We start from the raw sequence: 57,671 nt of genomic DNA on the forward strand, positions 1-57,671 counted from the left end.
CATGGGCGTGGAGCGCATCGCGATGCTGCGCTACCGCATCGACGACCTGCGGATGATGTTCGAGAACGACGCGCGCTTCCTCGAGCAGTTCTGATTCCAGCCTGGTGAGCAAGAAGGTGGACCTGTGAAGATTTCGGTGAAGTGGCTCGGCGATTACGTGGCGCTGCCGCCGTCGGTGGACGAGCTGGCGCGCAAGCTGACCGCGGCGGGGCTGGAGATCGAGGGCGTGGAGCGCCCGGGCGAGGGACTGCGCGGTGTGGTGGTGGCGCAGATTCGCGAGTCCGTGCAGCACCCCAACGCGGACAAGCTGTCCGTCACCCAGGTGGACATCGGCGGCTCGGCGATGCTCCAGGTGGTGTGCGGCGCGAAGAACTACAAGGTGGGCGACCGCGTGCCGCTGGCGACGGCGGGCGCGAAGCTGCCCAACGGAATGGAGATCAAGCAGGCCGCGCTCCGCGGTGTGGAGAGCTTCGGCATGCTGTGCTCGGCGAAGGAGCTGGGGCTCACCGAGGACTCCTCGGGGCTGCTCATCCTCCCGCCGGACGCGAAGCTGGGGGCGCCTGTGGCCGAGGCGCTGGGGCTGGATGACTCGGTGCTGGAGGTGAACGTCACGCCGAACCGGCCGGACGCGCTGAGTCACCTGGGCGTGGCGCGCGAGGTGGGCGTGGTGACGGGCGCAGCGCTGAAGCTGCCGCAGCCGAAGCTGGCCGAGTCCGGCACTCCGGCCTCCGAGCGCGTGAAGGTGCGCATCGAGGACGCGACCCGCTGCACGCGCTATGCGGCGCGCGTGGTGGAGAACGTCACCATCCGCCCGTCTCCCACGTGGATGCAGGAGCGGCTGAAGTCGTGCGGCGTGCGCGCCATCAACAACGTGGTGGACGTCACCAACTACGTGCTCCTCGAGTACGGGCAGCCGCTGCATGCGTTCGACCTGGACAAGCTGGCGGGCCAGGAGATCGTCGTGCGCACGGCGGGGCGCGGCGAGAAGATGCACACGCTGGATGGTAAGGAGCGCGCGTTGGATCCGGATGACCTGCTCATCTGTGATCGCGACCGGCCCCAGGCCATCGCGGGCGTCATGGGCGGCGGGGACAGCGAGGTGTCGCAGGGCACGACGCGCATCGTGTTGGAGTCGGCGCACTTCGTGGGCTCCAGCGTGCGGCGCACGGCGAAGCGGCACGCGCTGCACACCGAGGCGTCGCACCGGTTCGAGCGAGGCACGGACCTGGACGCGGTCATCCCCGCGGTGGACCGGGCCGCGCAGCTCATCGCGGAGCTGTCGGGCGGCACCGTCGCGCCGGGGCGCGTGGACGTCTATCCCGAGCCCAAGGCCGCGCGTCGCGTGACGCTGCGCTATGGCCGCGTGGAGCGCGTGCTCGGCGTGGCGGTGGCGGAGGCCGAGTGCCGGCGCATCCTCGGCGCGCTGGGGTTCAAGGCGGTGGAGGAGGGGACGGGGCAGACGACGTATGACGTGCCTCGGGCGCGCGTGGACGTGGAGCGTGAGGAGGACCTCATGGAGGAGGTCGCTCGCGTCTACGGCTACGACAACATCCCGGCCCGGCTGCCTCGCGGCCTGGACACGCTGGTGCCCGAGCCCGCTTCCTCGGAGGCCGAGCGGCGGCTGCGCCACGCGCTGAGCGGCGCGGGGCTGAACGAGGTGGTGAACTACTCGTTCGTCGCGCCGAAGAGCCTGGAGGTTCTCGGGGCGAAGGATGCGCCCATTGCGCTGGTGAACCCGCTCAGCGTCGAGCAGTCGGTGATGCGGACGAGCCTGCTGCCGGGCCTGTTGGAGAACCTCTCGCGCAGTGTGCGCCACCAGGTGGAGTCGGTGGGGCTGTACGAGACGGGGCGTGCCTACTACCGGGACGCGCAGGGCGGGCAGGGGATGCGCCCGGCCGCGCGCGAGGTGCCTCGCGTGGCGGGCCTGCTCTGGGGCCTGCGTGGCGGCGGCCGGAGCTGGACGCAGAAGGACGCGCGGATGGACTTCTACGACGCCAAGGGCGCCGTGGAGGCGCTGCTCCACGAACTGCACGTGACGGGCGCGACCTTCTCATCCGCCGAGCGGCCGGCCTACCACCCGCGCTCGTGCGCCCAGGTGGCGCTGGCGGATGGGACGGTGCTGGGGCACGTGGGGGAGATCCATCCCCGCGTGACGAAGGCGCTGGGGTTGCCCGAGGGCGTGTTCGTGTTCGAGCTGGACACCGAGCCGCTGTACTCGGCGTCGCGCCTGGTGGCCGAGAGCCAGCCCTTGCCGAAGTACCCGGCGGTGCTGCGCGATCTCGCGGTGGTGGTTCCCGTGGAGCTGGCGAACGAGGAGGTTCGCCGGGTCATCCTGGAGGTGGGGGCGCCGCTGGTGGAGGACGCGCTCGTGTTCGACGTGTACACGGGCAAGCCCATCCCCGAGGGGAAGAAGAACCTCGCGTACGCGCTGCGCTACCGCTCAGCCGAGCGCACGCTCACGGACGTGGAGGTCACCACGGCGCACCAGCGGATCATCACCGAGGTGAACCAGCGGCTGGGGGCCGCGCTGCGCGCCTGAATTCCTGAATGAAGTCAGGAGGTTGACACGCCTCCTGGAAGGCTGCCAGCATCGCCCCCCGCGTTTCACCGCGCGGAAGGGTGCCAGAGGGGCTCGCATGACGAAGGCGGACATCATCGAGGGGGTCTACGAGAAGGTCGGCTTCTCCAAGAAGGAGTCGGCGGAGATCGTGGAGCTCGTGTTCGACACCTTGAAGGAGACGTTGGAGCGCGGGGACAAGATCAAGATCTCCGGGTTCGGAAACTTCCAGGTGCGCCAGAAGAAGGCGCGGGTGGGCCGCAATCCGCAGACGGGCAAGGAGATCGAGATCTCCGCCCGTCGCGTGCTGACCTTTCGGCCGAGCCAGGTGTTGAAGAGCGCGCTGAACGGCGAGGCTCCGCCCGAGGATCACGCGGAGATCGACGCACGCGAGGAGGCCGCGTTGGATGCGGCCGAGGCGCGTGGCGAGGACTTCGACGAGGGGATGGACGAGGGGGAGGATTGAGTTTTCACACGGTGCCCGCTGCTCTTGCTTGACCTCGTCGTCGTGTAGGGGCATAAGGGCGCACCCTTTCACGACGGCAACGCCGGGGCGTAGCGCAGCCTGGTAGCGCACTTGCTTGGGGTGCAAGTGGTCGCAGGTTCAAATCCTGTCGCCCCGACCATCGAAGGCCCTGGAGTTCCGGTGTCAAAGCCGGTGACTCCAGGGCCTTCACCTTTTGTGGCGCTATCGCATCGCGAACGCGGCCCTGCGGAGCGCTGCGGGTGGTCGTCTGGCGGTCAGTGATGCGCTGCTGCCTGAGCGCGGCGGTAGGGTTGGCGCAGGCTTCCCTGCCTGATGCGGCTGGGCCTCTCGAGTGGCGCTCGGTCGGGGGCAGCCCGAGTGGGTGTCTACCTTCGCCCCGTTCGCGGCGCCGCTGGTCCGCTTCGGTTGCCCACCTTCTGGCGAGCGCGTCGACGGCTTCCGCGAGTACGTCGCGATAGGCGTGTCGGACGGAGGCCTCGGCTCGGGCAGCATCAGAGGTGAGCGCGGGCAGGGCTCAGCCCGCAGCGGGGCCCCGGGCGTGGGCAATGCTCAGGCACCGCGCGCTCCAAGGGGCGCCGCTTGAATGAGAGAAGGCCCTGGAGGCTCGGCATGATGCGCCGGTGACTCCAGGGCCTTCGTGTCTCGGCGGGGGCTCAGGTGGAAGAGGGGCCCTTCTCGTGGCTGCTGCGCTCCACCTTCACGCTGCTGCTCGACTGGCTCTCGACCGGGTGGCCCTGTGCGTCCACCACGCCGGAGGGGGGACCTCTTCGCACGCGGCGCTCGACCGAGTAGCGGCGACCCCGACCGGAGCGCGAGCGGGGTTCGGTGCCTTGCTCGGGCCGATCATCGTCGTAGGAGTCGTAGAAGCGATCCAGCGAGCGGCCAAGGATGTGCGAGGACTCTCGGAGGGCTCGCGAGAAGCTGTTCGCCACGTCGGTGCCGCGAACTCGGGCCTCCCGCTGGAAGTCTGCTGCCCGGCTTCGGGGGCCTCGACGGCGATAGCCTTCGGGCGGTGGCTGCGCTTCGTAGTCCGCGTCGGACTCGTACTCGGACCGTGACTCCGGCTCCTCGTCGTAGTCGTAGTCCTCGTCCGCCTCGTCGTAGTCGTGCTCGTAGTTGGAGTCCTCCTCGTAGTCGCCCACGCCGAGGAAGGACTCCGCCACGTCGATGGCGAGATCGCCGAGGACTTGCGTGCTGCCCGCCACCATCTCCGTGGTGGCGTCGCTCCAGGCCCTCGCCAGGCGGCCCACCTCTCGCGTGAACTCGGTCGAGTTGTCGACGAAGGTCTGCATGTTGCTGCGCGCGCTGGAGCGCCCTCGTGGGGCGCTCCGACGACCTCCGTTGCGATTGCGCTGCGGAGGCTCTCGCGTGTAGTCACTCCTTCTGACCTCGGACCTTTTGTACTCGGACATGCGGGTTTCCTTTCGTGAACTCCGGAGGGTTCTCGCGGGCCCGACCTGGCACGACTTCGCGTGCTGCGCTGATTCCCAGACATCTCATCCGCACGGAATCCCAGACTGCCTCACGCTTTCCGCACGCGCCCGCCTGCAGAGGAATGGAATGGAGCCACATCCCGTTCCTCAGGCGAACAGGACACCGAGTTTCTGTGTCCGCCGCAAGATATTTCCCTCCCAAGGATAGGGAGGTGCGCGCGCTCTGGCATCTGCTGCCCTGGAGCGCCGAAGTATGTCTGGAATCCGCCTGCGCCTCCGACTCCAGGGCAAGGGACGTGGTGACTGAACTGCAGTTAGCATATCCCGCCTCTCCACCTCGCACGCTCTGAGTTCGGTTGTCATTGGCCGTCCTGTCCCCCCGGCAACAGGAGCCCGTTCCATGACACGCGCCAAGCAAATCCAAAACATTCTCGCTGTTCTCCTGGGCTTTCTCTTCCTGGACGTCGCCATCGTCGTCTGTTGGAAGAGATGGGTGACCCCCACGGACCTCGCCATTTTCTCGGTGACATATGTCCTGTCAGGACTGGGGATCGCCATCGGCTATCACCGACTCTTGACTCATCGTGCGTTCAAGACCCACAAGTCCATTCAGTACCTCTTCGCGGTGCTGGGCTCGACGGCGGCGCAGGGCCCCGTCATCGAGTGGGTGACGGATCACCGCAAGCACCACTCCTGCGCGGATCAGGAGGGCGACCCGCACAGCCCTCACTTCAACTTTGGAGCGGGGCTCGGCGACCGCTTGAGAGGCTTCTGGTATGCCCACGTCGGGTGGTTGGTGAAGACGCAGGGCGAGGCCCAACGGACCTTGTTCTCGCGTGATCTCCTCGAGGATCGGGGGATGCGGTTCATCGACTCGGCGTTCCCAGCGCTGGTGTTCCTGTCCATCGTCATCCCGGGGGCCGTGGGTTACCTCGTCACGGGGACGTGGCAGGGGGGGCTCGGCGGGCTGTTCTGGGGCGGGTTGATCCGCATCGTCCTATTGCACCACGTGACCTTCTGCATCAACTCGGTCTGTCACGTGGTGGGGACCAAGCGCTTCGAGACCCAGGATGAGGCGCGCAACGTCTTCTGGTTGGTGCTCCCCACGCTTGGGGATGCGTGGCACCACAACCACCATGCCTTCCCGCGCTCCGCCTCGCATGGCCTGCAGTGGTGGGAGGTGGATCCCTCCGCGATGGTCATCCATGCCATGCGCCGCGTGGGCCTCGCCTGGGACGTGGTGGAGATCTCCGCGGAGCAACAGCAGGCCCGCCTCCTTCCGCGCGCGGAAGTCGCCGGGCGGACCACCTGATGGTGGAAAGGAATGCAGGGGGCTGGCGACGCGGTTCGGCGCTGACGGACAAGCGAGCCCTGGTGACGGGCGCCGCCAGCGGAATCGGGCGGGCCACGGCGCTGGCGCTCGCGGACGAGGGCGCGCATCTCGTCCTCTGTGACCGCGACGCGGAGCGGCTCGCGGAGGTGTCGCGAGAGATCTCCTCGCGCGGCCGAGAGGTCTTCGCCCGACAGGTGGACGTCGCGGACCGTGAGGCGATGCGTGCCTTCGCGGCCGAGGTGGAGCGCGAGGTGGGGGTGCTCGACATCCTCGTGAACAACGCGGGCGTGGCCCTGGGTGCCCGCTTCGTGGAGACGCCGCTGGAGGACTGGGATTGGATTGTGTCCATCAATCTCTTCGGCGTCATCCATGGTTGCCATTTCTTCCTGCCGGGGATGATTGCCCGGGGGCAGGGCGGGCACGTGGTGAACGTCTCCTCATTGACGGGCTTCTTCGCCACGGAGCCCTTCGCTGCCTACGGCACCACCAAGTACGCCGTGTTTGGACTGAGTGAGGCGCTTCGCGCCGACCTCGGTCGATATGGCATTGGTGTGACGACGCTCTGTCCGGGGATGACGGACACGGCCATCACGGAGAACGCGCGGGCTCGGGGCGAGTATGGCGATTCGGCCGCGCGGGCTCGGACCGCGGACCTCTTCCATCGCCGGCGCTATGGCCCCGAGCGCGTGGCGGCGGCGGTGCTCTCCGCCATCCGCCGCAATCGGGCCGTGGTGCCCGTCACGTGGGAGGCCTGGCTCCTGTACTACCTGAAGCGCCTGGCCCCGGGCTTCCTGCTCTGGCTGGGCAAGGTGTTCGCCGCGTACGTCGCCGGGCGAGGGCGGTTCGGCCACGCGGGTCGTGCCCGCGTGACCGAGTCAGGGAGCGCGCCTAGCGGAAGTGGGGAATGACCTTCTCCGCGAAGGTGCGCAGGGACTCCATCACCAGCTCGTGCGGCACCGTGCCCAACTGCATGACCATCAGCAGTTCATCGATGCCCGCGTCGGCGAAGCGCCTGACGGACTCGCGGGCATGCTCGGGGTCGCCGATGATGTAGCCGGCCGGAGAGCCGGGCTGGTTGCGATAGGCCATGGCCTCGCGCAGGTCGTCCTCGGGCAGGAAGTCTCGGGGAATGGCCAGACGTCCAATCGGCCGTGTCCCGGAGAGGTAGTACTGGAACATGGACTCGCCGAAGAAGCGCGCGCCGCGCAGGCCGTACTCGCAGGCCTTGCGATCGTCATCGAGGACCAGCGTGGGGGGCGAGCATGCGAAGTGGTTGTTCTTCTGCCATCCGGTGGGCTTCGCGCGGCCCACGGCCTCTCGGTAGGCACGGACCTTCTCCGCGAGGTATTGGTCGCTCCCCACCGCGAAGTTCAGCGCGCCCAGGCCCAGCGCGCCCACGGCGGCGGCGGACTCGGGCTTCGAGCACGCGGCGAACATGGGCGGGTGCGGCTGTTGCACCGGCTTGGGAATCACCTGCGTGGGGGGAATCTTGTAGTACTTCCCCTTGAACTCGAAGACGTCCGACTGCCACATGCGAGGAATCATCTCGAGCGCTTCGAGCCACTGCTCGTGGAGCTGGGGGATGCTGACTTCGAAGGCCATCTGCTCGACGAGCGAGGACGACTTGCCCGAGCCCCAGTTGACCCGGCCGCCCGAGAGGATGTCGAGCGTGGCGATGCGCTCGGCGATGCGCAGGGGGTGGTTGTAGCGCTGGGGCGTCAGCGTCACGCCGTGGCCCAGGCGGATGCGCTGCGTGCGCGCCGCCACGTAGGCGAGGAAGACCTCCGGCGCCGATGAGTGCGAGTACTCGCGCAAGCCATGGTGCTCGACGACCCAGATGCCGTCATAGCCGAGCGTGTCCGCGAGGACGGCTTGCTCCACCGAGTCTCGAAAGAGCTGGGCCTCCGTCTGCCGGGTGGGGTCGGCGATCTGCATTTCGAAGAACAGGGAGAACTTCATGCGCGGGGCTCCTGGGGCCGCGGAGCGCGGGCCCTGAATGCGAGGGAACGGGCGTGCCGTGACGCGTGGAGGGGCTTCAGGAGGAGGAGACGCGGGCTTCCGGGGACGGGGGCGTTCGGCCTGCTCGGCGGAGGATGACGCGCGCGAGGGCCCTGCCCAGGCGGGACTCTCCGGTGGCGAGCACGCGGAACTGACTGCACAGCGCGATGAAGATGAGGCCGAAGTGGGCGTCCCCTTGGACCTGGACCCGTCCGGTCATGATGGCGGTGGCCGAGCTCAAGGTTCCGTCGAGGAGCTGGAGGAAGGTCTCCTCCTTCAGTCGAATGGTCGCCGCGGGCGCGGGATGCAATCCCTTGCGGACCCAGAAATGCTCGTCTCGGACGTCGAGGTGCCAGCCCGTGGGTGGCGTGCCCGGAAGCTCGATGTTGCCAATGCCCCGGGTGCCGCGCAGGTCCACCTTCTGGGTGTTGATGGCGCCCCCCATCAACCCCGTTCCGAGCGACAGGCCATTCATGAACCAGTGGATGCCAGGATTCATCCGTCGTCCTTCTCGCCTTCACACCTGCGGGTGGGACTACAGGCCGACCCTCTTGCGCACGATGCGGTCAATCACTCCCGGGACGAAGAGCCGGGCGTACTGACCCACCTTGCCCGCCACGGTCATGATCTCCTCGCGCTTGCCCTTGCGCGTCGCCTCCAGGATGCGCCGCGCGCACTCCGCGGCGCTCATGGAGCCCGACTCGTCGATGGACGTGTGGCCCAGCGCGGTGCCGTCGGAGCTGAGGGCGCGCTGGCGCACCTCGGTCAGCACGGGCCCGGGGCAGACGAGGGTGATGCGGACGCCAGACGCATGCAGCTCGCCCCGGAGCGACTCGAAGAAGCCGTGGAGGGCGTGCTTGCTGGCGGCGTAGGCGCTGCGGGTGGGCAGGCCGGTCTTGCCGCCCAGGCTGGAGACGACCACGAGGCGCCCCTTGGACTCCTTCAGCGCGGGCAGGGCGTAGCGCGTGCAGTACACGGCGCCCATGAAGTTGGTCTGCATCAAGGTGTTGAAGATGGAGAGGTCTCGGATGTCCTCGAAGCGGGAGTACATGGAGATGCCGGCGTTGAGGATGGCGAGGTCGAGCCCGCCACCGAACTTCACCGCTTGCTCCATCAGGGCGCGGCAGTCCTCCTCGCGAGAGACATCCGCGCGAACGGCCAGCGCCGCGGCTCCGGCTTTCTGACAGGCGTTGGCGACCTCTTGCAGCCGCTCCAGGTTCCGGGCGGCGAGTGTGAGTCTGGCTTTCTTCGCGGCGAGCTGCGTGGCCAGCTCGGCGCCAATTCCGCTGGAGGCTCCGGTGATGACCACGCGTTTGCCTTCAAAGAAATCCATGGCGCGAGCGTAGCCTCGGCGGCGACGGGGGAAAGGAATGCCTCGGGTTCGAGCCAGTGTCAGGCATTGCCATCGTCCGGGAGGGCAGGTCGTTCAAAAGGGCGCAGTTCCCGGGAGAAGTGCTGCCATTCGCGGTGCAACTGCTCCACGAACTTCTCCACGCTGGGCTCCGCGAGGGCGGCGATCTCCCGGGCGCGCTTGAGGGACCAGGGGGGGACCGAGATGTCATCCGAGGTGTAGACGAAGTCCGCCATGGCGGTCTCCGCGCGCGCGCTTTGGTTGAGCAGGGTGAAGAGGCCGCGAATGAGGTCTCGCGTGCGGGCGATGGGGTTGAGTCCGGCGAGGAACCTCCCGAGTGCTCCTGGGATCCAGGGGTGCTCGGGCGGGAGGACCATGGGCATGGGGATGACGTTCGCGCCGATGTTGAGCCCCACGCCTTCGCCCACGAGGAGGCTGCACGGGATGTTGTTCACGAAGGCGCCATCGACGTGGCGCAAGCCGTTGATCATCGTGGGGGGATAGCGGAGGGGAAAGCTCGCGCTCAGCCGCACCGCCATGCCCAGCGGTCCCTTGCGGCAGACGAGCATCGTGCCGTTGGACACGTTGGTGGAGACGGTGAGGAGGGGAATCTCCAGGGACTGAAGCTCGTGGGGCCCCAGCTCCGAGTCCATGTAGCGGCTGATGGCCGCGCCCGTGAAGTATCCCAGCAGCGTGGCGCGGTCGAGTCGGCCCGCGCTCTCCAGGGCGTGTTCGAGTCCGTCCACGCCCTCCACGCAGTAGAAGGCCGCCATCATCGAACCCATGCTCGTGCCCGCCAGGATGTCGATGGGAATGCCCAGGGCCAGGACCCGCCGCAGCAGCGTGACGTGGGCGTAGCACCAGCCCGCGCCACCTCCGAGCGCGAAGCCGACCCTGCGGCCCGTGAGGGCTCGGCCCCAGCGGCAGAACGTCGCCTGCTGCGCGGCATCCAGGTCCGCGTAACGCAGGCCCCCTGGCGGATGGGTCGCGAGCCGGGCGAGGTCGAGCTTCACGCGGAGCGCCCCTGGAGGGAGCCCGAGGATGGGGGTGCCATCCAGGAGCGCGGCCAGAAGCACGGTGGCTCCCGAGAGTTCCGGTGGCGTGCGCACGGCTCCGGGGCGACGTGAGAGATACAGCAGCCGCGTGACGGCGGGCCCCAGCTCCGCGGGCGCCTGTGCGCCCAGCGCCGAGGCGTCCACGAAGATGAGGTCGAACACCGCGGGGTGTTCATCGCGGACCTGTCGGAGCACCCGTGCGGCCTCTTGTCCATCCGCGACCTGCGCGTGCAGATGCGCGACCTGTCCAGGGACGGCGGTCGCGCGTGAGCGTGGGGGGAGCGGCGCTGTTCCTGGTGGCACGAGTGTCAGGTGCAGCACGCGGTCGTGATGTTGCGTGGCCACGGTGTCCGCCAGCAGGGCGCTCAGGGTGGACAGGGGGGCGTCCGAGACGTCGCTCTGGAGCAGGACCACGTCCCCGCGCGCACGCGAGGGCGGATGCACACCCGGCAGCCTCCCGAGTGTCACGGGGATGGGGTGGAGCGAGCCTGGGAAGGGCTCGGCGGTGCTCCCCACGCTGGGGAGGAAGGCGAGGCGCGTGGGGTGCGTCACGGAGAGGCGGACCGGAGCGCCTGGGGGCACCTCCCCAGGCTCGGCCCAGAACACCGCGCCGCGGGTCAGCTCCGTGGTCTGCTCCGCGGGTGCGCGGGGCGGGGCGGGGGGCACGAGGTGGGGCTGCTCGGGAGGATGGACTCCGGGTTCCCACCAGGCGCGCAGCGTGCCGGCGAGGACGATGTACCAGCCTCGGCCCGTGAGGCTCCCGCCGCGACCGACGAGCTCCTCACCCTCGGCGCAGACCCGCACCACCGCGCTGTCCATTCGCTCGGCCCAGTACTCTGCTGCGCCGTGGGCCGGGCCGCTTCGCCGCGTGGAGGCGAGTGCGAAGACGCGCTGGCGACGCAACGCACGGAGGTCCAACACCGCTGCTTCGAGCGCGGGCACGCGCGCCACCATGCGCGCATACGCTTCGCGGCGGATGCGCAGCACCGTGGTGGGGACGAGGACCTTGGGGGCGCATCCTGGCGACCAGGGCTCTCCGGTGAGGTTCTCCTCGCCCCACGCCATCCCAGGGAGGAGGCGCTGCTGCACGCGATATCCGTCCGCCGCCGCGACCTCCAGATAGACCGCTTCGCCGGAGAGCAGTACGTGGAGCCCCGCGCTGGCCGCGTCCTCTCCCAGGTGGGTGCCTGGGGCGAAGCAGAGCCGCTCCAGGTCTTCGCTCAGGGCCTCGGTCTGCGCGACGGTGAGGAGCGCTTCGCGCAGCGAAGGGAAGCGCGTGAGGCGCAGGTCATCGCGCAAGGCTTCGTCGCGCGAGGCGTTGAGTGTTGGATTGTTCATGGATGCGCTCCCGCGCGAGTCCTTGGGTTGAATGACTCGCAGCGCGCCTCTAGCGTGCTCGCGAGGCCAGCGGCGGGTGGCAATGCCTGCCATTGGCGACGAAAGGGTTTGTCACCATGGCGCAACTGCCCCCGGGGCCACGGTCCGCCACCCTGGCCACGCTCCACTACACGCTGGATGCCTACGGCTACTATTCCAAGTGTTTGGAGAAGTACGGTGACCCGTTCCTGTATCCGTCGCTGTACGGGCCCCTGGTGGTGACGGGCAGCCCCGAAGGCATCCGCTCGATCTTCAGCGCGGACCCGGACACGTTCGAGGTCTTTGGGCGCAAGGCGGTGGAGCCGCTCTTTGGTCCCGCGTCCATCTTCCTGGTCACCGGACAGCGCCACAAGCGCAGCCGCCGGTTGCTCATGCCTCCGCTGCACGGCGCGCGGATGCACAAGTACGGGATGCTGATGATGGAGGCCGCGCTCACGTGCGCGGAGCGCTGGCGCACGGGCGATCCGTTCGTGGCGCGGGAGACGATGCAGGAAGTCTCGATCCAGATCATCCTCCGGGCCGTCTTCGGCGCGAGCCTGGAGCGCTCCGAGCGGCTGCGCGAGGCCATCTTGGAGACGGACCGCACAATCAATCCGCTCATCGTCGTGTTCGAGGCGGTCCGACGGAACTTCGGGGGAATCGGCCCGTGGGCGCGGTTCCAGCGGGCGCTCCAGAAGCTGGACGCCGTCGTCTATGAGGAGATCGCCGAGCGACGGAAGGTGTCCGGGGGCGAGGACATCCTCAGCTTGCTGCTCGCCGCGCGGCACGAGGACGGCACGGGCCTCACCGACGCCGAGGTCCGCGACGAGCTGCTCTCGCTGGTGACGGCGGGCCACGAGACCACCGCCATCGCGTTGTCGTGGGCGCTCTACTGGGTGCACCGCCAGCCCGAGGTGCGCGAGCGCTTGCTCGCGGAGCTGGACGCGCTGCCCGGCGACGCTGCGCCCGATGCCATCGCCGCGCTGCCGTACCTGGATGCGGTGTGCAGCGAAACGCTCCGGCTCTATCCCATCATCCCGGAGGTGACCCGGCTGCTGCGCAAGCCGCTGGTGCTGGGCGGCTACACGGTGCCCGAGGGCATGGGCGTGGGCGCCATCACCGCGCTCGCCCACATGCGAGAGGACACCTATCCCTCGCCCGAGGCGTTCAACCCCGAGCGCTTCCTCGCGCGGACCTACTCGCCGTTCGAGTTCATGCCGTTTGGGGGCGGCGCTCGGCGGTGCATCGGCGTGGCGTTCGCGATGTACGAGATGAAGCTCGTCCTGGCGGCGATCCTGCGTCGCTACGCGCTGCGGCTGGAGACCGATGCTCCGGTCCGCCCCGTGCGGCGCAGTGTGCCCGTGGGGCCTCGCGGTGGCGTCGTCATGCGATTGGAGGGGATGCGAGTCCCCTCGCGCCAGCCCGCCGTCGCGGCGCAGGCGGCGAGCTGAGCGAAGGGCCCGTGAGGGGCGTGAGGGAGGATCCCGGCGCATGGCGCTCGCTCAGACCTGGGCTTGGGTGTCCCGGACGATGAAGGGCGCGGCGTAGCGCGCGAGCGCCATCACGGTCAGCGCGATGTTGACGGTGATGGGGGAGGGGATGACGCTCGCGTCGCAGATCCACAGGTTGTCTGTCCCGTAGACCTTGAGGTGCTCGTCCACGACGCCCAGCGTGTCCTTGGGCGCGATGACGTTGCCTCCTTGCATGTGCGCCGACTCGACGGGGATGAAGTCCGCCGCGCCCATGCCGGCCAGGTACATGTCGATGTCCTCGGGGCGCCGGATGGAGAGCGCGTCGAAGCGGCGATTGAAGACCTCCTCGGCGCCCACGGCGAACATCGCTTGGGCGGAGAGCTTCATGCCGGTGGCGAGCCGGCGCCAGTCCTCGTCGATGAGCGTGAAGTCGATGGCGAAGCCGCTGTCACCCAGGAGGCTCTTCTTGATCTGCCCGTAGGTGAGGCTCGACAGCACGGGGATGGCCGCGACCATGTTGTTGCTGCGGGAGATGAGGCGGTTGAACGCGTTGCCCCACTGCGGCGCCATCATCCCCACGGCCGCGGGCGGGGCGAACCCCGTCTCGATGACCATGCGCTCCTCGGGGACCTCGATGGCGAAGCCCGCTTGCTGCCCGGCGAAGGCGTTCAGCTCCTGCGGGAAGACGCCGATGACGGCCGTGCCCAGGTTGACGCTGAAGCGCTTGCCCACCGTGCGCACGCCAGGGACCACGCCGGTGAAGCCGCTGCGCCACAGCAGCTTGGACGAGGCGTAGGCGCCCGGCGCGAGGATGAACCGGTCGGCTTCAATCTTCACCTTCTCGCCAGCCTCGGTGATGACCGTGACGGTCTTCACGCGGTGGCGCAGCTGTCCTTTCTCCTCGAACTCGATGGAGTCCACCTTGGCGTCGGGGACGAGCAGCCCGCCGTTGCGCACGAAGGTAGGGAGGATCTCCACCATCATCGATTGCTTGGCGTCGTACTGGCAGCCGAGGTTGCAGCGCCCGCAGCCGATGCACTTCACGACATTCAGTGGCGCGCGGACGATGTTGTCCTTCAGGCCAATCTTCTCGAAGCCGTCCCGGAGCACGTGGGAGGCTCGGGTGACGACGCGGTCATCCACCGGGGCGACGTGGATGAGCTTCTCCAGGTCGTCGTACGCCTTGTTGAGCGCGTGCCAGTCCAGCTTGACGCCCAAGGCCTCCCAGCGCGCGACCAGGTTCTGATCCCACCAGTAGCCCACGGGGCGGAACGCGAGCGAGTTGTTCACCAGCGTCGAGCCGCCCACGCCGCGTCCCTGGCGGAACGTGAACATCTGGTCCTCGGACAGCGTGATGGCGGCGTTCATGTAGTTGACCGCCACGGCATCGAGGAGCCGGGTGGAGAACTCATTGCCGGTCGTCAGGGGCCCGCCTTCCAGGAGGATGATGCGGGCGTCGGGGTCGTGCTCCTGGATGGACAGGGCGGCCACGGAGCCTCCCGCCCCCGAGCCGACGATGCAGTACGTGCGCTTGCCCGCGGGCTTCTTGGCCACCTCCTGCGGCGTCCGGCGTGAGCGGATGAGCAGCTCGCCCGCGGCCGTGAGGGGCGGGTTGGCCAGGTCCGGGCCGGAGGGCGGGGCGAAGTCGTGCTGCTGATAGGGCTTGTAGCCGAGGGCCTGCCAGATGGCGTCCGAGTCGAGGTAGGCCGCGCCGATGACGCCCTTGAGGATGGTGAGGGTGACGATGGTCTTCACCATGTCGTCCTCCTGCTCCGGGGCCTCGTGGACGAGCCGGCGGAACATGGCGTCCACGAACTCGACTCGCTGCTTCCTCGACTTCGCGAGGAACGACGCGCGCAGGAAGTTGCTCTTGATGCCGTACCAGAGTTTCACCAGTCCACGCGCGATGCTGCCGCTGGGCAGCGGCATGGGCGGGACCGCGAGCGGGATGGTGGCCACGGTGGCGATAAGCTGCACATAGACAGTCCGGCTGACTGTCTTGAGCAGCTTGTCGAGGGCGTCCACGATGGCGGTTCCATCGGGCTGGAACGGGCCGGGCTCGTCGCCCAGAAGGGCCACGGAGAAGGCGATCAGGAAGCGGCGGTTGGCCTTCCAGTACAGCCACAGCAGTGCGTCGAACAGCTTCGCGAGCATCGTGCACCTCCTCTGTCGGACGGCACGCCTGAGCCTGCCGTCACGTCGCGTGTCGGAAGACCTTCCGCTTGTTGAAGAGAAAGACGACCAGATCGATCCCGACGCCAATGAGCCACTGGATGGTCGGCGCCAGGAGCTCGTTGCGCAGCAGGCCCTCCTGCTCCAGGAACATCGTCACGAGGTCCGTGGCGTACTGGCGCTTCTGCTGGCCGGAGAGTCGGGTGAAGCGCTCCGCCTCGCGCGAGCCCACGGAGATGAGTTCGACGAAGCCGACGAGTCGCTGGCGGTTCGTCCCCACCCAGCGGAGCATCTCGCCCAGCCCTCGCGTGAGGACCTGCGGCTCCAGCATCTTCTCCTGTTGGATCTTCAGCACCATGGCCGCGGCCGTGGGTGACAAGGGCGCCCGTCGCAAGACCCAGGCGCGCGCCACCGTGGTGAGCCCCTTGTCGAGCCATCGCAGCGGCGCGGCGAGCACGCGAAGGATGCGGCGAGGGAGGCTCAGCTCGACGACCTGACCCTCCGTCCACATCTCGTTGCGGTTGAGGAGCATCACCACCGAGTCGATGGCCCAGTTCGTGGCCGTCTCGACGATGAGCGCTTGAAGGAATCCCGGCGCGCCGGGCACGAGCGGCACGTCGATGAGCAGGTGGATGAGCGCGGACTTCACGTCCTGCGCCTTCTTGGTTCCCTGGCCCGGCCCCGAGCCGTACCGGCGCTCCGCGTCCTGCACCAGACTCTCGACGCAATCCACCCAGACGAGGACCGCGGGCCCCAGGTCCGTGCTGAGCCTGCGCAGCACGCCCAGCGCTTCCTCGAGCGTCTCGAGGCCGTGCGGCCCCACCACGTCGTCGTAGGCGCGGCGCAGCCGCCACAGGGTGTGGCGCATGGACTGCTGTCGTCGCGACGACTGCTCGCTGCCCTCGGACAGCCGCCGCCTCGCGCCGGGGAGCGCGAGCAGCAGCAGGGCCTGGGTTCCGCTCACCATGGCCTGGAAGAAGCCCAGCACGGGCTGCCACAAGGCGGCGATGGCGAACCCGGAGCCCCGGCTCATGGCAGGCGCCTCCACTGCACGGCGAGCACCACCCAGCTCAGCCCCAGCAGCGCGGCGAGTCCGCCGCGCACCGGGAGCTGGTCCACCCACGGGAGGCGCTCCGCGCCCACGAGCAGCAACGACAGCCCGACTTGAATCAAGGCCAGGACGACGAGCCGGGCCCGGCCGTTCTCCTCGCGTCGATCCTTGAGCGATGTGGAGGTCCGCACGCGCAACCACAGTCGCTCGTCCGCGAGGTCTCCCAGGAGTTGGTGAATCTGCGCGGGGCTGTCCTTCAGCAGCGCGACGAGATCCGTCAGGAGCAACTGGACCTGCTCCTTGTCCGGGACGACGCGCATCTCCGCGCGCTGCATCTTGACGAAGAAGCGCTTGCCCACGACGCGCAGGTTCGTGCGGCTGCCCAGGCGGTTCGCCACCGTCTCGGCGGTGAGCAGCGAGCGATACATGGACAGCAGCGTGGGCGGGATGCGCAGGTGATTGCGCCTCGCGGCGGACAGGACATCCACCATGTACTGGCCGACGGGGGAGCGGCCGCTCTCCGGGGCGCGGGCCATGCCGTCTCGCTGGCTGATCCACCCGCGGGTGGCCTCGGCGAAGTCCGCGTGGAAGGCGTCCAGGTCCGTGTCATCGCTGGGGATGAGCAGCTCGGTCAGGGCTCGGTACATCGCCTCCTGACGCCCGGTGTAGATGGCGGTCAGGTAGCGGGCCATGCCGGCGCGGAACCCATCATCGAGCGTGCTGACCAGCCCGAAGTCGACGAAGCCCACCTGATTCCCGGGCAGCGCGATGAGGTTGCCGGGGTGCGTGTCCGCGTGGAAGAGACGGTCCTGGAAGATCTGCGCCAGCACCGCCCAGAGCAGGTTGCGCGCGAGTCGGTTTGGATCCAGTCCGAGGTCGTGGATCCGCTCGGGCCGACCCTGGCGGAGCTCATGCAGCAGCTCCGTGAAGGGCACGCCCGCGAGGTACCCGCTGGTGACGACGCGCTCACCGGACAGCTCGGGGAAGGGGCGCGGGATGCGCCACTCGGTGTGGTCCATCGCCAGCGTGTACATGCGCTCCAGGTTCCGCAGCTCCAAGCGCAGGTCCAGCTCCTGGTTCAGCCAGCCCTCCAACTCCTCCAGCACCAGGCGCGGCGGAACGGAGAATGAGGCGCCCGTGGCCTCCAGGATGGACGTGAGCAGCCGCACCCGGCGCAAGTCCTCACGGACCCGGCGCGGCATGTCCTCGCGCTGCACCTTCACGATGACCGACGCGCCGTCATGTGTGCGCGCCACATGGGCCTGGGAGAGCGAGGCCGCGGCGATGGGGCGCGAGTCGATAGTGGCGAAGAGCGCCTCGGGAGGCCGGCCCAGGTCCTCGGTGATGATGCGGCGCGCGACCTCCCACGGGAAGGGCGCGGCCCGGTCCGACAGGTTCATCAGCTCATCGCAGTACGCCTGCGGGATGAGGTCCGGCCGCAGTGCCAGGAATTGGCCCAGCTTCACGAAGGTTGGCCCTAGCTCCTCCAATGCCTGTCGGACCGCGACCGGGTCCTTGCGCTTGAGCGGGAAGAGGGAGAGCAAGGACATTCACGAACCTGTCATGATGGGCGAGGGGAGGCGCGGGGTGTCCAATGCCTGACACACCACGAACTGCACGCTCCGGGCGTCGCGCCTGGAGTGACGTCTGGGCGGACGTCCGGCTCGACGTGTCCCGCGTGTTCCTCCTGTGGGGCCTGTTGGTGCGGCAGGGCTTCCGGGTGCTCGTGCTGCGCGCGACGGGCCGAGGCTCTCCGCAGGAGCTCGCGGTGGGGCTGCGCCGCTCGCTGGAGGGCATGGGGCTGACATACGTGAAGCTGGGGCAGTACCTGTCGCTGCGCATGGACCTGCTGCCCCGCGAGGCGTGCGTCGAGCTGGGCAAGCTGTTCGAGCGCGCCCGGCCCATGCCCCCCGAGGCCGTGCGCCGGCGCGTGGAGGAGGAGCTGGGCGGTCCCTTGGAGCGCATCTTCCCGGAGTTCGAGATGGAGCCGCTGGGCTCCGCGTCCATCGCCCAGGTGCATCGAGCGCGTACCGCCGCGGGCGAGGTGGTGGCGGTGAAGCTCCAGCGGTTCGACCTGGAGCGCACGTTCCGCTCGGACATGCGGCTGTTTCGCGCGCTGACGCGGTTCGTGGATCGGCACCGGTTGCTGGGCGCCATTCCGGTGACCGAGACGCTGGAGCAGTTCGCCCTGTTCACCTTGCGCGAGCTGGACTTCTTCGCGGAGGCGCGCATCGCCGAGACGGTGCGCCACGACGTGGGCGATCGGCTGGTGGTGCCGCGCGTGGACTGGGCCTTGAGCACGCAGCGGCTGCTGACCATGGAGTTCGTGCGGGGCGTGAGCCTTCAGAAGATCTTCGACCTCTACGACGCCGGGCGAAGTGACGAGGTCGAGAAGCTCCTGCCTGGGGTGGACCTGCGGGCCGCCGTGCTGCGCATCGCCGATGCCTGCCTCTTCCAGCTCTTCTCCACGGGGCGCTTCCACGGCGACCCGCATCCAGGGAACCTGCTCATCCGTCCGGATGGCGCTCCGGTGCTCATCGACTTCGGCATCTACGGGATGCTCACGCGCACGCGGCGCGAGGAGCTGTGCGACTACATGGAGGCCATCGCCATGGGGCGCTTCGCGCGAGCCGCCCGGGTGCATGATCGACTGTCCGTTCCCACGGACGAGACCGACGTCGCCAGCTACCACCGCGACTTCGCCGACATCATGTCCCGCTGGTACTCGCGGGCGAAGTCCCCCGACGCGCCCGCCGAGGAGCGGCACCTGGGCAGCGCCATCGGGGAGATCACCGAGCTTCAGCGGCGCTACCACGTGCGCATGGAGCCGGATCAGCTCCTCGTGTGGCGGGCCATTGGCCTGTTGGATGCCACGGCGCTGCGGGTGCCAGAGCACGTGGACCTGCTCGCGTTGATGGAGACGTTCTTCCTGCGCACCCGCCCCACGCCGATGGTGCGGCTGCTGCGGCTGGTGGGAGACAAGGGCGTGGCCTCCGCCTCGGTCCAGGAGGGCCTGTCCTGGCCTGGGCAGGCGCGGGCGCTGCTCACGGAAGCGCGGCGCAGTGCCGTCGGGAACGTTCATCAGGAGCGTGCCTCGGGGCGCGTGGCGCGCGGCGTGGCACGGCCCCTCGCGCTCACGGTGTCTGCCCTGGGGCTCGGCATCCTGTCCCTGGGCGCCTGGGGCGGGGGGATGCCCGAGGGGTTCTCCCTCGCGGTCGCGGTGGCGCTCGCCGGGCTTGCCTGGGTCCTGGCGAGTCGCTGAGCGCATGTCGTGGCTCAGACCGTGACCCCGGTGGCTCGCACCAGGGTCGCGATGTCGCGCACCTTGCTGGCCTTGGCCATGTCCGCGCCGCGGAACGTGGTGGCCAGGTGGTCCTCCAGGTAGCCCACGGTCTCCATGAAGGCCAGTGAGCCGATGCCGAGGCTCTGGAGGTCCGTGTCGAGCGTGACCTGCCCGAACTCACTCTCGCGCTCCGGCAGGGTGCTGCGCAGGGCCTCTTGGATGAGGCGGAGGACTTCGTCGTCGCTCATGGCGTATTGCCTCCTCGGCTTCGGCTACTGGAGCTGGTTGCGCAAGTAGAGCTCGCGGACCTGGTGGCGCTTCACCTTGCCGGAGGACGTCTTGGGCAGACCTCCCGGGCCAATGCAGACGACCTCGGCGCGGCGCACGTTCTGGGACAGCCGCACGACGTACTCAATCTGCGCGCTGAGCCCCACGCGATCCGAGCTGCTCGTCTCCGCCACGACGACCAACTCCTCGCCCTCGTCGCCGGGGCGCGAGAAGGCCACGACGTTGCCGCGGCGCACGCCCTCCACTTCGGATACGGCCCACTCGATGACCTGCGGGTGCAGGTTGCGCCCGTTCAGGATGATGAGGTCCTTGGTGCGCCCCGTGACGTAGAGGTGTCCATCGCAGAAGTAGCCCAGGTCTCCGGTGTTGAGCCAACCGGCCTTGAGCGCCTCGCGCGACTGCTCCTCGTTCTGAAAGTAGCCCGCCATGACGGAGGGGCCGCGCACGTGGATGGCGCCCTCCTGGCCATCGGGAAGGGGTTGCCCCTCGCGGTCGAGGATGACGACCTCGTGCTCCGGGAAGGGGACCCCGCAGGACACGTGCTCCAGCGCGGGCGCGTCCGGCTCGGCGAGGCGAGCCTGGCCCGTCTGTTGGAACGCGGAGTCCACCCGGCGCGTGCGGAGCTCCTCGTCGAGCGGCTTCATGGTGACGGCCAGCGTGGACTCGGCCAGCCCGTAGGCGGGCAGCAACGCGCGAGGAGACAGTCGGCTGTGCTCCCCGAGCACGCGCGCGAACTGTCGCAAGGTCCCCGGCGCGATGGGCTCTGCGCCGCAGCCGAAGGCCTTCATGCAGGACAGGTCCCACTGTGCCATCTGCGCGGGCTTGGATTTTCGCAGCGCCAGCGCGTACGCGAAGTTCGGTCCGAACGAGACGGTCCCTCGGTGGCGGTGAATGGTGTCCAGCCACACCGAGGCGTTGCGCACGAAGCGAAGCGTGGGGATGAACACCACGGACACGCCCCAGACCACGGGACCCAGCACGAAGCCGACGAGTCCCATGTCGTGGTACAGCGGCAGCCAGCTCACGCCCTTGTCCACGCCGGGCACCATCCGCAGGCCGTGGCCCATGAAGCCGCGGATGTTCCCCAACAGCGCGCGGTGTGTGACGACGACGCCCTTGGGCGCGGACGTCGAGCCTGACGTGTACTGCAGGAACGCCACGTCATCCGGCTGGATGTCCGGGAAGCGCGGCGGTGACTCCGCGCCGTTCAACGCGTGGCAGCCGAGCACGCGCCCCTTCAGCTCGGGGAGCCAGTCGAGGAACGTCTCCAGCGCGCCCAGGAGTTCATCCGAGGCGACCAGGAATCGCGCGCCCGCGGCCTTGAGGATGGTGGTGGTGGTCCGGGCGTAGTCCTCCAGGTTGTTCAGGTACATGGGCGGATAGACCGGCACGGGGATCACGCCCAGGCGCAGCGCCGCGAGGAACGTCAGGATGAAGTCCTCGGGCAGGATGATGAGCAGGCCCAGGCGATCCCCGCGCTCCAGCCCGAGCCGTTGAAGTCCCGCCGCGAGGAGCGCGGTCCGGCGGTCCAGGTCTGGAAACGCCACGAACGTCTCGTGGCCCTCGAGGTCCTGGAACGTGAAGCCATTCTCGGGATGCAGCACTCCCACGCGCGCGATGGCCTCCGCGAGCGTCCGGTGTGACGGCCATTCCTGGGCATGCATCGCTTCACTCCTCCCGCGGGTTCTTGCGTGATGGATTGCGAAGGAAATGCGAGTGTCTGCTCTAGAGATTCGCGGTGAACCTTGTCAATGCACTGCTGGGCAGGCGTTTGTGCGAAACCGGGCAGTGCTCTTGGGTTGGGTTGTGTCGAGGGTTCGTGGCTGGACTTGGTTGGGATTGACGTGCTACCCCTGCCGCTCGTCTGTCTTTCGGGATGTATGCGCTGGGAGGCGTTCCGACGTGGCGAGGACCCACTTCCGCACTTGCCCCTTGTGCGAGGCCATGTGTGGCATCGCCTTGAAGTGTGAAGAGGGTTTGATTACTGACATTCGTGGGGATCCGGACGATCCGCTCAGTCGCGGGTATTTGTGCCCGAAGGCGGTCGCGCTCAAGGACATCCACGAGGACCCGCTTCGACTGCGCCAGCCGCTGCGACGGGTGGGGGCTCGCTGGGAGCCGGTGGGCTGGGACGAGGCGCTCGACGAAGTCGCGGAGCGGCTGCACGCCGTGCGCCGCGAGCACGGCGCGGACAGCGTGGCCTACTACCAAGGCAATCCGCATGTGCACAATCACGGCGCGTTGCTCATGGCCATGGAGTTCACGCGGAGCCTGGGGTCGCGCTCCCGCTTCTCCACCGCGTCCATGGACCACCTGCCGCACCTGCTCACCGCGTACCAGATGTTCGGGCATCAGCTGTTGATGCCGGTGCCGGACCTGGATCGCACCGACCTGCTCGTGGTGTTGGGCGGCAATCCGGCGGTCTCCAACGGCAGCTTGATGACGGCGCCGGACATGACCCGCCGACTCAAGGCGCTGCGGCAGCGGGGCGGCCGGGTCGTGGTCATCGATCCGCGACGCACGCGCACCGCGGAGCTGGGAGATACCCATCACTTCATTCGCCCCGGCACGGATCCGCTGTTGCTACTCGCGCTCATCCAGACCCTGTTTCACGAGGGCAAGGTGGCGCTGGGCCGCCTGGCGGACTTCACGGATGGGGTCGAGGTGCTGCGTGAAGTCTCGGCGTCCTACAACCCCGAGCGGGTCGCGGCGCAGGTGGGGATCTCCGCCGAGGACATCCGCGCGCTCGCGCTCGACCTCGCGGCGGCGCCCACCGCGGTCGTCTATGGCCGGCTGGGGGTGTGCACGCAGGAGTTCGGGACGCTGAATTGCTGGCTCATCAATGCGATCAACGTGCTCACCGGCAATCTGGATCGTCTGGGCGGCGCCGCGTTCACCCGGCCCGCGGTGGACACCGTGGCCGTGGGCAAGTGGATGGGGCAGCAGGGCGAGCTGGGAGGGTGGTCCAGCCGCGTGCGCGGGCTGCCCGCGTTCACCGGCGAGCTGCCCGTGGCCACGCTCGCGGAGGAACTCGACACGCCGGGCGAGGGGCGCCTCCGCGCGTTGGTGTGCGCCGCGGGCAACCCTGTGCTCACCGCGCCCAATGGCGGGCGGCTCGCGCGTGCCCTGGATGGGCTCGACTTCATGGTGGCCATCGACTTCTACGTGAACGAGACGGCCCGCCACGCGCACTTCGTGCTGCCCCCCACCTTCGCGCTGGAGCGCGACCACTACGACGTGGCGATGCACATGATGTCGGTGCGCAACACCACGCGCTACTGCCCGCCCATGGTCCCCGCGGGGCCGGAGGCTCGGCACGACTGGGAGATCTACCTGGATCTGGCGATTCGTCTGGACGCGCTCCGGGGCGGTCCCATCGGGTGGCTCGGCGTGCTCCGGGGGCGGCTCCTGCGTTGGTTCACGCCCACGCGGCTCATTGATCTGTTCCTGCGGATTGGACCCTATGGGCGCCGCTCGCCGCTGGGACGCGGGCTGTCGTTGGCGGCCTTGCGCGAGCAAGCACATGCCGTTGACCTGGGGCCGTTGGAGCCGTGTCTCCCAAGGCGCCTGTACACGCGGGGCAAGCGCTTGCAGTTGGCGCCGCCGCTCCTGGTGGCGGACCTGAAGCGGCTGTCCGAGCGCTTCACCGCGCAGGGCGCGACGGCCGCGGCTCCGGAGCTGGTGCTCATCGGGCGGCGGCAGCTGCGCACGAACAACTCCTGGATGCACCACGTCCCGCGGCTCACCAAGGGCCCGGACACCTGCACGCTGCTGATGCACCCCGAGGACGCGCGTCGGCTGTCGCTCCGAGAGGGGCAGGCGGTGGCGGTGTGCTCGCGCGTGGGCCGTGTCACGGCGCCGCTGGAGATCACGGACGCCATCATGCCCGGCGTGGTGAGCCTGCCGCATGGCTTCGGGCAACACGCGGGGGACGCCGCGCCGGGAATGCCGGCGGTCACCCATCCCGGCGTGAGCCTCAACGATTTGACGGACGACGCGCGCGTGGACGCGCTGTCGGGGACCATCGCGTTCTCGGGCGTGCCGGTGACGGTGGTCGCGGCGGAGGCCGAGGTCTCCGCGACGGGATGACCCCACGCTGGACGTGGGGGTGACACGGCCGGGCGCCCGGGGTCGTCAAGCAGGTCGGGCCTTCAACCCGCGGTCTGAATGGGAGGGGATAGGAACCATGGGCAGCTTCCTGAACCTGGATGGCCTTGCGCTCAATGCGGAGCAAGGGAAGTGGAAGCGCAGAGCGGAAGGCGTCGCTCGAGAGATCCTCCGGGCGCACGCCGCTCGGGTCGATCAGGATGCTTCGTTTCCGCGCGAGAGCATCCGCGCGCTCGGCGAAGCGGGCATCCTCGGCATGGGCCTGCCCAAGGAGTGGGGTGGCGGTGGGCAGAACATCTTCACGTCCATCATCGTGACCGAGCAGCTCGCCAAGGCCTGCGCGGCGACGGCGATGTGCTTCCACATGCACCAGTCCACCTTGCCGCTGCTCATCGCCACGGCGACCCCCGAGCAGGTGGAGACCTTCCTGAAGCCCGTCGCGATGGGCAAGGCGCTCGGGGCGTATGCCATGAGCGAGCCGGGCTCGGGCAACCGCATCTGGCACATGGACAGCCACGCGGAGCGCGAAGGCGACGAGTACGTCATCGACTCGTACAAGTCGTTCTGCACGAGCGCGGGGAGCGCGGACTTCTATCTGCTTCCGGTTCGCTCCGGGCCTGGGCTCAAGCCCAATGACCTGAGCCTCTTCTTCGTCCCCGGCGACACGCCGAACATCAAGCCGGTGGGCGTCTGGGATGGGATGGGCCTGCGCGGCAATGGCAGCCGGCCGATCCACTTCGACCGTTGCCGCGTCCACAAGAAGTACATGATGGGGGCGGAGAAGACGGGCCTGTCGTTCATGATGGCCTACTCGCTGCCCATCTACCTGTGCGGCATGGCGGCCTGCTACGTGGGCATCGCCCAGGCGGCGTACGAGGCGGCCGTGGACCACGTGAAGAAGCGCGTGCACACGGACACCAACAAGAGCCTCGCCCACGTGGAGACGGTGCAGCGGCTCATCGCGGAGATGCGCGTGTCCATCGACGTGGTCCGCTCGACGGTGCTGCGCATTTCCCAGATGGCGGATAACGCCGTGGTGCTCTTCAACGAGTTCAAGTCCACGGACCTCCTGGACGAGGTCATGCGCGACAACCCGGACGACCCGTTCTTCATCGAGGTGGCGACGCTCAAGCCGGCCGCCTGTGAGATGGCCATCGAGGTGACGAGCAAGGCCATGCAGGTCTGCGGCGGCGCGGCCTACAAGCGCGGGCACATCGTGGAGCGCGCGTATCGCGATGGCCGAGCGGGCTCGGTGATGGGCCCCTCGGACGACACGACGAAGATTGTCATTGGCACGCAGATCCTCGGGTTGCCCCAGCCCTGGGTGTGAGGCGCGAGCGGAGCTGACACGAGCGGCGGGGCCGTCCAACCAATCCACCCAAGGGGTGCAAGCCGATGTGGAACACGAACGCAACCACGACGGGGCTGAGCGAGGTCCTTCAGGACTTCCAGGCTCGATTCAATGACAACCCACGTGCGAAGAAGCTGGTGACGGGCTGGGACAGGTCCGTGCTGCTCGACGCGTCCAATACGGGCAACAAGTTCGTGCTGGCCGTGCAGGACCACGCGCTGCGGGAGGTCCGGAAGGTGGCGGACTTCGACGAGGACGCGGAGAACCTGGTGCACCTGCAAGGAGACGAGAGCGTGCTGACGGAGATCTTCTCCGGACGCTACAACCCGGCGACGGCGCTGGTGGATGGGGCCATCTCCATCTTCTCGTCGGACCGCGACAAGGTGAAGCTCGAGGCGCTGGCGATGATTCTCTGGCGGCTGGGCTGAGCGCGCACGCGTCCGGGGGGCGGATGAAAGCCAGAACAGAGTTCCTCTTCTACGTCTCGGTGGGCGTCGGAATGGCCCTGGCCACCAGCAGCTTCACGGTGGTGTCGGGGCTGTTCCAAATCCTCACCAGCCCGTGGGTGTTGCAGCTCGCGGTGCTGCTGGCCGGGGTGTTCTGCGCGGTCATCGCGCTGTCCATCGCGGAGCTGGCCAGCATGTTCCCCTCGGCGCCTGGGGTCCGCACGTATCTCAAGGCGGCGTTCGGGCCCCGCTTCTCGCTGGTGCTCGTCTATCTGTACCTCATCTTCACCGTGCTGATGGCGGGCGTGGAGGGGTACATGTTCGCGCTCGTGTTCAAGGCGGCCTTTCCCAGCGTCCCGCCCACGCTCACGGCGCTGGTGTTGATGGGTGGGGTCATCGCCATCAACGGGGTGGGCCTGGAGCTGCCGAGAGATCTCCAGATGGCGACCACGTACGCGAGCGTGCTGTTGCTGCTCGGCGCGTCCGCGTATGGCTTCATCGTGGCGCCCGCGCCCCTGGGGACGGTGGTGACGCTATCGGAGGGCGTCAGCCAGCTCCCGCAGCTTCCCGCGGCGGTGGGCATGGCCATCTTCCTGTACATGGGCTTTGAGTGGGCCGCCCCCGTGGGGATCAAACCCAAGGCCTACGAGCGGAAGATCCCCATCTCCCTGCCGGTGTGCGTGGCGGTGCTGTCCGCCATCTACATCCTGTTCGTGCTGGCCCTGCCGCTGCACGTGGACCGGGCCACGGTGGCCGGCAGCTCCGTGCCGCATGTCCTGTACTTCGAGGCGATGTTCGGACGGGCGGGGACCTACGTGGCGTTGGTTCTCTCCTTCGGGGCGGTGGTCTCCACGTTCAACGCCGGCATCATGGGAGGCTCGCGGCTCGTCTTCATGCTCGCGCGTGAAGGACTGCTGCCCGCGTGGTGCGGGGCGACCTCGGCGAAGACGGGCGCACCCATCGGCGGCGTGCTGTCACTGGGGGGCGTGGCGTGCGTGTCCGCGCTCGTGGTGTCCCATTACGAGCTGCAACTCGTCCTGGCCCTCATCAGCGCGACCATCATGTGCGTCATCTACGCGGCGTTCATGGCGGCGGCCCTGTCCTTGCGCAAGTCGAGACCTCAGGCCCGGCGCAGCTACCGCACCCCCGTCTTCCCGTGGCTGCAATGGGCGGTGGCGCTCGTGCTGCCGTGTCTGGGGTTGGGGACCTTGTTCTCCGTTCCCGAGCAGGGCTTGCGCCCCGTGTTCTGGATGCTGGGCTGTCTGGTGACGGCGCTGGTCTCGACCGAGTGGTCGCTGCGGTTCGTGGCGGTGAAGGAGCAGCGCGGCTCCTCGGCGCTCGCGCCGTAGCGTCTGGCTTCAGGCGGGCTTCAAGTCGAACTGGAAGCCATGCAGCCGGGCCAGCTCTCCCAGGTGGCGGATGTTCTCCGCCACCAACGTGCCCTGGGAGCCGTACTCGCGCTGTCCGCTGAAGCCCAGGAGCAGGGTCTCCGCCAGACAGCCGAAGACCTCTCCAGGGCCCAGTCGCGCGCCGGGGATGCGCAGGTCCTCTCCGTGCGGTGTGCGCACCAGGCCGCCGCGCAGCACGAGGGCCTGCGGGCGCTGCTGCTTCACCGAGGCGTCGACGTCCTGGGGAACCGCGATGTCGCAGAGGACGGCCGGCGCGTCCGTGACGTGCGCGGGGAGGATGACGGGCCGCGCGGCGTTGGTCGCGGAGACGATGAGCTGGCAGCCCCGGAGCAGGGTGTCCTGCTCGGTGGCGATGCGGATGGGGGCCCGCTCACCGAGTTCCTCCAAGAGCCCTCGGCGGAGGACTTCGCCCACGTTGACCGGCAGCGCGTGCGGGTTCGCGAGGAGAGAGCGGCCCAGCAGGGACGTGGACACCGTGGCGGCGAGCCCCGTGGCGGGGCCTCCGCGCAGGAGCCGACGCAGCTCCGAGGCGTAGATGGCGGCGGCCACTGGCTCCAGGTAGCGCTGCGCACCCGGTCGGCCGAAGAGGATGAGCTCGCCCACGCTCTCCGCGGCGATCTCGCCCATGGCGGCGCCGATGTTTCCGGTGGCGCCCACGATGCCCAGCCGCGCGCGCTCGATGGGGATGTGTTGTTGGCGCGCCGCGCGAAACAGCGCGTCCAGCGCCGCGGCCACCGTGAGGCTGTTTCCGCTGGTGAGGACCAGCTCGTCCTCGACGAGCGCTCGGCAGTTGTCCGTCACGATGGAGGTGTGGCCCCCGAAGCCCACCACGACGCAGCCCTCGCGGCGTGCCAGCTCGACGCCTCGACGGACCGACTCCAGGGCCCAAGCCTCACCCGCGCGCAGGGCCTCCATGGCCTGCGCGGAGGTGAAGGGGATCCCGATGACCGTGAGGTCCACCGCGCGCCCTTGCGCGGACTGCACCTGGGCGCGGCTGACCACGAAGGGCTCGATGAGGCCCTTCATGCGCGAGAGGAACCGCGCGCAGCCCTCATCGCTCGCGTGCGCGAGGCGGGGCTCCCAGGCGCGCAGGTCCGTGGGCTCGGAGAAGTGGATGAGGAAGGCCACCCGGGTCGGCTTGCGCGTGCGCCGTGGATCCACCGGCGGAGGGGAGGTTGGCAGGGGGGGCTCGGCGCGAGGTGACTCCGGAGCGGGCTCGGCGCCCGCGTCGAGCAGATGCCCCGTGAGGCGCCCCACGTCACCGTCGCGCAGCAGGACGAGCACCTGTTCGAGCGCGCGGAGGAATCGCTCCAATGACGCGGGCGCGATGTACGCGGAGGGCTCCAACCGGATGGTGCCGTGCGCGGCGAGCGTGGGGGCGACGCGGATGCCGTGCTGGCGCAGGAGGTAGCCCGAGATGACGTAGCCCAGGAGTCCTTGCTCGGAGAGCACGCGCAGCAGGGCGGACGGTGACTCCCTGGGCGGGGCCAATTCCAGGCCGATCATCAGGCCCACGCCGCGCACGTCGCGGAGCTGTTGGGGGAAGCGGGCCTGCAACGCGCGCAGGGACTCGAGGAAGCCCTGGCCCGTCTCGCGGCAGCGGCGCAGGAGGGCCCCGTCGTCGCGGGCCAGCACGTCCAGGGTCTTCAGCGCGAGCGTGCTCGCGTAGTCGTCGTCCGCGAAGGTGGAGGAGTGCAGGTAGCCGAACTCGGGGATGTAGCGAGACTCCTCCACCAACAGCGCGGAGATCTTCGCGAGCCCGCCGCCCAGCGCCTTCGAGAAGAGGTAGTAGTCGCCAGCGACACCCGAGGGCTCGGAGCCCAGGAACGTGCCGGTGCGCCCCAGGCCGCACTGAATCTCATCCAAGACGAGGGGGAAGCCGCCCGCGTCCGCCATGGCGCGCAGGGCCGTGAGGAACTCCGACGTCATGACGCGGATGCCGCCTTCGCCTTGCACGGCCTCAACGAAGCAGGCGCAGACGTTGACGAGCTGGGCCTCCAGCACGCGCACCTCGCCCTCGCACGTCACCTCCAGCTCCAGGTACTCCACGCGGGCACGCTCGGCCTCTTGAGCGGGGCGTTGCGTGTCGCCGGGCGGGAGGAAGACGACGGGGGAGATGTCGCTGGGGCTCCAGGGGACGCGGAACTCGGGGTTGTGCGTGAGGCTCAGGGCGCCGAGCGTCTTGCCGTGGAACCCGCCCTCCACCGCGAGCACGCGAGGCGCGGCGGACAACGCCTGGGCCGCGCGTTGGAGCAGCGCTGCTTCCAGGTCGTCCAGCGTGGCGAGCGGGCGCTCTCCCAGCTTGCGCGAGGCCTGGGTGAAGACCTCCTCGCCGAGTCGAGCGTCTCCCGCGCGCAGCCGCAGCCGCAGCCGGCGGAACTGCTCGCGCAGCCGCTCCACGATGCTGGCCTTGCGCTGTAGCAGCTCCAGGCTCGCGTGCTTGAGCGCTGCCTCCACCACCTCGGTGCCGGTGCTGGCGAAGGTGGCGACATATGTGCGCCCCGTCACGCGGCCCACGCGCTCCGACAGGGTCGCGGCGAGTCTCGCGGCTCGGGGCCGCAGGCTGGCTTGCGCGCTGAACGGACGCTGCTCGCGCAGGAGCTGGTGCGCGGCGTCGAGCAGCTCTGGGTGGTTGTGCCCCAGCAGCGACGTGCCGTAGCCCCCGAGCAGATCGAGGATCCCGACCTCGCGCCCGCTCTCATCCAGGGCGTAGAGGAAGTCCCCCTCGGCGCGATGAAACGCGAGGTCGAGCCCGGCGGCGGCGAGCAGCCGGTGGAGGTAGGGCTTGAAGTGCCGCGACGCGTCCGGCCACGCGAGATCGTCTGGGTGCATGGGGCCCGTCACCGGGTGGCGGCTGCTTCCACGGGTGCGTTGCGCGCGATGACGCGGTCGATGTGCTCGGCCAGGTCTCGCACGGAGGCAATGGAGCCCATCTCCTCGACGCGAAGCTGGACCTCGAACTCCGACTCGATGGTCGCCATCAAGTCCATGATGCGAATCGAGTCGAGGCCATAGCCGCGCAGCATTCCCTCGCCGCGGATGGACTGGGCATCCACCGCGCAGAGATCGGCGATCATCTGCTTCAGCCGCTGGAGCGTCCGTTCCGCATGCAAGCCGATACCCTCCCAGGCCGTCAGAGGCCGTAGAACGACATCAACGCCTTCTCGAACATGCCCGAGGGCAGGATGGCCTTGGCCGCCACGGACGAGGTCTGGGACAGCCGCCCCACGCGGTATCGCACGCGGAAGGAGCGACCCATCACGAGTCGCAGCACCTGCTGGGCCACGGCGTCCGGAGGGATTCCCGCCTGCTCCTCGCGCTCGATGACCTTCAAGGCCCCTTCGAAGTGCTCCTGATACGTTGAGCCTGGCCCGGTGGCCTGGGCGCGCACGCGATTCTGGGTGATGCGCGTCTGGATGTCTCCGGGCTGGATGAGGACGGCGTGGATGCCGAAGGGCCGGACCTCCTGGCGCAGGGCCTCGGTGAAGCCCTCCAACGCGAACTTGCTGGCGCTGTACAGCCCTTGGAAGGGCAGGCCAATCGCTCCGCCCAGGGAGCTGATGTTCACGATGAGCCCGCCCTGGAGCAGTCTCATGGTGGGCAGGACGGCCTTGCACACGCGCATGACGCCGAAGAAGTTCGTCTCGAATTGCAGACGGGCCTCGTCGAGCGATGTGTCCTCGATGGAGCCCGCGAGTCCGTAGCCCGCGTTGTTCACCACGACATCGATGCGGCCCTCGCGCGAGAGCACCTCGCCCACCGCCTGCGTCACCGAGTCATCCCGCGTGACGTCCAGGGTGAGCAGGGTGCAGCCCTCCGGCGCCGACACCGCCTGCCGAGCGGTGCCGTAGACCTTCAGGCCGTGCGAGGCGAGGAGGGTGGCGCACGCGTGGCCAATGCCGGAGGACGCGCCGGTGATGAGCGCGACCCGAGGTGCCGGGGCCGTCATGGTCGCAGCTCCGCCGGGCGCATCTTCCTCAGGCCCGCGAGGGTGCAGTCGGCGATGTAATCGATGTCGTCGGCCTTCAGCTCCGAGTAGACGGAGAAGCGCAACATGCTGATGCCTCGCGGGATGGCGGGGTAGACGAACACGGAGGAGAGGATGCGCCGCTCGCGAAGCTCGCCGTAGAGCTGGCAGGCCTGTTCGTCCTTGAAGAAGAGGGAGACGATCTGACTGCGCGACGCGCGCGTGTCCACGCCCGCGGCCTCCAGCGTGCGAATGAAGCGGGCCGCCATCTCCAGGCAGTGAGCGGCGCGCTCTGGCTCACGCATGAGCACCTCCAGCGCCGCGGCATGGCCGGCCGCGAGGATGGCCGAGGTGGAGGAGCTGAACAGCACGGGCCGCATGTGTGAGCGCAGGCTGCGCAGCATGTCCGCGCTGCCCGCGACGAGCCCGCCATGACCGCCCAGCGCCTTGCTCAGGCTCACCGTGCGGAAATGCACCCGGTGCGCCAGCCCGAGCTTCACCGCCAACCCGCCGCCCTTGGCGCCGAACATGCCAAAGGAGTGCGCCTCGTCCAGCACGAGGATGCAGTCGTGCCGCTCGCAGATGTCGATATAGCGCGGCAGGTCCGGGAGGCTGCCGTCCGTGCTGTAGAGGGCGTCGATGCAGACGACGCCGGGGCCGTGAATCTTGACGCGCTTCTCCAGGTGCTCCCAGTCGTTGTGCCGGACGATGACCTTCTTCGCCTGCGAGAACCGGATGCCGTCCACCATGGAGGCATGGGCCTCCACGTCGATGTAGACGGGCGTCTCTTCTGCGCAGATGGCCTCCAGGAGCCCCGCGTTGGCGGTCCAGCCCGCGGTGGTCAGGATGATGTCGTTGGCCTGGAGCGAGTCCTTGAGCAGCGCGACGAAGCGATCATGCTCGGAGGAGACGCCGCCGAAGACAGAGGAGGAGAATGACTCGATGCGCGGGCGGAGGTTGGCCTCGGCGCGCGCGTGCACGACCTCCGGATGATTGGAGAGCCGCAGGTAGTCATTCTGATGCAACGAGTAGAAGCCGCGGATGTCCGCCGGCTGGTCGAAGGGGAACGGGCGGAGGTTGTCGATGAAGTCCCGCTGCAGTCGGACGCGATCCGCGATCCATGCTGGATACGTGGGTTGCCCATACACCGCTGCGCTGCTGCTCATATCAGGGAGCCCCTCGGCGTCGTTCACCGCAGAATGCCCTGCATCCCCCACGAGCCGACCTCATCCAGGTCGGACCATCCGTCTGCCCTTGAGGCCACGCTCATGGTGGGGGTTCGTGTACATGAGCGCGCAGGCGTGATGCAAGGTGTTGGCCTGTGCTTGTGAGTCTTTTGGGTGGATCTGGGAGGTGTTGAACACGGCGTCTCATGACGGCGGAAGGCGCGTGCTCGATAACGGCGGGTTGCCCCCGAGGGCGATTGACCGTCGAGCACCGCGGCGCATCGCGAGCAATGCGAAGCCTTCCGATGAGCAGGCAATGAGGACATGGATGAGGAACGGGCTCACGATGGAGTCCGTGAAGAGCGCCGCGGCCCCGAAGTAATACCCAAGCAGGAAGGTGGAGACCGTCTCCTGGGGACTCTTGGGGACATGCGCATACGCGTACAGCGCGGTGGTGATGGCGATGGCGGGCCAGCTCCCGAATGCGCGTGCGAGCGGGAAGAGCATGAGACCTCGGAAGAGCAACTCATAGCCCGCCAGATAGAGCATCCAGCCCAGGAGGTTGAGGGCGTGGAGCTGAACAGGCCAGGGCGGTGACACCTTGATTTCAGGGTACAGCGCGAAGGCGGCGGGCCAGACGCGGTAGCCGAGGTACTCGGCCGAGAGCGCCGCGGCGATGCCTCCGGCGGTGAAGAGGAGACTCCAGCCCGGACGCGTGAGGGTGAGTCCGAAGTCGTGCTCGTTGCCGGGGAGCAGCGCGCGCACGAGCAACAAGGGGACCAGCCCCAGGAGGACTCCGCTCACGAGCCGGGACAGGAAGACGCTCCCCCCCGCGAGCTTCTCGCCTGCCCAGCCGATGCGCGTCAGCAGCGCGCGGAAGACGGAGATGCTGGTGGCGAAGTAGCTGAGGGGGAAGGCGAGGGTGCCCATCACCAGGACGATGAGGGGCGTGCGGTACTCGGGACGCCAGGACAGCGGTCCGACATCCATGCGCCACCCCCGCGGGCGCCGTGAAAGACATTCACGCGGGGCGCCAGCCCTTGCCGGCCGGAACGCTGGCAAGGGCTGTCAATGAGTGTCAAGCGAAACGCCAGACATCGCACCAGAGGGTGAGCTGGGTGTTCACCCCAGGGCGCTCTTCTTCCCTGTCTCCCCGAGGCTCGGGGTGGGACGGCGATGCTTGTCATAGAGCGCGTCGCGCCAGGCCAGCAGGTCTGGGTATGCCTGGGCGAGCGCTTCGTGATTCCAGGCCTCGCGCGTTCCAGGCTTCAGCTCCAGGTGCCGGGACGCCACGGGGCGCACGAACTGGAGCATCACGGAGGCCGTGACGTCCGCGTAGGTGAAGCGATCCGCGAGGTACGGCCGACCACCGAGCGCGGCGCGAAGCTCATCGAAGGCCGGGACGGCGGCCTGCTGGACGACTGCTTCCCCCTCCGCGGGGACCTGGTGCTTGCGCGCGATGAAGCTCACGCCCATGTGGGCCATGGGGGCGAACGCCGGCCGCATCCAGTTGGGGACGAAGCCGGGCAAGGCCTCCGCCTGGGCCCGCTTGTTCTTGGCGATGCGCGTGAGGATGTAGGCGCGGCCCGTGGCGAGGACGCGATCGCTGATGCCCTCCCAGTGCTCGATGGTGGCGGCGGCGCTGGCGGGGAACAGCGGCTCGGTGCCAGGGCTCAGCGCCTCCGCGCGCCGAGCGATGGCGATGGAGCCGGTGGTGGAGCGCTCCGCGTCCAGGAAGAGCGGGACGGTGGGGCGCTGACCGGGCTGCGTGTGTCGTCGCAGCCAGAACTCACCCAGCATGGGCGAGTGCTCTCGGTACGTGTAGTCGAGCCGGTGATGATCCAGGGCCCAGCGAGCCTTTTCGGTCCAGGGCGAGTAGTGAAGTCCCGCGAGCGTGCGCATAGGAATGAGGAACCTATGTCAGCGGGTTCACCGAGGGTAGCGGTTCGGCCGGTCAACTCGCGGTGGCGGCGCGCAGGGACTCCACCACCTCGCCCGCCATCTCGATGGTGTAGTCGATCTGCTCCGGTGTGTGCGCGGCGCTGGAGAAGTTGACGTCGCGGCGCAGGAGGATGCCTCGGCGCGCCATGCCGGCCTGGAAGGGGGAGTCCTGGAGCACGGCCTGACACACGGCCAGTGACAGCAGCTCGGCTCCGAAGGTCGTGGAGACTTGGAGGTCGCTTCAGCTTGCTCAGGCGTGTCGAACCTGAAGTGGTCGTGCCATTGCGATGGCATCCACGGGATTCTCCAGGTCAGAGTGAAGTCAAGAAGCCGTGGCCCCCAGCGCCACGGTGGAGCGGCCCAGCGTCCACAGGATGCCGAGCGCGCACAGGGTCACGGTCGCGGCGAGCCAGCCCACGCCGTCGAAGCCGATGAGCGCGCCCTCGGGCGTCGTGGCGATGAGCGCGCCGCTGGCCCAGGCCGCGAGGCCGGACGCGGCGTCGCTCGCGGCCATGTTCATGGCCATGAAGCGTCCGCGCAGCGCGGGCGGCACGCGCATCGACACGAGCGCGAGGGTGGGAATGGCTCGCGTGGACGTCACCGCCATGAACACGGCGAAGACAGCGGACACCCACGGCAAGGGTGACGGTCCCAAGTGAGTGAACGTCAGGTGCGGCGCCAGCGTGCCGAGCAGCAGCGCGGTCAGCACCCAGCCGGGGCCCCAGCGGTCGGTGAGGTGGCCCACCCCGCGCGCGGCGAGCAGCGTGGCCACGCCACCGCACAGGTAGACGATGGGCAGGTCTGTCTGCCTCAGGCCCACGTTCCCGACCATGTACGTGCCCAGGTACGGGATGAGCAGGAAGCTGGCGAACACCACCGTGAAGGTCAGCAGCCAGCCCCACGCCAGCTCCGGCGAGGCGAGCGCGGCGAGCGACGGTGGCTTGGATTGCGATGCGGACGGCGCGAGGTGTCGACGAATGGGGGGCAGTACGCGCGCCAGGCAGAGCCAGACCCCGGTGGCGAGTCCGCCAAGGGTCCAGAACGGCGCGTTCCAGCCCAGGCGAGTGGCGAGGCCGAGCCCCACCGGCACCCCGACGACGGCGGACAGTCCCAGCGACATCATCACCGTGCCAATGGCGCGTCCGCGCCGCTCGGGTGGAATCACGTCCGCGATGATGGACATCAGGACCGCGCTCATCAGCCCCGCGCAGGCGCCCGCCAACGTGCGCGCCGCCAGGAGCGCGGCATGGGAGGGCGCCGCCCCGCAGGCCAGCGTGGCCACGATGAACGCGCCATAGAGCGCGAGCAGCGTGTGCTTGCGGTCGAAGCGATCCAACCAGAACAGGCCCGGCACTCCCATCGCGGCGGACGCCAGTGTGTAGGCCGCGACCACGGTGCCGAACTGGGACGTGGAGATGTGGAACCGGTGCATCAGCTCCGGTCCCAAGGGCATCACGACCATGAAGTCCATGAGGTGGGTGAACTGCAACGCGGCCAGCAGCCAGAGCAGGCGGCGTTCCTGACGCGGGGGCGTTTGCGCGCTCGACATCGATGGACTCCGAACGTGAAGGAAGGAGAGGGGACGGGGTCCGTGCCCACGCGAGGCCGCGCGTGGGCGCGGTGTCGCGGGTCAGCGGATCTGGAGCATCGAGAACGTGAGGCCCTGTGTCGTGGCCGTCACCTTGCCGCCCTGACCGGACAGCTCGCGGAAGTTCGTCGTGGACGAGCTGTTGGTGAACTCGGTGTAGAGCGTGCGGTTGTCCGCGATGTCGAAGAGGAACGTGCTGCCGGTGGTGGCCGGGAGCGTGGAGACCTTCTTGGCGCTCAGCGCCCCCAGGTCGAGCTGCCACCAGGTCCACGCCGAAGCGCTGGCGAGCGCGCGCGGATTGGTGGTGGGCGACACCGGGGCGAGCGTCTCATCCAGGACGCGCAGGTACGCGCTCCCCGTCGGCCCGCGCAGGAGCGAGCCCGTGGCGGCGCCGCCCGTCAGCGACGACAGCTCCTTGTAGAAGTCGGCGTCGAACTGCGACGTCGTGGGGTCGAAGCGGAGCAGGCAGGGCGCCGGGGCCGAGGCCGAGGAGACGCGGTAGACGGCCGCGGCATAGGCCTCGGTCGCCAGGTAGACCTTGCCGTCGGGGGCGATGACGCCGTCGCGCGCATAGCCGCAGCGCTTGTCGACCACCACCTGCGCGGTGTCCTCTCGCGTGTCGACGACGACGACGCCCGCCTGCGGGGTGATGCCCACGCTCATGGACGGCCGCCAGCCCAGCGGCATGATGATGCGGTTCTCCAGGCGAATGGGCGCGGTGGCGAACGTGGTGGTCGCGCCATCCACGTTGATGCCACGGATGTCGATGGCGCGAATCACCGTCATGTCCGTGGGGTTCCAGAGGATGACCTGCGCGGTGCGGCCGTCGAAGTAGTAGGCCTTGGTGGCAGAGACGAACTGGAACTGGTTCTGGTACTCGCCGATGGACGAGACGCCCTGGCGCGCGAAGCTGACGGTGCCGTCCTCCTTCAGCGTGCCGGAGTCCGTCAGCGTATAGCGGGTGACGACGGCGCCCTCGCTGCTGCTCACGTAGACCGAGCGGGACTTGGGGATGCCCGAGCCGAGCGCGCGGCCGGGCACCTCGATGGCCTTGTCCAGCGCCAGGGGCGCGTCGAGGTCCAGCTTGTCGGTGAGGGCCACGTAGCTCTGCGAGCCATCCGACGTGTTGACCTGCGTGATGACCGCATAGAGCGGCGTGTCGGATGGGTTCTCGTTGGGCGTGGTTGGCTTGTCGTCACCGCAGGCGGCGAGCAGGCCGGCCGCGAATGCCAGGCAGAGGAGACGGGGGATGCGGAGGACCGGGACGACTTTCATGCGATGCCCTTTCAGGGGTGTGGGGTGGCTAGAACTCGGCGACGACCTTCAGCGAGAGCGCGCGGCCCGGTCGCTGGACGCCGTAGAAGTCGACGGCGGTCGCGTCGGTCAGGTTCTGGACGTCGAACGTCCAGCTCACGGTCCCGGCGGTGGCGCGGAGCACGTAGGTGAGCGCCATCGAGTGCAGCAGCTGCGCATCGACGCGCTGCTTGCTGCTCTCGATGCCCAGTCGCTCCCAGGCTCGAAAGAAGGCGTGGATGTAGCGGCTGTGCCACGAGAGCGAGAGCTCGTCGGTGTCTCGGAGGAGCCCAGGCCATTGGAGCCGCACGCCCGCGTGGGCCAGCAGGCTCGGGCGGTTGGGGATCCGCTGCCCGTCGAAGGTTCCGAAGGCGCCCTCGCTCGACGTCGCGCGCAGGTCCTGCCACGTGATGTTCGTGTCCAGGGCCACGTGTTGCCCGACGGACGTCCAGCCGAGAGCCCCCGCCGCGCCGACGCATCGCGCGGAGAGCACGTTGCGATGCGTGAAGTAGCCCTGGTCGCCGAGCAGGACGATGAGCTGATCCGCCAACCGTCCAAAGCCCATGACGCTGCCGCGGAAGGCGCCATACGGCGTGTCGGGCAGGTCCGCGCTCAGCTCGAGGTTGAGGTTGTGGCTCGTCTCTGGCTTCAGGTCGAGGTTGTCGCCGATGAGGACGCCGTCGCCGAAGACCGCATCGGGCGGGGGAAGCCGGGTGGCCCGTTCGTAGGACACCTTCGCGAGCAGCGTGGACGACAGGCGGTATCGAAGGCTGTCACCCACGCCGATGGAGTGATGGCGCTGCCGCGCCGGGGTGAAGACGTTGCTCGGCAGCAGGCGGTCCGCGGCCATGTGTTGGAGGTAGTCCTTGGCGAACGCGATGTTCTCCAAGCGTCCGTCGAGCGCGTCACGCTCGTACTCGAGGCCCACCACCAGGGTCGTCATCTCCCGGGCCCCGGTGAGCGGATCCAACTGGCCGCGTTCGCGCAGGGCCCGGTCCTCGCCGGAGCGGCTCACCACCGTGGGCGCGAGCGAGAGGCGCACGGCGTGCTCCGGCGCGGGCGTCCATTCGAGGTGTGCTCGCGCGAACCCGGTGTGTTGCCGCACGGAGCGATCGACTCCGCCCGCGAGCATCTCTCCGGCCTGTGGCAGCTCCACGACGCACTGCCCGAACCAGTCATAGGCGCACCGGCCGAGATCGACGAACCGGGCCTGCCGGTGGACGTAGCCCCCCACCACCTCCGCGACGATCGAGTCACCGAGCGCTCGATCGAAGCGCAGCGTCGCGCCCGCGGAGCGATTGCCGGAGTCCACGTCCCCGAAGGGGATCTGCATGGTGGCGTCGTGTTGGATCTCCTTGCTCGCGTCGCCGAGGAAGACGCGCAGGAGGAGTCGATGCGCCCACGGTCGATCGATGACACCTGCTTCGATGGCGCCGCCGCCGGCGCGGAAGCCGTCGTGGAAGCGGGACACCTGGGTCAACACCAGACGCCCCTGCTCATCGGGGACCTGGACTCGGATGCGGTAGTCGTTGGGCGAGCGGTCGAAGTAACCCGTGGCGCGGACGAAGAAGCCCGAGGACTCACCCAGGTGTCGCCCGCTCAAGGTGAGGCGATGGGTCGCGAAGGAGCCCAGCTCGTAGGACGCCGAGGCGTGCGTGCCTTGGATCTCCTCGGTGGTGACGATGTTGACCGCGCCACCCAGGGCGTCCGCGCCGAAGCGGATGGGCACCACGCCTTGATAGACCTCCAGGCGTTGGACGAGGTTGACGGGCACGTTCGCGAAGTCGGGCCCCAGTCCGGCAAGCTCCAACGGCACGCCGTCCACGAAGAAGCGGACCTGATCATCCGAGAGGCCCGCGAGCGAGAAGCGCGCCCGGCTGCCGAGCCCCCCCGCGCGACGGACGCCTACGCCCTCGGTGCGTGAGAGGGCCTGTCCCAGGTCGACGGCCTCTCGCTGGATGTCCCGAAGGTCGATGACGCGCACCGCCTCGGCGGACTGGCGCATGCGCTCCTCGGGCGAGACGCCCTCCACGTTGACCTCGATGACCTCGTCCGCGGGGGGCTCCAGCACGGGATCGTCGGGCGCGGAGGTGGCCTGACCCTGGGCCACGCTCGTCGCGAGTAGCAGGAGGAGGGCGAGGCCGCGGGCATGGGGCGCCATGGCACGAGAGGGGGCGGGAGGCATGAGGAACCCGGGCGCTCAGGCGGCGCGGGCGCGAGGGTCCCGTTGGGAATGCAGCGTGTCCGCGACGACGAAGGCGAGCTGGAGGGCCTGGTCCGCGTTGAGTCGGGGATCGCAGTGGGTGTGGTAGCGACTGGACAGGTCCGCCTCGGTGACGGGGAGCGAGCCGCCCAGGCACTCGGTGACATTCTGGCCCGTCATCTCGAGGTGGAGCCCGCCTGGGTGTACGCCCTCGCCCGCGGCGATCTCCAGGAAGGACGTCACCTCGGAGACGATGCTGTCGAAGGCGCGCGTCTTGTATCCGTTGCCCGCCTTGTGGGTGTTGCCGTGCATCGGGTCGATGGACCAGATGACGGGGCGTCCATCCTGGCGCGTGGCGGCCATCAGGGCCGGCAGTCGCTCCGCGACGGACTCCGCGCCGAAGCGCCCGATGAGCGTGAGGCGCCCCGCGATGCCCTGCGGGTTCAAGACATCCATGAGGCGCAACAGTTCGTCCGGCGACATGGTGGGGCCACACTTGAGCCCGATGGGATTCTTGATGCCGCGGAGGAACTCCACATGGGCACCGTCGAGCTGTCGGGTGCGCTCGCCCACCCACAACATGTGCGCGGAGAGATCGAACCACTCTCCGGACGCGAGGTCGGCGCGGGTCATCGCCTCCTCGAAGTTGAGGAGGAGGGCCTCGTGGCTGGTGAAGACATCCACGGGGCCGAGCACGGGCGGCGACTCCGACGGGAGGCCGAGCGCCTGCATGAAGCACAGCGACTCGAAGACCTTGTCCGCCAGCTCGCGATAGCGCTCGCTGTGGGGGCTCGCGGCGACGAAGTCGAGCGTCCAGCGGTGGAGTTCGCAGAGGTCCGCGTAGCTGCCTTGGGAGAATGCTCGCACCAGGTTCAGCGTGGCCGAGGACTGGTGATAGGCCTGGAGGAGTCGCCGGGGATCGGGCGTGCGCGCCTCGGCGGTGAACTCCATGCCGTTGATGATGTCGCCGCGATAGCTGGGCAGGGTGAGGCCGCCCTGCGTCTCCAGGGGGCTCGAGCGCGGTTTGGCGAATTGGCCCGCGATGCGCCCGACGCGCACGACGGGACGTCCGCCCGCGAAGGTCAGCACCAGCGCCATCTGGACGATGAGCCGGAAGGTGTCCCGGATGTTGTCGGTGGTGAACTCCTTGAAGCTCTCCGCGCAGTCCCCGCCCTGGAGCAGCAGCGCCTTGCCCTCGGTGACGCGGGCCAGGGCGGTGGTCAGGCGGCGTGCGTCGTTGGGGAAGACCAGCGGCGGAAGGCGCGCGAGCTCCTCCTCGGTGCGCCGCAGCGCTCGGAGGTCCGGATAGTCATCCGGCATGTAGCCCGCGGGCTTCTCCCGCCACGAGCGAGGGGTCCAGTTTCGGTTCATCACGTGGCGGTCGTCTCAGAGCGGGGAGCGGAGCGAGAAGGCGCGAGGTCCCACATGCGGGCCGGTGGGAGCAGCAGGCCTTGCGCGACGCAGGTGTCGAGGTAGCGGTGAAGCAGGGCGCGGTCCGCGGGTGGGCAGGTGATGTCCGTCTTCGCCAGCGCGGCGAGGAGCTGCTCCGCGCGGATCGCCCCCCATCCGAGCGCGGGCCGTTCATCGCCCGAGCGCAGATCGAAGAACGCGAGCGTGGAGTCGTGCTCAGGGGAGCGGGAGTGCTTTGCCACGCGCGCGCTCCATTCAGGGACGGAGCACAGCTCGATGGGGTAGCCGAACTCCCGGACCCACGTGAACAGCTCGGGCAGGCGAACCTCGGGCATGGGCGCGAGGTTGAAGACCGTGCCGGGGCGCGGCTCGTGGACGAGCTGGACCACCGCCTTCGCCACGTAGTCCACCGGCGTCCAGGTCTCACCCAGGTCGAGCTGCGGCAGCGCGCCCACGGGAATCCCCGCGAGCAGGATGCGCCACACGAGGTCCTGCGGGTTGACCAGGGCAGTGTCCGGCGCGCCCACGACGCGGCCCAGGCGGTACACGTTGACCGGGAGCCCGCGAGCACCGGCCTGCTCCACGAGTCGCTCCGCCACCCACTTGCTCTGTTGATAGCCGTCGCGCAGCCCCTCGTGGGCGGGCACGAACGCCTCGGGCACTTCGGGGTGGAGGTCTCGCGGCGGCGCGACCGCCAGCGTGGACACGTGGTGGAAGGGCTTGGTGCGTCCGGTCACGGCCAGCCGAAGCAGCTCGCGCGTGCCGCGCACGTTGGCGGCCTGGAGGCTGCTGTACTCGCGGACGACGCTGACGACGGCCGCGTTGTGGAGGATGGCGTCACACTCCTGCGCGAGCGCATCGAAGCGGGAGCGCTCCAGTCCGAGGTGGGGCTGGGTCAGGTCCGCGGGAAGGGCGACGACCCGAGCGTGCAGCCCCCGCGGCACGAGCCGCTGAGCAGTCAGTCCGGCCTGGAGTCGCTCCATCGCATGCGAGGTGTCTCTCGCGCGCACCGGGCAGAGGATGCGCGCGTCGGTGCGCTGGAGGAGCTGGTTCAGGAGGTGCGCGCCCACGAAGCCGCTGGCCCCCGTGAGCAGGATGCACCGAGGCGGCCCCGATGTGGCCGTGGGCTGCGCGGGCACGATGTCCTCGGGCAGCGCGGCATCCGCGAGGAGTGACGCGGGGAGCCCCGCTGCTCGGGGCGCATTGGACTCACCGTGCTCGAGCGCCATGGCGAGCGCTGCCGCGGTGGGGTGCCGGAAGACGGTGGAGACGGGCACCTCGCGCCCGAGAAGGATGCTCAGGCGGTTCGCGACCTGAATGCTCTGGAGGGACTGGCCGCCGAGGTCGAAGAAGTCATCGCGTGGCGAAGCGCCTCGCATGCCGAGGACCTGCTCCCAGACTTCGAGCACGCGCCGCTCCATCGCGGTGGTCTCTTCCGTGAAGGTCGGGTCCTCGACCGGAAAGGCGCGGAGGAGGGCCGCGCGATCGATCTTCCCGGTGCTCGTGCGCGGCAGGGACTCCACGAAGACGAGCGCGCCCGGGACCATGGGCGCGGGCAGCCGGGCTCGGACGTGGTCGCGCAAGGCCGCCGCGGTGGGGGCGGGGGCATGGGCGACCACTTGCGCGCAGAGTCGGCGTGCACCGCTGGGGAGGAGCTGTCCCACCACGGCGACGGCTTGGACTTCGGGGTGGGTGAGGAGGACGGACTCCACCTCGGCGGGGGCGATGCGGTGGCCGGAGATCTTGAACTCGTCGTCCACGCGCCCCACGAACACGAGCTGTCCGTCTTCACGCATCCGTGCGCGATCGCCCGTCCGATAGGCGCGTGGCGCGCCCGGAAGAGATTCGAGCTGGACGAAGCGCGCCGAGGTGAGCGCGTCCCGTCCGAGGTATCCACGCGCGAGTCCTCCGCCCAGGAGGTACAGCTCGCCCTCATCTCCGCGGGGGACGACGGTGCCATGCGCGTCCACCAGCGCGACGCGAACGCCGGGAAGCGGGAGCCCGATGGAGATGCCAGGATCCGCCGCCGCACTGCCCGGAACGCCCAGCAGCGCGCACGTGGCCACGACCGTGGCTTCGGTGGGGCCATAGGTGTTGAGGAGCTGCACGGAGGGCGGCACGGTGTCGCGCCAGCGCGCCACACGCTCGGGCAGCGCGGCCTCGCCTCCGATGATGACGGTGCGGAGTGAGGGCGGGAGGACAACAGCTCCCGTGGAGACCGCGTAGGCCAGTTCGTGCCAGAACGCGGTGGGCAGATCGAGCACGGTGATGTCGCGCTCGGCGCAGGCCTCCAGGAGTCGCGGCACGGACTGGAGCATCGCGTCAGTGCGGAGCACCAGCCGCGCGCCCGAGCAGAGCGTGAGGAAGAGCTCCTCCACGCTCGCGTCGAAGTGGAGCGGCGCGAACTGGAGCACGCGATCCTTGGCGCTCACGCCGTACCGCTGCGTGGCTCCCGCGACGAAGTGGGCGAGCGAGCCCTGGGTGACCTCCACGCCATTGGGCTGGCCCGTGGAGCCCGAGGTGTAGATGACGTAGGCCAGACGCTCGTCTGCCTCCCGCGGTGACGGGGGGCGTGGCTGCGCAACCTTGTGCCGACGGAGGACCAGTCCCCGCAAGGGAAGCGGACCCGTGGCTTGTCCCAGGCGCGTCTCCAGCAACGAGAGGATCAGCTCTGGCTCGGCATCCGCGAGGATGGCGGCGGTGCGCGTGGCGGGGCCGAAGGGATCAATGGGGAGATAGCCCGCTCCGGCGAGGAGGACGCCGAGCACGGCCGTGATGGCATCCAGGCTCCGGGGCACCATGACGGCGACAGGCGTGTCGGGTCGCGCGCCCGCGGCCACGAGCTGCGAGGCGATGTCTGACGCGGCCGTGAGCAGCGCTTCGTAGGTGAGCGAGTACGGGCCATGCTCCACCGCGATCGCATCGGGGTGGAGGCGGGCCTGCTCGGTGATGCACGCAATGGCGGCGCGAGGCGCGGACGGCAGTGGTCCACCATCGAGCAGCGAGAGCGGGCCTGGGGGCTTCGGCGCTGGGGCGCTGGGGCGATGGGGCTGCGTGACGAGGTCCTCCAAGAGCTGGAGGAACTCGCGTTGATGCGCTGCGAGGGTCTCCTCGCGGTAGCACGCGGGGTTGGCGTCGAAGTCCACGCGGAGCCCACCGCCATCCGAGCGGGCGTACACGCCGATGGAGAGGTCTTCGACAGGTCCCGCCGAGACGTTGTGCGCGATGGCGGGGATGCCATCGAAGCGCAAGCCGTAGTCGAACGGCATGATGTTGACCACGGGGCCAAACAATCGCCGCTGACCGCCCACGCGGCGCAGGTCGCGTCGAAGCTGCTCATAGCGGTAGCGCAGATGCGGACGCGCGGCGCGGACCTTGTGCGCCACACCCCGCGCGAGGTCGAGCAGTCCCTCCTCGGGCCGCACCTTCACGCGCAGGGGCACGATGTTCATGGCCATGCACGGCACGCGCAGCGCGGCGGAACCCAGTCGAGCCATGACGGGCAGGCCCAGCACGACCTCCGTCGAAGTCGTCTCGCGATGCATCCACGCCGCGGCGGTGGCGAGCAGCAAGTCCGGCCAGCTCAGCCCCTCGCGCCGCGACAGTGCTTGGAGTCGCTCCACCTCGGAGGTGGACAGGTGATGGGTCCGTCGGATGAACGCGGCGGACATCGGAGCGGACGGAGTGAGGGTGACGGGCGTGAGGCCATCCGCGAAGCGCTCCATCCAGAACGCGCGATCCGCCTCACGCTGCGCGCTGCTTTGGTAGGCGAGGTCTTCGTCGAGGACGCCACGCAGCGCTCCGAAGCCTCCCGATGCGGCCCGGCCCGTCCTCCGGGCCGTGTACAGGTCCGCCACGCGGCGCGTGAGCAGTGAGAACCCGAACCCATCCAGCGCGATGTGGTGCACGCGCAGGAACCAGAAGAAGCGATCCGGTGCGGCCTGGAGCAGCGCCGTTGCGAACAAGGGACCCTCGCTCAGGTCAACCGTCTGGAGCAGGTCCCGATTCATCCAGTCCAGCGCGGTGGCCCAAGCGTCGGTGGCGCCACGCAGGTCCACGCGCCGGAGCATGACGGCCGCGCGCGGGAGCAGGTGCTGGCGCGTCCCTTCGGGGTGGCCGCTGAAGCGCGCGTGAAGCGCCTCCGCTTCACCCAGGGCCTGCTGGAGCGCACTCTCGAAGTGCTCGATGTCGAGCGGGCCGCGCACCTCGATGCACTCGCCGGCGTTGTAGATGGGGCTCCGGACGTCGAGCTGTTGGCCCACCCAGATGCCCTGCTGGGCCGCCGACAAGGGGAGGCCCGTTTGCGCTGACTCATGCATCGTGGATTGCACGGGGGGCTCAGGCCGAAGGGGTTTGGTGGGGGGACGCGGAGGGCGCGCGGAGCAGGCCGAACCACTCGGTGAGCGAAGGTCGCTCCGCCAGGTCCACGAAGGTGACCTCGGCGCCCGTGCTCCGCCACCGCTCCACCAGGCTCATGATGCGAATGGAGTCGAGCCCCCGGTCGAGGAGGTTGTCGTCATCGCCCAGGTCCGCGGCGGACTGCTGGAGCAGCTCCGCGACATCCTCGCGAATCCGCTCTCGGCTCAGCGCGGCCTGGGGCGCGGGGCCGAGTTGTTCGATGAGCTGCTGCGTCGTGGCTGTCACCGCACAGAGCTGTGCTGCGTAGTTCAGCGCGAGCTGGTGGTGCTCACGCGAGAAGTCCCCCAGGGCATCCGCGACGAGGAACGGACGCACGTCGCTCATGAAGGCATCGCTGGCGGTCTGGAGGCAGCCGATGTGCGCGTAGATGCCGCAGATGAGGATCTGATCGCGGCCTCGCTCGCGCATGATGTCCATGAGCGGCGTCTTGCGGAACGCGCTGTAGCGCCACTTGGTGAGGCGGATGTCTCCCTCGCCCGGAGCGAGCGCGTCGATGATGTCCTTCTTGTGGTGGCCGTCACTGACGCCCGCGCCCCAGAAGTCGAGCAGGAGGCCGCGCTGCTCGGTGGTCTGTCCTCCAGGCTGGGCCGAGTAGACGACGGGGATGCCCAGCGCGAGGCAGCGCTGTCGCAGCCGCTGGATGTTCGCGATCAGCTCCTTCATGGGGGACTGCTCCGCCGTGAAGACGTCCACGAAGTAGCGCTGCATGTCATGGATGAGCAACACCGCGCGGCGCGGGTCGGGCGTCCAAGCGACCTTGTTGCGAGGAAGGTCAGCGACGCCGGGCATGGGATAGGGAGCGATGATGGGAAGCGCCATGGTGGGAGCCTTTCTGCTCAGCGCGACAGGACCGAGGCACGCGCGAGGGCCTCGCGCAGCGCTTTCTTGCTGACCTTGCCGACGCCGGTTTGCGGGAAGGCGTCGATGAACTCGACGCGGTCGGGAAGCTTGAAGGCCGCCAGCCCCCGCTCGCGCAGGAAGGCGGTGAGGGACATGGGGTGCGGCGGCGTGCCTCGAGGAATGACGAACGCGCAGGTGCGCTCTCCGAGGTATGGGTCCGGCAGCGCGACCACCGCGGCGTCATGGACCGCGGGGTGTGCCAGCAGGTGGTTCTCGATCTCCTCGGCGGCGATCTTGTCTCCCCCTCGGTTGATCTGATCCTTCGCGCGCCCCTCGACGACGAGGTGCCCGTCCGCGGTCCGTCGGACCAGGTCTCCGGTGCGGTAGAAGCCGTCCGAAGTGAAGGCCCGCGCGTTGTGTTCCTCGGCCTGGTAGTAGCCGCGGATGGTGTAGGGGCCTCGCGTGAGGAGATGCCCCGTCTCTCCGGGGGCCACGTCACGGTCGTCGTCATCCACGACACGGACCTCATCGTCCGGGGAGATGGGGCGGCCCTGCGTGGTGACGATGCGGTCCTCGGGGTCGTCCAGGCGGGTGTAGTTGACCAGCCCTTCCGCCATGCCGAAGACCTGCTGGAGCGTGCAGCCCAGCATGGGGCGCACACGCCTCGCCGCCTCGTCGCTCAGTCGGGCGCCGCCCACTTGCAACACCCGGAGGCTCGACAGATCGTGCCGGCGGGCCTTGGCGGACTCCATCCAGACCATCGCCAGCGGGGGCACCAACGCGGTGAGGGTCACGCGCTCGCGCTCGATGAGCGGAAAGGCCGTGTCCGGACTGGGGTTCGGAGACATCACGACCGTCGCGCCCGCGTGGAGCGCGCCGAGCACCCCGGGGGAGCTGAGCGGGAAGTTGTGCGCCACCGGGAGCGCGCAGAGGTAGACGCTGGAGGCCTCCAGGCCGCAGATGTCCGCGCTGGCGCGCACGCTGTAGAGGTAGTCGTCGTGCGTGCGCGGAATGAGCTTCGGCACGCCGGTGCTCCCGCCCGAGAGCTGGAAGAACGCCACGTCGTGGGCCCGTGGGCCCTCCAACTCGATGGCAGGGGCGTACAGCGTGCTCAGTCCGATGAACGCTCCGGCGTCTCCCGCCACAATCACGTGGCGCAACGTCGGTGCCTTGGCGCGGACCTGCTCGGCCAGCACGCGGTAGTCGAACCCCGCATGCAGATCCGGGATGACGTAGGCGACGGCCTCGGTAAAGGCGCAGAAGTAGCCAATCTCCGCGCCGCGATGGGCAGGCAGGGCGAACACCGGCAGCGCGCCCAAGCGGAAGAGGGCGAAGCACACCTCCAGGAACGCCGCGACGTTGGGGAGCTGCACCACGACGCGGTCGCGAGCGCGGATGCCCAACGTATGCAAGCCCGCCGCGAGCTGGTCCACGCGCGCGTCGAGTTCGGAGTAGCTCAAGCGCTGCGAGCCGGACACCACGGCGGTGCGCTCGCCGTGGCTTCGCGCTCGCGCACGCAGCAACTCGCCGAAGGTCTCCCCCTTCCAGTAGCCCGCGGCGCGATAGCGCGTGGCGAATGACTCGGGCCAGGTGGGGCAGCCCGGCAGGATGGCGGTGCGGGTGGGTGCTCTCACGCCTGCACCTCGGGGCCCAGGCCCATGGCTTGGAGCATGGTGCGGAACTTCGCCTCGGTCTCCGCCAGCTCGGACTCCGGGCGGGAGCCGGCGACGATGCCCGCGCCCGCGAACAGTCGGAGCGTGTGTGCGTCGGCCTCGGCGCAGCGGATGGTAACCGCCCACTGGCCGTCACCGCTGGCGTCGCACCAGCCCACCGTGCCGGTGTAGTAGCCCCGCGCGAAGGGCTCGATGTGTCCGATGGCCTCATGCGCCAGCCGGGTGGGGAAACCACACACGGCCGGAGTGGGGTGCAGGGCCGTGGCCAGCATCAAGGACGAGATGGCCGGGTCTCGCAGCTCACCGCGGATCCGACTGGAGAGGTGCCACATCGTGGACGTGCTCACGAGAGAGGGCGTCGCGGGCACCTCCAGCGTCGTGCAGTACGGGCGCAGCGCCTCCGCGACGGCGTCGATGACCACCGCGTGCTCGTGCAGGTCCTTGGGCGACGTGCGCAGGGCGTCTGCGCGCGCCTGGTCTTCGACCGGGTCCGCGGACCGCGCGGCCGAGCCCGCCAGGGGATTGGCGAGGACCTGGAGACCGGAGCGCGAGACGAGCAGCTCGGGGCTGGCGCCAATCAACGTCCGCCTCCCCGCGTCCGCGCCTCCGCTCCGGGCCATGGGGAGGTCCGCCGCGAACGTGTAGCCCGTGGGGTTGCGCCGGGCGAGGTTGTGCAGGAGCTGCTGGAGATCGATGGGGCCCGCAGCCTCCAGGTCGAGCGCGCGCGACAGCACGACCTTGCGCAGGGGACCGCTGCGCATCAGCTCCAGGGCCTGGGCAACGCCGTCCAGGTAGACGGTGGGCTCCGGCACCGGCCGCACCGTGTAGCGCGCCTGGAGCGGGCGGTGCGCGGGCGACTGGGCGTCGAACTCCAAGGGCCCCGCGCGCTGGATGGTCATGGGCACCACGAGCTGCGCTGGCGCCGAGCCGTCGAAGGGCACCGCGCCCACGACAACGGGGATGTCGTGCGCCGCCTGCCGCGCGTCATGCAGCACGCCCGCCACGCGAGAGGGGAGGTGTGCGAGCGCGTCGGGACCTCCCGAGCACGGAACCGTCGCGAAGGTGCCGCGGGCCAACAGCGTGCGCTGCGGCGTCGCGAAGAAGAACGACGAGCCCGCCTCGTAGCTCTGCAACAACTGCGCGGCCAGCAGGCGGGGTGCCTGGGCCTGCTGCTCCATCGACCTCATCGCGGAACTCCCATCATGAAGTTGGAACTAGTAATCATTCTCAATTAATGGGCGCGCGAAAGCGCTAGGCCCCCAGCGTGGCGCCACCGTCGACGCAGAGGTCGTGCAGGGTGATGTGGCGCGCGCGGTCCGAGGCGAGGAAGCGCACGGCCTCAGCGATGTCGTCAGCGGAGGCGATGCGGCCCAGCGGGATGCCGAGGCGGAACGACTCCAATGTGCCGGCGATGACCGCCTGCCCCCCTTGTTCGTCCGTCCAGAGCGCGCGCTGCATGGCCGTGTCGGTGGAGCCCGGAGACACGATGTTGCAGCGGATGCCATGGGGCGCCAGCTCCAATCCCAGACATTTGGTGAACATCGCCGAGGCCGCTTTGGAGGCGGCATAGGCGGCCATCCCTATCCGGGGAACTCCAGAAGCATTGGAGCCCACCGTGACAATGACACCCGTTCGTCGTGGCACCATGCGCTGCGCCACCGCGCGCGACACATGAAAGACGCCTTGCGTATTCACCGCGAACGTGGCGGCCCAGTCCTCATCTGTGATTGAGAGGACGGGTGATACGCGGAGTATGCCTGCGACGTTGGCGAGCACCGCGATGGGACCCAGCTCCCGCTCGACGAGTTCGATGGTGGACTCCACCGCCTGACGGTCACTCACGTCCACGGCGAAGGCCGTGACGTCGAGGCCATGGGCGCGCAGCTCCCGCGCGGTGGCCTCCAGTCGCTCCGCATTCCGGTCCAGGGCGGCAACGCGGCCTTCCTCGGCGAGCACCCGAGTGACGGACGCACCGATTCCCTGCGCGGCCCCCGTGACGAGGGCCACGCGTGTCTTCTGTTCCATCGGGTGCTGCGCGCCTGTTCTCCGGGGTCGTCCGGGGCTGGGAGGTGGGGATAGTGAGAATGGTTCTCATTATCGATATTGGACGCCTTAGTGCCACGTCCCGCGAACCGTGTCAAGAGCAAGCCCACGCGCGGAGTCACAGTGTTGTCTGGTTCACGTTGATGTCGCGCGATGGTGCCGATTGCCGTTGGAGCTTCACGGTTGCTGTGAGCTTGAACTGAACCCCAGCTGCGCCTGTCTGTCTTTTATCCGGGCATTGGCGAAATGACTGGAGTCTCGGCTATTGATGGAAACGAGGAAAGACAGCCCGCGTGTCTCTCGCCATGACCGAGCCCAGCACTCTCATCGAACTCCTCGAAGAGCGAAGCGTCACCCACGCCGCGCAGCGGCTGTTCACGTTCCTGGAGGACGAGCCAGGAGGGGAGGTGAGCCTCACGAGCGACGGGCTCGCGGAGCGGGCGCGGAGGATCGCCGCGCGGCTCCAGGCGGTGGCCTCGGCGGGGGAGCGGGCGGTGCTGCTGTATCCGCCGGGCGTCGAGTACGTGGCGGGCTTCTTCGGGTGCCTCTACTCGGGCTGTGTGGCGGTGCCGGCGTATCCGCCGGACCCTACGCGGCTGGAGCGTACGTTGCCGCGACTGCGCGCCATCGTCGAGGACTCGGGTGCGACGGTCGTGCTCACCACGTCCGTCATCGCGGAGATGGCGGAGTTCCTCACCCAGGACGCGCCGGATCTGCGCGCGCTGCGCTGGGTGGCGACGGATGGGCCGGAGCTGGAGCACGAGACAGGGTGGAGGCGCCCGGAGGTCTCGGCGGAGTCGCTCGCGTTCCTTCAGTACACCTCGGGCTCAACGGGCACGCCCAAGGGCGTGATGTTGAGCCACCGCAACCTGCTGCACAACCTCGGGTTGATACGCGGCGCTTTTCAAACGCGCGCTGACAGCGTGGGCGTCATCTGGTTGCCGCCGTACCATGACATGGGGCTCATTGGCGGCATCCTGGTGCCGTTGGCGCAGGGGTTCCACACCGCGCTGATGTCGCCGTTGGCCTTCCTCAAGCGGCCCCGGTTCTGGCTGGAGGCGCTCACGCGCTTCGGCGGAACCATCAGCGGCGGGCCCAACTTCGCCTTCGAGCTGTGCACGCGCCGCATCCCCGCGGCCGAGCGAGAAGGGCTGGACTTGAGCCGCTGGGAGGTCGCGTTCTGTGGCGCCGAGCCCATCCGCGCCGAGACGCTGCAGCGCTTCACCGATGCCTTCTCGCCGCACGGCTTCCGGCGCGAGTCGCTCTATCCCTGCTACGGCCTGGCGGAGGCCACCCTCATCGTCACCGGGGGCGTGAAGGGCGAGCCGCCTCGCTTGCGGCGCGTGGACATCCAGGCGCTGGAGCAGGGGCATGCGGCGCCTGTCCTCGGGGAAGGGCGCGTGCTGGTGGGCAGCGGCAGGACGCTTTCATCGCAGGAGGTCCTCGTCGTGGACCCCGAGACGTCGCGGGTCCGCGCCCAGGGAGACGTGGGGGAGATCTGGGTGCGTGGGCCCAGCGTGGCTCGGGGCTACTGGCGTCGCGAGGAGACGTCCGCCGAGGTCTTCCAGGCGCACCTCGCGAGCGGCGAGGGGCCGTTCCTCCGGACCGGGGACCTGGGGTTCCTCGATGCGGGGATGCTCTACGTCACGGGGCGACGCAAGGACCTCATCATCCTGCGCGGACGCAACCTGTATCCCCAGGACCTGGAGCTGGCGGTGGAGCAGAGTCACCCGGCGCTTCGGCCTGGGTGTGGCGCGGCGTTCGCCCTCGACCTGGATGGCGAAGAGCGGCTGGTGGTGGTGCAGGAGGTGGACGCGCGCAAGCTGGAGGGGGCCATCGACGACGTCGCGGGGGCGATCCGACAGCGGCTGTCGGAGGTGCACGAGGTGCTGCCCGCAGCGCTCGTGCTCATCGAGCCGGGGAGTCTGCCGAAGACGTCCAGTGGGAAGGTGCGGCGCAGCGCGACCCGTGAGGCCTTCCTGGCTGGCGAGTTGCGCGAGCTGCACGTGTGGCGAGCGGGGCGCTTCGAGTCGCGCGAGGCCGCGGATGCGCTCGCGGAGGGTGAGCTGCCGTCGCTGGAGTCAGCTGTGCTCGCCCGCATCGCGGCGCGCCTGGGCTCGCGGGTGGAGGCGCTGGAGTCGGATGTCCCGCTGACGCGGTACGGACTCGACTCGCTCGCCGCCGTGGAGTTGGCGCACGGGCTGGAGCGTGACCTGGGCGTGGCGATCCCCATGGAGGCGCTGCTGCGGGGCGTGAGCGCCGCCGAGTTGGTGCGGGAGATTGCCGCGCGCAGGACGAGCGAGCCCGCGCGCGAGGCGATTCCTCGGCGTCCGTCGGGTGGGGTTCCGCCCCTCTCGTTCGCGCAGCAGCGCTTGTGGTTCCTCGAGCGACTGGAGCCAGGCAGCGCGTTCTACAACGTCCCGGTCGTGGCTCGACTGGCGGGGCGCTTGGACGCCTCGGCGCTGGAGCGCGGCCTGCGAGCGCTCATGCGGCGGCACGAGGTGCTCCGCATGGTCATCGCGGAGGACGCGAAGGGCGAGCCCCTGGCGCGCATCCTCGAATCCGCGTCGCTGACGCTTCCCCTCGTGGACCTCTCCACGGCTCCCGAGGCGGCGCGAGAGGCGGAGGTGCTCCGGCTGGCGCGTGAGGAGGCCCGTCGTCCCTTCGACCTGGGGCAGGGGCCGCTGCTGCGCGCCACGCTGTTGCGATTGGAGCCCGAGCGGCATGTGCTGCTCCTGACGCTGCACCACCTCGTCACGGACGGCGGCTCCATGCGCGTCTTGGTGGGGGAGCTGGGTGAACTCTACGCGGCCGCGCTGGAGCGGCGCGCGGCCGTGCTCGGCGAGCCTCCGGTGCAGTTCGGAGACTATGCCGTCTGGCAGCGGCAGTGGCTTCAAGGCGCGCGCCTCGATGCCCTGATCGCCTGGTGGCGCGACCACTTGATGGGCGCACCGCCTGTCCTGGAGCTGCGAGGCGATCGTCCTCGTCCCGCGGTCCAGTCGTACCGAGGGGCGCAGGTGCGCCGCCGCTTGGAGCTGGCGACCTGGGAGCAGGTGCGAGCGCTCGCGCGCCATGGTGGCGCCACGCCCTTCGTGACGTTGCTGGCGGGGTTCCAGCTCCTGCTGCATCGCTACACCGGACAAGAGGACCTCGTCGTGGGCGTGGACGCCGCGCATCGCGCGCGCCCGGAGCTCGCGGGGCTGCTGGGGTTGTTCGTCAACCAGCTCCCCTTGCGCGGTGACTTCTCCGGCGCGCCGAACTTCCGCGAGGTCCTCGCGCGACTTCATGACGAGGCGCTCGCCGCGTGGGCCCATCAAGACTTGCCATTCGACGAGCTGGTCCGCGCCCTGAACCCGGAGCGCAGCCTGTCCCACGCGCCCGTGTTCCAAGTGAAGCTGGTGCTCCAGGAGGCGCTGCCCACGTCGGCGCGCTTGCCGGGGGGCCTGACGCTAGAAGGCAGCCTGGGCGACACGGGCGCCACCAAGCTGGACCTCACGCTGTGCGTGACCGAGACGGCCTCCGGCGTTGAGTTGCTGTGTGAGTACGCCACGGACCTCTTCGACGGGGACACGGTGGCCCGCATGCTGCGCCACTTGGAGATGCTCCTGGTCGGCGCCGTGGCGGAGCCCGAGCGTCGCGTCTCCGAGCTGTCGTTGTTGACGCCCGAGGAGCGCCAACGCGCGCTGCTCGAATGGAGCCACACGAGCCCCGCGGCCCCCGCGCGCTGCGCGCACCACCATGTCGAGGCCTGGGCCCGTCGGACGCCCGGTGGGCCCGCGCTCACCTTGGGGACGCGCTCGTGGTCCTATCGGGAGCTGGATGCTCGCGCCAATCAGCTCGCGGCGCACCTGCGCTCGGTGGGCGTAGGCCCCGAGGTTCGAGTGGGCGTGTACCTGGAGCGCACGCCCGAGCTGGTGGTCGCGCTGCTGGGCGTGTTGAAGGCGGGGGGCGCGTTCCTCCCGCTCGACACCTCGTATCCTCCGGGCCGACTGGCGGCCATGCTGGACGAGGCCCGGGTCCCCGTGCTGATCAGCCAGGCGTCGCTGGCGGACGAGTTGGGCACGAGCGGGGAGATGTTGGTGCTCCTGGACGTGGAGGCGAGCGCGATCGCCCGCTTCCCCGAGTCCGCGCCCGAGTCCGCGGTGTCTCCGGGGCACCTGGCCTATGTCCTCTTCACCTCTGGCTCGACGGGAACGCCCAAGGGGGCGCTCATCGAGCACAGAGGGCTGAGCAACACGGCGGTCGCGTTCGGTGAGGCGCTCGGCTTGGGACCTGGGCGACGCATCCTCCAGCTCGCGTCCTTTGGCTTCGATGCCTCGGTGTGTGAGGTGTTCACCGCGCTGTGCTCGGGCGCCGAGCTGGTGTTCGCGCCTCCCGGCACGCTCCTGGCGGGTTCCACCTTGCAGGAGGTGCTGGCTTCGCAGCGCATCGACGCGTTGATCGCCACGCCCACCTCGCTCGCGCAGCTGAGTCCGTCCGCGCTCCCGGCGCTGGGGGTGGTCGCGTCCGTGGGCGAGGCCTGTACGCCGGAGCTGGCCGCGGCCTGGCAGGCCGGACGCCGATTCCTGGATGGCTATGGGCCCACCGAGGTCTCCATCTGCGCCACCGTGGAGCTGGAGGTGGACCCTCGGCGTCCGTCCATCGGGCGGGCCCTCGCGGGCGCGGGTGTGTACGTGCTCGATCGCGAGATGCAGCCCGTGCCGGTGGGCGTGCCGGGTGAGCTGTGCGTGGGTGGCATTGGCGTGGGCCGTGGTTATCTGAATCAGCCCGCGCTCACCGCCGAGCGCTTCGTTCCGCATCCGTTCACGCGGGGCGCCGGCGAGCGGCTGTATCGCACCGGAGACATGGTGTGTCAGCTCGCGGATGGCCGCCTGGAGTTCGTGGGTCGCCGCGACGCGCAGGTCAAGGTGCGCGGCATCCGAATCGAGCTGGGGGAGGTCGAGGCGGCCTTGTCTCGACACCCCGGTGTTCGTCAGGCGGTGGTCGTTCCTCACGAGCGTGGCGGCGAGACGCGCCTGACGGCCTACGTGGTGGGCGAAGGGGACTTGGAGGCGGGGACCCTGCGCCGCTTCCTGCGCGAGCGGCTCCCGGACGCGTGGGTGCCCTCGTTCTTCATGCGGCTGGCGCAGCTGCCGCTCACGCCCGGTGGCAAGGTCGATCGTCGCTCCCTGCCAGAGCACGAGAGCGTCCCCGTCTCCCTCGCGCCGGAGTCCGTCGAGCCGACGACCGAGTTGGAGCGGACCATCGCGGCCGTCTGGGCCCGGGTCCTCCAGGTGCCCCGCGTGGGCGTGCATGACCACTTCTTCGAGGGGCTGGGCGGAAGCTCGCTGACCGTGGTGAAGGCCAGCACCCAGCTGCGCGCCGAGCTGGGGCGCGAGGTCCCCGTCACGCACTTCTTCGAGCATCCGACGGTGCACGCGCTCGCCGCGCGCCTGGAGCGCGAACGCGCGGCGCCTGAGCCCCGAGCGCCGCGGTCGTCAGCGAGTGAGCCGCGGGCCGAGGGGGAGGGGCGCGACATCGCCATCGTCGGCATGGCGGGCCGGTTCCCCGGGGCCAAGGACGTGAAGTCCTTCTGGGAGAACCTGCGACAGGGCGTGGAGTCCATCGCGCGCTTCTCTTCGGAGGAGCTGGAGGACTCGCCGCTGTTGTCCGCCGCGATGCGCGAGCATCCGGACTTCGTGCCGGCCGGGGGCGTGCTGGATGGCGCGGACGACTTCGACGCGGCCTTCTTCGAGGTCTCTCCGCGGGAGGCCGAATGGATGGATCCGCAGCAGCGCCTCTTCCTCGAGAGCGCGTGGCATGCGTTGGAGGACGCGGGCTATGACGCGCAGCGCGTCCTCGGGGCCATCTCGCTGTATGCCGGCGCGGGCTCGTCGGGCGGACACCTGCTGTCGCTTCTCGGTCAGACGAAGAAGGAGCCGGCGGCCCTGTTCGAGGCGCTCGGCACCACGACCGGCGAGAACGTGGCCACCAAGACGGCCTACAAGCTCAAGCTCTCCGGCGAGAGCCTCAATGTCTACACGGCGTGTTCCACGGGCCTGGTCGCGGTGCACCTCGCCTGTCAGAGCTTGCGCACGCGTCAGTCCGACGTGGGGCTCGCGGGCGCGGTGAAGGTGTCGCTGCCTCAGCGCACGGGCTACCTCTTCCAGGAGGGGATGATCCTCTCGCCGGATGGGCACTGCCGCGCGTTCGATGCCCGCGCGCGAGGCACCGTGCTGGGCAATGGGTTGGGCGTGGTGGTGCTCAAGCGCCTCGCGGACGCGGTGCGCGATGGCGATACCGTCTACGCGGTCATCAAGGGCTCGGCCCTCAACAACGACGCCGATGCGAAGGTCAGCTACACCGCGCCCAGCATTCAAGGCCAGCGGGAGGTCATCTCGCGCGCGCTCGCCGCCGCGCAGGTCGATGCCTCCACCATCGGGCTCGTCGAGGCGCATGGGACGGGGACGTCGCTCGGCGACCCCATCGAGGTCGCGGCGCTGACTCGCGCCTTCCGCGCGCACACCGAGCAGCGGGGCTACTGCGCGCTTGGTTCGGTGAAGACGAACATCGGCCACCTGGATACCGCCGCGGGCATGGCCGGCCTCATCAAGGCCGTCCTGTCGCTGCATCACGGCGAGGTGCCGCCCAGCCTCCACTTCGAGCAGCCCAATCCCGAGGCGGACTTCTCGCGCGGCCCCTTCTTCGTGAACACCTCGCTGCGTCCGTGGCCTCGCGGCGAGGTGCCTCGGCGCGCGGCTGTCAGCTCCTTTGGCATTGGTGGCACCAATGCGCACCTCGTGCTGGAGGAGGCGCCGCCCCCCGAGTTGCCGATGGGCAGCTCGCGGGGTCGGCAGCTCGTCACGTTGTCCGCGAGGAGCGAGGGCGCGCTGAAGTCCCTGGGGCAAGAGCTGGCGCGCCATGTCCTGTCCCACCCCGACGTGGACCTCGCGGATCTCGCCTACACCCGCGCCTTGGGGCGCCGGGCCTTTGAGTTCCGTCAGTGCGTCGTGGTCGAGGACGGCGCGGAGCTGGCGCGCGTGCTCGCGGAGCCGGGCCGGGCGACGCAGGCCGTTTCGAATGAGGTGGCGCGAGCGCGGCAGGTGGCGTTCCTCTTCCCAGGGCAGGGCGCGCAGTCGGTCGGCATGGCGCGAGACCTGTATGCCTCCGAGCCCGCGTTCCGGCGCGCGCTCGACGCCTGTCTGGAGATCCTCCCCACCGTCGGACTGTCCGAGGACCTGCGCGCGGTGCTCTTCCCCGAGCCCGGTGACGAGGGGGAGGCGGAGTCGCGTCTGCGCGAGCCCCGCTTCGCGCTGCCGGCGCTGTTGGCCGTGGAGTACGCGCTCGCTCGGACCTGGATGGGCTTTGGCATTCAGCCCGCCGCGCTGTTGGGACACAGCTTCGGGGAGTACGCGGCCGCTTGTTTGTCGGGCGTCCTCTCGCTGGAAGACGCGCTCTTGTTGGCGGTGCTGCGTGGCGAATGGATGTCTCGCCTGCCGCCGGGCGGGATGCTCGCGGTGGGCATGTCCGTCGAGGCCCTGCGCCCACTGCTGCCCGAGGGCGTGGAGATCGCCGCCATCAACGCGGCGGACCGCTGCACGGTGTCTGGGCCTCGCGAGGCACTGGAACATCTGGAGCGCGTGCTCACGGAGCGACGCGAGGGCAGGGTGGCCATCGCGACCGCGCACGCGTTCCATTCGCGCGCGGTGGAGCCGGTGATGCCGTTGCTCGAGAAGGCCGTGGCCGGACTGACGCTCAACGCACCCTCCATCCCGTACATCTCCAGCCTCACCGGTACCTGGATCCGGCCCGGCGAGGCGACCTCGCCCGAGTATTGGGCGCGCCAGATGCGAGAGCCCGTGCGCTTCTCGGACGGCCTCGCCACGTTGGTGGAGTCCGGGTTCCGCTGGTTCATCGAGGCGGGACCGGACCAGCACCTCACGACGCTGGCGCGTCCAGCGCTTCGAACCCAGCGTGATGCGCGGGTGGTGCCGTCGCTG

Annotated in this window: 38 protein-coding genes and 1 tRNA gene (2 of these 39 cut by a window edge); 13 read left to right on the plus strand and 26 right to left on the minus strand. The window is 69.4% G+C overall.

What is annotated here, in order from left to right:
• From pheS to KRR26_RS16030, 4 genes are all read left to right on the plus strand, one after another.
• On the plus strand, positions 1 to 94 hold the 3' portion of the coding sequence (pheS, locus tag KRR26_RS16015; protein ID WP_120208127.1) for a phenylalanine--tRNA ligase subunit alpha. 956 nt of this gene lie to the left of the window's left edge; only the last 94 of its 1,050 coding nucleotides appear in the window; its start codon lies beyond the left edge, outside the window; its stop codon occupies positions 92 to 94.
• A gap of 30 nt (positions 95 to 124) precedes the next feature.
• Positions 125 to 2,539 carry a phenylalanine--tRNA ligase subunit beta gene (gene pheT / locus KRR26_RS16020; RefSeq protein WP_120208129.1) on the plus strand — a complete coding sequence of 805 codons (2,415 nt, stop codon included), beginning with the start codon at positions 125 to 127 and terminating at the stop codon, positions 2,537 to 2,539.
• Between the two features lie 97 nt (positions 2,540 to 2,636).
• Positions 2,637 to 3,023: an integration host factor subunit alpha gene (locus KRR26_RS16025; RefSeq protein WP_120208131.1), complete on the plus strand. Its 387-nt coding sequence runs from the start codon at positions 2,637 to 2,639 to the stop codon at positions 3,021 to 3,023.
• A gap of 83 nt (positions 3,024 to 3,106) precedes the next feature.
• Positions 3,107 to 3,183, plus strand: a tRNA-Pro gene (locus tag KRR26_RS16030).
• Positions 3,184 to 3,697: 514 nt separating this feature from the next.
• On the opposite strand, the gene KRR26_RS16035 is transcribed toward KRR26_RS16030, so the two are convergent.
• Entirely contained in the window at positions 3,698 to 4,456 is a 759-nt protein-coding gene (locus tag KRR26_RS16035; protein ID WP_217080230.1) for a hypothetical protein, read from the minus strand.
• Between the two features lie 421 nt (positions 4,457 to 4,877).
• Between KRR26_RS16035 and KRR26_RS16040 the strand changes: the two genes are divergently transcribed.
• Positions 4,878 to 5,789 carry an acyl-CoA desaturase gene (locus KRR26_RS16040; protein ID WP_120208136.1) on the plus strand — a complete coding sequence of 304 codons (912 nt, stop codon included), beginning with the start codon at positions 4,878 to 4,880 and terminating at the stop codon, positions 5,787 to 5,789.
• Entirely contained in the window at positions 5,789 to 6,718 is a 930-nt protein-coding gene (locus KRR26_RS16045) for an SDR family NAD(P)-dependent oxidoreductase (protein WP_120208138.1), read from the plus strand. The genes KRR26_RS16040 and KRR26_RS16045 overlap by 1 nt, the downstream gene beginning before the upstream one ends.
• Here the strand turns inward: KRR26_RS16045 and KRR26_RS16050 are convergent.
• The 4 genes from KRR26_RS16050 to KRR26_RS16065 form a co-directional block, all read right to left on the minus strand.
• Positions 6,699 to 7,769, minus strand: a complete 1,071-nt coding sequence (locus KRR26_RS16050) for an LLM class flavin-dependent oxidoreductase (protein ID WP_217080231.1) — start codon at positions 7,767 to 7,769, stop codon at positions 6,699 to 6,701. The genes KRR26_RS16045 and KRR26_RS16050 overlap by 20 nt on opposite strands.
• A gap of 76 nt (positions 7,770 to 7,845) precedes the next feature.
• The gene (locus tag KRR26_RS16055; protein ID WP_120208142.1) at positions 7,846 to 8,307 is read right to left on the minus strand and encodes an SCP2 sterol-binding domain-containing protein; all 462 of its coding nucleotides are present in this window, start codon (positions 8,305 to 8,307) and stop codon (positions 7,846 to 7,848) included.
• 36 nt (positions 8,308 to 8,343) lie between these two features.
• Complete coding sequence (locus KRR26_RS16060) at positions 8,344 to 9,141, minus strand: SDR family oxidoreductase (RefSeq protein WP_217080232.1); 798 nt, start codon at positions 9,139 to 9,141, stop codon at positions 8,344 to 8,346.
• A 59-nt stretch (positions 9,142 to 9,200) separates the two neighbouring features.
• Positions 9,201 to 11,552, minus strand: coding sequence for a patatin-like phospholipase family protein (locus tag KRR26_RS16065; protein WP_158611529.1), 2,352 nt, complete (start codon positions 11,550 to 11,552; stop codon positions 9,201 to 9,203).
• Positions 11,553 to 11,668: 116 nt separating this feature from the next.
• Between KRR26_RS16065 and KRR26_RS16070 the strand changes: the two genes are divergently transcribed.
• Positions 11,669 to 13,021, plus strand: a complete 1,353-nt coding sequence (locus KRR26_RS16070; protein ID WP_120208148.1) for a cytochrome P450 — start codon at positions 11,669 to 11,671, stop codon at positions 13,019 to 13,021.
• A 51-nt stretch (positions 13,022 to 13,072) separates the two neighbouring features.
• On the opposite strand, the gene KRR26_RS16075 is transcribed toward KRR26_RS16070, so the two are convergent.
• Genes KRR26_RS16075 through KRR26_RS16085 form a run of 3 tightly spaced genes read right to left on the minus strand, consistent with a single transcriptional unit; the run spans position 13,073 to position 17,815 of the window.
• Positions 13,073 to 15,196 carry a GMC family oxidoreductase N-terminal domain-containing protein gene (locus KRR26_RS16075; protein WP_217080233.1) on the minus strand — a complete coding sequence of 708 codons (2,124 nt, stop codon included), beginning with the start codon at positions 15,194 to 15,196 and terminating at the stop codon, positions 13,073 to 13,075.
• A gap of 40 nt (positions 15,197 to 15,236) precedes the next feature.
• Positions 15,237 to 16,247 (minus strand): hypothetical protein, encoded by a 1,011-nt coding sequence (locus tag KRR26_RS16080; RefSeq protein ID WP_120208153.1) that lies wholly within the window; start codon positions 16,245 to 16,247, stop codon positions 15,237 to 15,239.
• Positions 16,244 to 17,815 (minus strand): ABC1 kinase family protein, encoded by a 1,572-nt coding sequence (locus KRR26_RS16085; RefSeq protein ID WP_120208155.1) that lies wholly within the window; start codon positions 17,813 to 17,815, stop codon positions 16,244 to 16,246. Before KRR26_RS16085 ends, KRR26_RS16080 begins: the two co-directional genes overlap by 4 nt.
• A 119-nt stretch (positions 17,816 to 17,934) precedes the next feature.
• Between KRR26_RS16085 and KRR26_RS16090 the strand changes: the two genes are divergently transcribed.
• A complete protein-coding gene (locus KRR26_RS16090; protein ID WP_217080234.1) occupies positions 17,935 to 19,527 on the plus strand; it encodes an ABC1 kinase family protein in 1,593 nt (530 codons plus the stop codon).
• A gap of 14 nt (positions 19,528 to 19,541) precedes the next feature.
• Here KRR26_RS16090 and KRR26_RS16095 read toward each other — a convergent pair whose 3' ends face one another.
• Together KRR26_RS16095 and KRR26_RS16100 are read right to left on the minus strand one after the other, a co-directional pair.
• Positions 19,542 to 19,796: an acyl carrier protein gene (locus tag KRR26_RS16095; RefSeq protein WP_120208159.1), complete on the minus strand. Its 255-nt coding sequence runs from the start codon at positions 19,794 to 19,796 to the stop codon at positions 19,542 to 19,544.
• A gap of 24 nt (positions 19,797 to 19,820) precedes the next feature.
• Positions 19,821 to 21,500 (minus strand): fatty acyl-AMP ligase, encoded by a 1,680-nt coding sequence (locus tag KRR26_RS16100; RefSeq protein WP_217080235.1) that lies wholly within the window; start codon positions 21,498 to 21,500, stop codon positions 19,821 to 19,823.
• 238 nt (positions 21,501 to 21,738) lie between these two features.
• On the opposite strand from KRR26_RS16100, the gene KRR26_RS16105 reads away from it, so the two are divergent.
• The 4 genes from KRR26_RS16105 to KRR26_RS16120 all read left to right on the plus strand — a co-directional run bounded on the left by KRR26_RS16105 (position 21,739) and on the right by KRR26_RS16120 (position 27,089).
• Complete coding sequence (locus KRR26_RS16105) at positions 21,739 to 23,925, plus strand: molybdopterin-dependent oxidoreductase (RefSeq protein ID WP_328707149.1); 2,187 nt, start codon at positions 21,739 to 21,741, stop codon at positions 23,923 to 23,925.
• A 97-nt stretch (positions 23,926 to 24,022) separates the two neighbouring features.
• Entirely contained in the window at positions 24,023 to 25,273 is a 1,251-nt protein-coding gene (locus KRR26_RS16110; RefSeq protein WP_120208165.1) for an acyl-CoA dehydrogenase family protein, read from the plus strand.
• Positions 25,274 to 25,338: 65 nt separating this feature from the next.
• On the plus strand, positions 25,339 to 25,722 hold the full coding sequence (locus KRR26_RS16115; RefSeq protein ID WP_120208167.1) for an SCP2 sterol-binding domain-containing protein: 384 nt from the start codon (positions 25,339 to 25,341) through the stop codon (positions 25,720 to 25,722).
• Positions 25,723 to 25,745: 23 nt separating this feature from the next.
• Positions 25,746 to 27,089 carry an APC family permease gene (locus KRR26_RS16120; RefSeq protein WP_217080237.1) on the plus strand — a complete coding sequence of 448 codons (1,344 nt, stop codon included), beginning with the start codon at positions 25,746 to 25,748 and terminating at the stop codon, positions 27,087 to 27,089.
• Positions 27,090 to 27,098: 9 nt separating this feature from the next.
• Here the strand turns inward: KRR26_RS16120 and KRR26_RS16125 are convergent, their stop codons facing one another.
• From KRR26_RS16125 to KRR26_RS16200, 16 genes are all read right to left on the minus strand, one after another.
• Entirely contained in the window at positions 27,099 to 29,981 is a 2,883-nt protein-coding gene (locus KRR26_RS16125) for an aminotransferase class III-fold pyridoxal phosphate-dependent enzyme (RefSeq protein ID WP_217080238.1), read from the minus strand.
• 8 nt (positions 29,982 to 29,989) lie between these two features.
• Entirely contained in the window at positions 29,990 to 30,262 is a 273-nt protein-coding gene (locus KRR26_RS16130; RefSeq protein WP_120208173.1) for an acyl carrier protein, read from the minus strand.
• Between the two features lie 20 nt (positions 30,263 to 30,282).
• A complete protein-coding gene (locus KRR26_RS16135; RefSeq protein WP_217080239.1) occupies positions 30,283 to 31,098 on the minus strand; it encodes an SDR family oxidoreductase in 816 nt (271 codons plus the stop codon).
• Positions 31,095 to 32,282 (minus strand): aminotransferase class I/II-fold pyridoxal phosphate-dependent enzyme, encoded by a 1,188-nt coding sequence (locus tag KRR26_RS16140; protein WP_147423010.1) that lies wholly within the window; start codon positions 32,280 to 32,282, stop codon positions 31,095 to 31,097. Before KRR26_RS16140 ends, KRR26_RS16135 begins: the two co-directional genes overlap by 4 nt.
• Positions 32,283 to 32,486: 204 nt before the next feature.
• Positions 32,487 to 33,272: a CPBP family intramembrane glutamic endopeptidase gene (locus KRR26_RS16145; protein WP_217080240.1), complete on the minus strand. Its 786-nt coding sequence runs from the start codon at positions 33,270 to 33,272 to the stop codon at positions 32,487 to 32,489.
• Positions 33,273 to 33,404: 132 nt separating this feature from the next.
• Entirely contained in the window at positions 33,405 to 34,184 is a 780-nt protein-coding gene (locus KRR26_RS16150) for a glutathione S-transferase family protein (protein ID WP_217080241.1), read from the minus strand.
• Between the two features lie 52 nt (positions 34,185 to 34,236).
• The gene (locus KRR26_RS16155) at positions 34,237 to 34,401 is read right to left on the minus strand and encodes a hypothetical protein (RefSeq protein WP_328707150.1); all 165 of its coding nucleotides are present in this window, start codon (positions 34,399 to 34,401) and stop codon (positions 34,237 to 34,239) included.
• 144 nt (positions 34,402 to 34,545) lie between these two features.
• Positions 34,546 to 35,772 (minus strand): myxochelin export MFS transporter MxcK, encoded by a 1,227-nt coding sequence (mxcK, locus tag KRR26_RS16160; RefSeq protein WP_217080242.1) that lies wholly within the window; start codon positions 35,770 to 35,772, stop codon positions 34,546 to 34,548.
• Positions 35,773 to 35,853: 81 nt separating this feature from the next.
• Positions 35,854 to 37,086 carry a hypothetical protein gene (locus KRR26_RS16165; protein ID WP_217080243.1) on the minus strand — a complete coding sequence of 411 codons (1,233 nt, stop codon included), beginning with the start codon at positions 37,084 to 37,086 and terminating at the stop codon, positions 35,854 to 35,856.
• A 28-nt stretch (positions 37,087 to 37,114) separates the two neighbouring features.
• The gene (mxcH, locus tag KRR26_RS16170; protein WP_217080244.1) at positions 37,115 to 39,289 is read right to left on the minus strand and encodes a TonB-dependent siderophore myxochelin receptor MxcH; all 2,175 of its coding nucleotides are present in this window, start codon (positions 39,287 to 39,289) and stop codon (positions 37,115 to 37,117) included.
• Between the two features lie 15 nt (positions 39,290 to 39,304).
• On the minus strand, positions 39,305 to 40,681 hold the full coding sequence (locus KRR26_RS16175; protein ID WP_217080245.1) for a class II 3-deoxy-7-phosphoheptulonate synthase: 1,377 nt from the start codon (positions 40,679 to 40,681) through the stop codon (positions 39,305 to 39,307).
• The gene (mxcG, locus tag KRR26_RS16180) at positions 40,678 to 45,036 is read right to left on the minus strand and encodes a myxochelin non-ribosomal peptide synthetase MxcG (RefSeq protein WP_217080254.1); all 4,359 of its coding nucleotides are present in this window, start codon (positions 45,034 to 45,036) and stop codon (positions 40,678 to 40,680) included. The genes KRR26_RS16175 and mxcG overlap by 4 nt, the downstream gene beginning before the upstream one ends.
• A 19-nt stretch (positions 45,037 to 45,055) precedes the next feature.
• Positions 45,056 to 45,955, minus strand: coding sequence for an isochorismatase family protein (locus KRR26_RS16185; protein ID WP_217080246.1), 900 nt, complete (start codon positions 45,953 to 45,955; stop codon positions 45,056 to 45,058).
• 17 nt (positions 45,956 to 45,972) lie between these two features.
• Complete coding sequence (locus KRR26_RS16190) at positions 45,973 to 47,610, minus strand: (2,3-dihydroxybenzoyl)adenylate synthase (protein WP_217080247.1); 1,638 nt, start codon at positions 47,608 to 47,610, stop codon at positions 45,973 to 45,975.
• Positions 47,607 to 48,836, minus strand: coding sequence for an isochorismate synthase DhbC (dhbC, locus tag KRR26_RS16195; RefSeq protein ID WP_407931720.1), 1,230 nt, complete (start codon positions 48,834 to 48,836; stop codon positions 47,607 to 47,609). The genes KRR26_RS16190 and dhbC overlap by 4 nt, the downstream gene beginning before the upstream one ends.
• A 64-nt stretch (positions 48,837 to 48,900) precedes the next feature.
• Positions 48,901 to 49,674: a 2,3-dihydro-2,3-dihydroxybenzoate dehydrogenase gene (locus tag KRR26_RS16200; RefSeq protein WP_217080248.1), complete on the minus strand. Its 774-nt coding sequence runs from the start codon at positions 49,672 to 49,674 to the stop codon at positions 48,901 to 48,903.
• A gap of 311 nt (positions 49,675 to 49,985) precedes the next feature.
• On the opposite strand from KRR26_RS16200, the gene KRR26_RS16205 reads away from it, so the two are divergent.
• Positions 49,986 to 57,671, plus strand: part of the annotated coding region (locus KRR26_RS16205) for a non-ribosomal peptide synthetase/type I polyketide synthase (RefSeq protein ID WP_217080249.1) (this coding region is incomplete at its 3' end). The annotated region continues 5,708 nt past the right edge of the window; 7,686 of its 13,394 annotated nt are in view.

Origin of the sequence: Citreicoccus inhibens, assembly GCF_019039035.1 — a bacterium.
GTDB classification, from domain to species: domain Bacteria; phylum Myxococcota; class Myxococcia; order Myxococcales; family Myxococcaceae; genus Citreicoccus; species Citreicoccus inhibens.

Bases quoted from the DNA above. Each gene is read 5' to 3' on its own strand.
- KRR26_RS16025 (WP_120208131.1), top strand. From the start codon at position 2,637: ATGACGAAGGCGGACATCATCGAGGGGGTCTACGAGAAGGTCGGCTTC.
- KRR26_RS16035 (WP_217080230.1), bottom strand. From the start codon at position 4,456: ATGTCCGAGTACAAAAGGTCCGAGGTCAGAAGGAGTGACTACACGCGA.
- KRR26_RS16040 (WP_120208136.1), top strand. From the start codon at position 4,878: ATGACACGCGCCAAGCAAATCCAAAACATTCTCGCTGTTCTCCTGGGC.
- KRR26_RS16045 (WP_120208138.1), top strand. From the start codon at position 5,789: ATGGTGGAAAGGAATGCAGGGGGCTGGCGACGCGGTTCGGCGCTGACG.
- KRR26_RS16050 (WP_217080231.1), bottom strand. From the start codon at position 7,769: ATGAAGTTCTCCCTGTTCTTCGAAATGCAGATCGCCGACCCCACCCGG.
- KRR26_RS16055 (WP_120208142.1), bottom strand. From the start codon at position 8,307: ATGAATCCTGGCATCCACTGGTTCATGAATGGCCTGTCGCTCGGAACG.
- KRR26_RS16060 (WP_217080232.1), bottom strand. From the start codon at position 9,141: ATGGATTTCTTTGAAGGCAAACGCGTGGTCATCACCGGAGCCTCCAGC.
- KRR26_RS16065 (WP_158611529.1), bottom strand. From the start codon at position 11,552: ATGAACAATCCAACACTCAACGCCTCGCGCGACGAAGCCTTGCGCGAT.
- KRR26_RS16070 (WP_120208148.1), top strand. From the start codon at position 11,669: ATGGCGCAACTGCCCCCGGGGCCACGGTCCGCCACCCTGGCCACGCTC.
- KRR26_RS16075 (WP_217080233.1), bottom strand. From the start codon at position 15,196: ATGCTCGCGAAGCTGTTCGACGCACTGCTGTGGCTGTACTGGAAGGCC.
- KRR26_RS16080 (WP_120208153.1), bottom strand. From the start codon at position 16,247: ATGAGCCGGGGCTCCGGGTTCGCCATCGCCGCCTTGTGGCAGCCCGTG.
- KRR26_RS16085 (WP_120208155.1), bottom strand. From the start codon at position 17,815: ATGTCCTTGCTCTCCCTCTTCCCGCTCAAGCGCAAGGACCCGGTCGCG.
- KRR26_RS16095 (WP_120208159.1), bottom strand. From the start codon at position 19,796: ATGAGCGACGACGAAGTCCTCCGCCTCATCCAAGAGGCCCTGCGCAGC.
- KRR26_RS16100 (WP_217080235.1), bottom strand. From the start codon at position 21,500: ATGCATGCCCAGGAATGGCCGTCACACCGGACGCTCGCGGAGGCCATC.
- KRR26_RS16110 (WP_120208165.1), top strand. From the start codon at position 24,023: ATGGGCAGCTTCCTGAACCTGGATGGCCTTGCGCTCAATGCGGAGCAA.
- KRR26_RS16115 (WP_120208167.1), top strand. From the start codon at position 25,339: ATGTGGAACACGAACGCAACCACGACGGGGCTGAGCGAGGTCCTTCAG.
- KRR26_RS16120 (WP_217080237.1), top strand. From the start codon at position 25,746: ATGAAAGCCAGAACAGAGTTCCTCTTCTACGTCTCGGTGGGCGTCGGA.
- KRR26_RS16125 (WP_217080238.1), bottom strand. From the start codon at position 29,981: ATGCACCCAGACGATCTCGCGTGGCCGGACGCGTCGCGGCACTTCAAG.
- KRR26_RS16135 (WP_217080239.1), bottom strand. From the start codon at position 31,098: ATGACGGCCCCGGCACCTCGGGTCGCGCTCATCACCGGCGCGTCCTCC.
- KRR26_RS16140 (WP_147423010.1), bottom strand. From the start codon at position 32,282: ATGAGCAGCAGCGCAGCGGTGTATGGGCAACCCACGTATCCAGCATGG.
- KRR26_RS16145 (WP_217080240.1), bottom strand. From the start codon at position 33,272: ATGGATGTCGGACCGCTGTCCTGGCGTCCCGAGTACCGCACGCCCCTC.
- KRR26_RS16150 (WP_217080241.1), bottom strand. From the start codon at position 34,184: ATGCGCACGCTCGCGGGACTTCACTACTCGCCCTGGACCGAAAAGGCT.
- mxcK (WP_217080242.1), bottom strand. From the start codon at position 35,772: ATGTCGAGCGCGCAAACGCCCCCGCGTCAGGAACGCCGCCTGCTCTGG.
- KRR26_RS16165 (WP_217080243.1), bottom strand. From the start codon at position 37,086: ATGAAAGTCGTCCCGGTCCTCCGCATCCCCCGTCTCCTCTGCCTGGCA.
- mxcH (WP_217080244.1), bottom strand. From the start codon at position 39,289: ATGCCTCCCGCCCCCTCTCGTGCCATGGCGCCCCATGCCCGCGGCCTC.
- mxcG (WP_217080254.1), bottom strand. From the start codon at position 45,036: ATGCATGAGTCAGCGCAAACGGGCCTCCCCTTGTCGGCGGCCCAGCAG.
- KRR26_RS16185 (WP_217080246.1), bottom strand. From the start codon at position 45,955: ATGGCGCTTCCCATCATCGCTCCCTATCCCATGCCCGGCGTCGCTGAC.
- dhbC (WP_407931720.1), bottom strand. From the start codon at position 48,836: ATGAGGTCGATGGAGCAGCAGGCCCAGGCACCCCGCCTGCTGGCCGCG.
- KRR26_RS16200 (WP_217080248.1), bottom strand. From the start codon at position 49,674: ATGGAACAGAAGACACGCGTGGCCCTCGTCACGGGGGCCGCGCAGGGA.